The sequence below is a fragment of the Streptomyces sp. NPDC058674 genome, from assembly GCF_042716505.1.
Lineage (GTDB): Bacteria > Actinomycetota > Actinomycetes > Streptomycetales > Streptomycetaceae > Streptomyces.
In genome coordinates this window covers 110,381-165,876 of the sequence record NZ_JBHXSC010000003.1, presented here as the reverse complement: position 1 = coordinate 165,876, position 55,496 = coordinate 110,381, and the positions used below count along the sequence as shown (strand labels likewise).

Sequence of the window (55,496 nt, the reverse complement as noted above, 5' to 3'; positions counted from 1 at the left end):
AGAGGCTTCACCGGCAGGGGTGGACGTCCGCAGGATCAGCCGGGGCCGACGCCGACGCCTGAACCGGGCAGGGCGTTACGCACGTCCCCCGCCTCGCAGGCCCGGCCACGGGCTGGGGTGGCGCCACCGGCCCCGCCTGCGTCAGCGGACGCGGCGGATACGGATCGGACCGCGGGCTCCTTCCGGCTCGACGCGTCGGCCGCCCTGGGTGATCTCCACCTTGCCCGCCGCCACCAGTCGCCGCGCGGCGCGGCGGGCCGGCTCCATGAGTGCGCGCCAGCCGTCGTCATCGCCCTGGTACACCGCCCGCGCCGCGTCGGATGGACAGATCGTCGCAGTCGGGGCACGACGCTCCAGCAGCTCCAGAATGGTTTCTTCCAAGCGCCGGTCCGTCTGCCGTTCGATGTCCGTCACTCCCCCAGTGTCGCAACGGCGAGTGGAACAGGACCCCGGATGTTCGGCCCCCGTACGCAAGGACGCCCGGCCGGGAAGTCCCGGCCGGGCGTCATGATGCGTCTGCTACCTACTGGCGGCTCAGTACCAGTGGTGGGACTGCCAGAAGTTCCAGGCACCGACGGGGCTGCCGTAGCGGGAGTTCATGTAGTCCAGGCCCCACTTGATCTGGGTGGCCGGGTTGGTCTTCCAGTCGGAGCCCGCGGAGGACATCTTCGAGGCCGGCAGGGCCTGGACCAGGCCGTAGGCGCCCGAGGAGGAGTTCGTGGCGGTGTGGTTCCAGCCGCTCTCGCGGGACACGATGTTGTTGAACGCCGCGAACTGCGCCGGGTCCTTGATCATCTGCTGCGCGATCGCCTTGGCGCTCGTCGGGGCCGCCTGGGCGGGGACCGTGGCGAGCATGGAACCGGCGACGCCGAGGGCGAGGGCGGTACCCACGAGGGACTTCCTGGAGGCGGCGATGCGGCGGATGACGGCGTTGGACACGGATTGACCTTCCGAAGGGGACAAGGGCGGTCGCGGCATGCCGGAGGCATGCGTGAGCCACTCACGCGGTGGAGAGGGGTTCGTCGGCGGGGGGTGAAGCACCCGTGCCGCCTTGCGACTCATCCAGTTCTACAGACGCCCCGACGGCGTGGCAACAACCCCGCTTACTAGGAGCCTTCGGAGTCGGGGACCAGTGGCCCCCCGGTTGCTCCGCGGGCGTCCGTGCAGGTGGAGACCGGTGTGAGGGCCCGGCATCGGGTGCCGCCGGCCTACTAGGCCGACTCGTATGTGATGTGGGTCCTATGGGACGAGTCACCCCGCGGGCGCCCGGATGTCACCGAAGGTCACCGGCCGTACCCCCGCCTGCCACCGACCCCGGGCCGGCCGGGCCGCGGAGGCGGAGGGCGTACGCCTCGGTTTCGACCCGGCGGTGCTCGCACCGGCCCTGGAGGCCAGGGGCCGGCCGGACGTGGTGCTCAGCCTCCTGCTGCCCCCGTACACCCGGAGAGTCTCGGCCGGCCCGAGGGCGAGGACCGGCTGACCGGCTGACCGGCTGACCGCCACCCTGCGCATGCCGCACGCCGAGCCCCGCCTCCGGAGGCCGACCGGCCGCTGCCGGGCGAGGTGATCACCCTCCGGGCGGAGGCGACGGCGTAGGCCCGGTCAGGCCCCTACGGCAGCGGCGGGGGCCGCGTCGAGCTCCCAGGCGTGCCGCTTGAACTCCCGGCGGAAGTCGGCGTGGTCCTCCCACTGGCGGGCGATCCCGCGCAGCACGTCCCAGTGGTGTTCCACGGACTGGTCGATGACCCGCGCCGTGGCCGCTTCGGCCGACGCCCGCTGCGCGATGAGCCCCTTGACGGCCGAGGCCTCCAGCACCGCGTTGCGCAGGGCGCGCAACGCGCGGGAGGTGTCGTCCATCCCGAAGCCGTACTCGCTGCCCGTCCCGGCGTCGAACAGCGGGGTGAGCCGCGCTTCGATGAATGCGGTGATCCGCTCGAAGTGCTGCACGTCCATCAGGGCTCCGCTCCTGCCGGGCCCGCACGGGCCCCGGCGTCTCAAGTACCGGCAGTACGGAGCCAGTATCCGACACCTGACGGATGATCTACTGCTACGGGTCCCGGGTGGAAGGAACATGACAGGTGAACGAGCGCAGTGGGCTGGCGGACCGTTTCGAGGAGCACCGCTCTCATCTCAGAGCGGTGGCCTACCGGATGCTGGGCTCGCTCGCCGAAGCCGAGGACGCCGTCCAGGAGGCGTGGCTGCGGCTCGACCGCTCGGACGCCGCTGACATCGATAACCTCGGCGGATGGCTGACCACCGTCGTGGCGCGCCTGTGCCTCAACGTGCTGCGCGCCCGTACCACGCGCAACGAGGGTCCGCTCGAGGCGACGGAGGCGGAGCAGGCCTTCAGCCGCACCGACCGGACCGACGGCGCCGACCCCGAACACGAGGCCCTGCTCGCCGAGTCGGTGGGGCTGGCGCTGCTGGTGGTGCTGGACACGCTCACTCCGGCCGAGCGGCTCGCCTTCGTCCTCCACGACCTGTTCGCCGTCCCTTTCGAGGACATCGCCCCGATGATCGAGAAGACGCCGGCGACGACCCGGCAGTTGGCCAGCCGCGCCCGCCGCCGAGTGCGGGGACGGGAGCCGTCCCCCGACGCGGACCTCTCCCGTCGGCGGCCCGTGGTGGATGCCTTCCTCGCCGCCACCCGCGGCGGGGACTTCGACGCGCTCCTCTCCCTGCTTCACCCGGGCGTGGTGCTGCGCGCCGACAGGGCGGTCGGCCCCACGCCCGAACCCCTGGTCATCACCGGCGCACAGACCGTGGCCCGGGGCGCGATGGCGGCCGTGCAGCGGGCCCGCGGGACGCAGGCGGCGCTGCTCGACGGCTCGGTCGGCCTCGTCATGGCGCCGCTCGGCAGGCTGTTCCTGGTGCTCCGCTTCACGATCGCGGACGACCAGGTCACGGAGATCGAGGTGATCGCGGAGAGGGAAAGGCTCCACGCGATCGAGATCGCCGTACTCACGGACTGACGCGCGGCCGGAGATCTCCCCGCGGCCCGGCAGGCCCGGCTCGACAGGGCGGTGCACGCGCTGGCACACGGCACCCCGTGACGGCGCGCCCGTGCGGCCGGCCGCACGGGCGCGGCAGGTCACACGGGCGCGGCCCGCCGTACGGACGGCCGCGGGTCCGCCGTGCGGAGCGGCCGCCGGGCGGCCGGGGCTACGGGGCGAGCACGTCCAACTCTTCCAGAGCGCCGACCGCGATCTGCCGGGTCAGCGCCTCCGCACGTACGGCGTCACCCTCGCGGACGGCCTCCGCCACCTGGACGTGGAGGGTGACGGCGGCCGGGTCGGGGTCGTGGAACATCACCTCGTGCCGGGTGCGGCCGGTGAGGACCGCCGCGACGACGTCGCCGAGCCGGGCGAACATCTCGTTGCCGGAGGCGTTCAACACGACGCGGTGGAAGGCGATGTCGTGGCGCAGGTAGCCGTCGAGCTGGTGGCCGCGCGAGGTGCGGACCATGCCGAGGGCCGCCTCGGTGAGCTCCGCGCACTGCTCCGGGGTGGCCAGGGTCGCGGCGAGACCTGCGGCGACCGGCTCGACCGCGGAGCGCAGCACCGTGAGGGAGCGCAGCTGACGGGGCCGGTCGGTGCCGGCCAGGCGCCAGACGATGACGCGCGGGTCGTAGACGTTCCACTCGTCCGTGGGGCGCACGGTGACGCCCACCCTGCGGCGGGACTCGACCAGCTGCATCGACTCCAGCACGCGGACCACTTCCCGCACCACGGTGCGCGAGGCGCCGAAGCGTTCGGCGATCTCGTCGGTGCGCAGGACGCTGCCGGGCCGGTACTCCCCCGCCGTGATCGCGAGGCCGAGGGTGTCCAGCACATGGGAGTGGAGCCCCGGTCCCGGACTGCCTTCGGTGGTCATGAGCGTAAGCGTACGGTGACGCCCCGGCGAACAAAAGATGCGACGTTTTCCGCCTGACTCTTGAATACGTACTACTTAATAGGCTTCAGTGGTGCCTCCGAGACGATGTCAACGAGGACAGCGAGGTACGGCGTGGGCTCCCAGCGCGTCATTGTGGTCATGGGCGTGGCCGGCACGGGCAAGACGACCGTGGGCCGGCAGCTCGCCGAGGCGCTCGGCCTTCCGTACGCGGAGGGTGACGCGTTCCACCCGGCGGCCAACGTCGCGAAGATGTCGGCGGGCACTCCCCTGGAGGACGCCGACCGGTGGCCGTGGCTGGACGCCATCGCCGACTGGATCGGCAGCCGGCCGGAGCCCGGCGGGGTGGTCGCCGCCTCCTCGCTGCGGCGCGTGTACCGGGACCGGCTGCGCGCGGCGGGTCCCGGGACCGTCTTCGTCCACCTCACCGGGGACCGCCCGCTGATCGAGCGGCGGATGGCGGACCGCAAGGGCCACTTCATGCCCGCAGCCCTGCTCGACTCGCAGTTCGCCACGCTGGAGCCGCTCCAGCCCGACGAAGCGGGCGTCGCCGTCGACGTCTCCGGATCACCCGAGGAGATCACCGCACGGGCGCTCGCCGCCCTGCGCCGGCTCCGTACGACCGAGAACTAAGGAATCGTCAGCGTGACCAGTCTCAGCGTCGAGGCTCTGGCAGCGGCAGGAACCGCGCCCATCACCTCGGCCGGGAACACCCAGCTCGGTATCGCGGTCCTCGCGGGCATCGCCGTCATCGTCCTGCTCATCACCCGTCTCACGATGCACGCCTTCCTGGCCCTGACACTGGGCTCGCTCGCCCTCGGGGTCTTCGCGGGCGCGCCCCTGGCCAAGACCATCGCCAGCTTCACCGCCGGACTGGGCGCCACCGTCGCCGGCGTGGGCGTGCTGATCGCGCTCGGCGCGATCCTCGGCAAGCTGCTCGCGGACTCCGGGGGCGCGGACGAGATCGTGGACACGATCCTGGCCCGGGCCAAGGGCCGGGCCATGCCGTGGGCGATGGTGCTCATCGCCTCGGTCATCGGGCTGCCGCTCTTCTTCGAGGTCGGCATCGTGCTGCTGATACCGGTGGTACTGCTCGTGGCCAAGCGCGGCAACTACTCCCTGATGCGGATCGGCATCCCGGCACTGGCCGGACTGTCCGTCATGCACGGGCTGATCCCGCCCCACCCCGGACCCCTCGTCGCCATCGACGCGCTCCACGCGAACCTGGGCGTCACCCTCGCGCTCGGCGTCGTCGTCGCCATCCCCACCGTGGTCATCGCCGGCCCGCTGTTCTCCCGGTACGCCGCGCGCTGGGTGGACATACCGGCGCCGGAGCACATGATCCCGCAGCGGCCCTCGGCGGAACTGGAGCACCGCCCCCGGTTCGGGGCCACGGTGTTCACCGTGCTGCTGCCGGTGGTGCTGATGCTGGTGAAGGCGCTGGTCGACATCGTCGTCAACGACCCCGCCAACCCCGTGCAGCGGGTCACCGACGTCGCCGGATCGCCGCTGATCGCGCTCCTCGCCGCGGTCCTGGTGGGCATGTTCACCCTCGGCCGCGCGGCCGGCTTCACCCGGGCGAGGCTCTCCACCACGGTGGAGAAGTCCCTGGCACCCATCGCGGGAATCCTGCTGATCGTGGGTGCGGGCGGCGGCTTCAAGCAGACCCTGATCGACGTGGGTGTCGGCCAGATGATCCTCGACCTGTCGAAGAACTGGGCCATCCCGGCCCTGTTGCTCGCCTGGCTGATCGCGGTGGCCATCCGCCTCGCGACGGGTTCCGCCACGGTGGCCACGATCTCCGCGGCCGGGCTGGTCGCCCCGCTCGCCGCGGGCATGTCGACCACCGAGACCGCCCTGCTGGTCCTCGCGATCGGCTCGGGCTCGCTGTTCTTCAGCCACGTCAACGACGCGGGCTTCTGGCTGGTCAAGGAGTACTTCGGGATGACCGTGGGGCAGACCCTGAAGACCTGGTCAGTGATGGAGACCGTCATCTCGGTGGTCGGGCTGGGCTTCGTCCTGCTCCTGTCGCTGGTCCTGTGACCTGACGTGCGCCCCGGGCCCGGCCCGGTGCACACCTCCGCACCCGCCGCACCGGGCCCCTCGGGGTCAGTGCGGCGGGTGCTCCGCGTCGAGGTGGGCGGCCGCCAGGGCGAAGCCGTTCGCCGCGGTCGCGCAGCGGTCGGCGAAGCCGGTGACCTCGACGCGCAGCGCCTCGGAGCGGCTGCCCGGCCACACGGCCGCGACGGGGACGACGGTCGCGTGCAGCCGCCGGGCGTGTGCGCGCAGTGCTTCGGCGTGGCCGCGCAGGCCCGCCGCCGGGGGGCCGGGCCGCCGCGTACGGGGCCGGAGGGCCTTGCCCCGGGCGGGCGCCCCGGGCCCGGCGGCGGGTCGCTGCGGCTCCGCCGCGTCTCGGCTGCGCGGCGGCGCGGGCCGAGCGGCCGGGCGTTCCGGCCCGGTGGGGGCGACGCCCCGGTCCGGACCGCAGAAGGCCCAGAGGGCGGCCCCGAGGCCCAGGAGCGGTTCGGCGGTCGCGGCCCGGCCGGTGGCCACCTGCCAGCCGGCGTGGTCGTTGAACGGGTTCGCGTCGGTCAGGGCGTTCCAGGCGAGGATGTCGGCGAACGAGGGCGCCAGCAGGGCGAAGGCGGGGCCGGCGCCCCGGTCGCGCACCAGCGCCCGGAACAGGCGGGCGGCGTCGGCCTGCCGGCCTTCTCCGGCCGCGCCGAGCACCGCCGCGGCGCCCGGGTCCAGGAGGAGTTCGGGGCGTCCCGCGCCCGCGGCCGCGATCCGGGTCCGCAGTCCGCACACGGCCACGCTGACGGCGAGGTTCTCCCGGCCCGCCAGCATCCCGGCGAGCCGCCCGGCCCGGGCCGCGCCGCGGCCGCGCACCGCCCAGCCGAGACCCGCGGGGTCGGTGAGGGTGCGCAGCAGGGTGCGCCACGCGAGTCGTCGGCGGCCGCCCCGGGCGAGGGCGGTCGCGGGCAGCCGCGCCCCGAGGGCCAGTCCGGAGGCGAAGCGCGCGGCCTCGCCGACGGTGTCGGCGGTTTCGGCGAGGTCGCGGCACAGGGCGTCGAGCAGGACGGCGTCCGGGGTGGTGGACGCGGAGGTCGCGGCGTCGGGCATGAGGTCCTCGTATGGGGTCGGCAGGGCTCGGGCATCGGATGCGGGGCGGGCGGACGGCCGGGGCGTCGGCAGCGCCGACGCGCTGTCAGCGGCGGGCCGGCACGAGCCGGATGGCTTCCGGGGCGAGCGTCTCGGGGAGCGGACCCACCGGTCGAGGACGGGCCGGGCGCCCACGATCCGGCGGCCCCGCAGGACCTCGGCGCAGAGCCGTCCGAGGGCGTCGGGTGCCGTCAGGTGCCGTGCCTGCTCGGCGAGGCGGCGAGGAACGGCTCGTACGAGGGGTGTACGGGGACCCCCGGGGCCAGTGCCTCGGTGTCGATGCGGCGCCTTTCCGGGCGGGGACGACCGTGGTCGCAGCCGGTGGCGGCGGGGTCGGTCGCGTACGGGGCCCGGTACTCGGGCGGCGGCTCGGCCGCCAGGACGCCCGGGGGTCCGGCGTGGAAGAGGGTCAGGTCCCCGGGGTCGAGGAGGACCAGGACCGTCCTTCCGGACCCGGTCCGCATGAGGCGGGGCCCGTAGCCGTGCCGGGTGCGCAGGGCGGGCAGGGCATCGGCCGGGGTGCGGGATTCGCCGGGGCGGCGGGCGGCACGGGCGCCGGTGAGGCCGCGGACGAGGAGGGCGCCGAAGCCGCCGAGGGCGGCGGTGTGGACCGTACGCATGCGTGTACCTCCAGCCGGGGGTCGACGTTCGGTGACATCGGCATCACCGTACGTCGCGCCGGGCGGCTCCGCGCTCCGGGTGTCCTCCGCCGGCGGCTTCAGCCGGCGGACGGCGAGGCGAAGACGGCCTCCCGGAAGGCGGTGCGGAACGCGCCGTGGCCGGCGGTCGGGAGCAGGAGCGCCCAGCGGTGGCGGCGGGGAGCGACCCAGAGGGCGGGCGCTGCGGGCTCGGGAGCGTGGTGGGCCCAGACGCCGTGGGGTGCCGGGTGCCAGAGGAGGCCGCGGGCGGGGGTGAGTTCGCCGGTGCGGATGCGCAGCGACTCGGCGGTCCAGCCCGGGGCCACGCCCGGTCCGTCCGCGGCCAGGAGGTGGCGCGGAAAGCGGACGAGGTCGGCAAGGGGGGCCCGCAGGGTGCCGTCGGCGAGGTGGGTGCGGGTCATGCCGAGGGGGTGCCACACACGCGCGGCGGCGAGCTCGGCGAGGGAGGTGCCGGAGAGGCGCTCGGCGAGGCGGGTGAGCGCGGCACTGCCCTCCGGGTGGGTGAGGAGGTGGTGCGCGGTGATGCCGGGGGCGGCGTCGGGGTCCCCGTATGCGGTCAGCGGCGTGTGCAGGTGGAGCGCCCCCTCGTCGACGAGGCTCCCGATGGCGGGCCACAGGGCCAGGACGGCGATGAGCCCGCCGACGTCGAGGAGGGCGTCCCCGCCCCGCCCGGCCTGTCCGACGGCTCCGGCGGCCCGGGCGGCTCCTCGCGCGCCCCCACCGGATTCGAAGCCGCCCCGGCCGGAATCGGCGTCCTTTCGGCCGGGCTCCTCCGCCTGTGCGGCGGCCCCCGGGTTCGCGGCCTCACGGGCGGCCGATGCCGCGTGGACGCCCTCGGGTCCCCCGACGGCCCAGACCGCGTCGGGGTCGGCGGCCTCCACGAGGGCCCGGATGTCTTCGGCCTGGTCGCTCAGGAGCGTCATGGTCGCTCACGCTAGCGAGCCGGCCCCCGGCCGCCCGGCTCCTCGCACCGGTGCGTCCGCCGCGCCACCCGAATGCTCTGGCCGGGCCGCGCGGCCGTACGGGAGGGGGCGGGGCCCCGCGGGCACCCCGCCCCCCTTCGGACCCGCTCCGTCAGCTCTTGTCGGGGCGGTCCGTCACCCGCAGGGTGTTCAGCAGGGGCTTGCCGAATCCGCTGTGCGTGACGAAGCGGATGTTGAGGGCCCCGTCCGTGACCGTCACGGTGTAGGTGCGGTTCAGGGCCGTGTAGGTGCCCGCCTCCAGGGAGACGTCGAGGGAGGGCAGGACCTGCGCGCCCTCGGCCAGGACGTCGAAGACGCGCTTGTTCGGTTTGGTCGAGGAGAGCTCGGCGAAGCCCAGCTCGACCGTGTAGGTGCCGTTGGGGACGTTGTCGAAGCGGTACTCGTACATGCCCTCACGGGCGGTGCGGTACAGCTTCTGGTCCTCCGTGCCGGCGATGGTGCGGCCGGTGGCCTGGACGGAGGCGTTGCCCTGGTAGCCGTAGGAGCCGGCCGTGTACCTGCGGTCCGGGGACCACGCGTCGCCCAGGCCGTCCGTCGCCGCGTAGTCCGAGCCCGCGTCCAGGGCTGCCTGGTAGCGCGGGACGACCACCTTGACCGGGACGGTGAGGACCGGGGTCCGGCCGCTCGCCGAGGCGATCCGCAGGTCGGCGGTCAGGACGGTGCCCGGCGCCAGGCCGGTCGTGTCGACGGACAGGGTGACCGGGGCCTTGCCCCCGGTGGGGAGGTCCCCAGTGGCCGGGGTCGCCGTCAGCCAGGCCGCGTCCTCGGTGACGGTGAACGCCGTGCCGAGGCCCGGGTTGGTCAGGTCGAGGGTCCTCGTACGCTTCTGGCCGGGCAGGAGGACGATGTCCACGGCCGGCCTGGAGGCGGTCACCCGGCCCGTCCGCAGGGACTGGGTCACGGCCGTGACGTCGGCGGGCTTGACGTCCACCGCCGTGGTGACGGCCTCGTACTGGGGCGCCGAGACCGAGACGGAGGTCCGGCCCGCGGGGCTCTGGACGACGTACCCGCCGTCCGCGGCCGTCGTCGCCGACACGGCCGACTCACCCGTGCCGACGCTCACCGTGGCGCCCGCGACCCCGTTGCCGTCGTTCGCGTCGAGCACCCGGCCCGCCACCACACCGCTCCTGGTGGTGCGGAAGGCGATGGAGAGGCCGTCGGAGATGACGGGGGTGTTGAAGGAGTACTTGAACGCGTCGGTGCCGGCCGCGTTCTCCACGCCGACGGTGGCCGTGGAGCCGCCCTTGATGCCGGTGCCGCCCGTGCCCTTGTAGGAGTAGGAGACGGCGCCGTCCTCGCCGATCGCCGCCGAGAAGGAGAACTTCTCGGCCTGCGCCGACCAGTGGGCGACGTCGCGCCACTCGATCACGTAGCTGCGGTGCGGGGCGGTGCCGGTGACGGCGGTGAACACGCCGGAGCCGCTGCCCGGCGCGCCCACGACCAGGTCGTCCCAGAAGGGGTAGAGGGCCGCGTTGGGCGTGGCCGTGCTCGGGAGGTCCCCGTTGATGTCGCCGGTGTGGTTGCCGCCGAAGCTGACGGTGCCGTTGGTGCCGATCCAGGCCTGGCCGTACGTCTTTCCGTACAGCGGCAGCGGGAAGGGCAGCTCGACGCGCTCGGTGGTGTTGTCGCCGGCCAGCGCGAGCTGGCGGCTGCCGGGCTGGTACGGCCGGTCGCCGGCGGCGGCGCAGGCGTAGCCGTAGCCGTCCGTGCGCTCGGGCAGGGTGACGGCGACGGTGGTGTCGCCCGCGACGGTCACCTGGGCGCTGCCTGCGGTGACGCACCGGGAGGTGCCGGTGGCGTTCACGGTGTACGTGCCGTGCGGCAGGGTGACCTCGAAGCGGCCCTGCGCGTCGGTGGTCGCCGTAACCGGGGTGTCCGCGACGGTGACGGTGGTGCCCGCCGCGGGGCCGGCGGCGGAGGAGACCGTGCCGGTCAGCCGGCCGGAAGCCGCCTGGGTGAGGGTGAAGTCGCCGGTGGCGGTGGCGTTCTCGGTCACGGCCACGGTGGCGCTCTGCGGGCCGTAGCCGAATTTCGAGGCGGTCAGGGCGTAGTCGCCGACCGAGAGCGAGGCGAAGGCGTAGCTGCCGTCGGCGCCGGTGGTCGCCGTACGGTCGATCGGGCCGTCGGCGGTGACCTTCACGCCCGCGACGGGCAGGCCGCCGGAGCGCACGGTGCCGCCGAGGGCGCCGATCGCGCCGCGCGGGGCGGCGTTGACGGCGGCGAGGGCGTCGAGCCTGCCCTCGCCGAAGACGTTGTTGTCGGCGGCGGAGCCGCCGCACTGGCCGCTGTCCGTGTCCTGGGCGGTGCCGTCCAGGAGCGCTTCGGTCTGCGCGACGTCCCCTTCGAGGGCCGGGGCCGCGGACCACAGGAGGGCCACGGTGGCCGCGGTGTGGGGCGAGGCCATGGACGTGCCGGAGAAGGCCTCGTACGCACCACCGGGTACGGAGGAGCGGACGTTCACTCCGGGGGCGGCGATGTTGGGCTTGACGAGGCCGCCGGGGCCCGCGCCGCGCGAGGAGAACGAGGCGATGGTGTTGTTGATGTCGAAGGCGCCGGAGCTGTAGGAGCTCGCGTAGTCACCGGGTGAGCCGCTGGTGGAGCAGCTCGGGCCGGCGTTCCCGTTGCTGAAGGCCGGGAAGATGCCGGCGGCGCGCCAGGTGTCCACGATCTGCTGGTACCAGTCGTCGTGCGCCGAGCTTCCCCACGAGTTGTTCACCACGTGCGGAGCGAGGTCGGGGCGCGGGTTCTGGCCGTTCAGGTCGGTCGGGGCGACGATCCACTGCCCGGAGGCGAGCAGGGAGGCCTCGGAGCAGGAGTTGGTCTCGCAGCCCTTGGCGGCGATCCACTTGGCGCCCGGTGCCACGCCGATCTTGTTGGCGCCGCCGTCGTCGCCGACCATCGTCCCCATGGTGTGGGTGCCGTGGTCGTTGTTGTCGCAGGGGGCGGCCGTGGCGCAGACGCCCGCCGGGTCGAACCAGTTGTAGTCGTGGTCGTACGACCCGTCAGCGGCCCGGCCGCGGTACTGCCCGGCGACGGCCGGGTGGGTGTGGTCGACACCGCTGTCGATGTTGGCGACGACGATGCCCTCGCCGCGCACCCCGGCCTGCTCCCACACCTGCGGGGCCTTGATCCGGTCGATGTTCCACTCGACGGCGTCGGCGGAGGCTTTCTCCCGCTCGCCCTCGGCGGGCTCGGGGAGGGCGACCTTGTCGTCGGCGTCGATCCGGGAGACCTCGGGGCGCTGCGCGAGGGTGCCCGCGAGCTTCTCGCTGCCGACGACCCGGACCGCGTTGACGATCCAGTACGAGGTGTACTCGGCCTTGGCGCCGTCCAGTGCCTTGAGCACCTCGGCCTGGCTGCGCGCGGCGTGGTCCTTCTTGGCCCGGAGCACGGTGGCGGCCTTGGCGGCGCGGGTCTGCTGCCTCCCCGCGGCGGTCAGGTCGGCGGCGCTGTCGAGGTACACCCAGAAGACCGCTTTGGCGGACGCGTCGAGCTGGGTGCGGAGCTTGGGTTCGATCTTGCGCTCGGCCGCGCTCGGGGCGGGCCCGGGGTCCGGGGCAGCCGCGGCGACGCCCGCGCCGAGGGGGACCAACAGGAGCGAGGTGAGGGCTGCGACGGCTGCCCGTAAGGATCGTCTGGCGTGTTGTGCCACGTGTGGTCTCCTCGTACGCCGTGTGCGGGATGTGCGGGAAAGACGTGTGTGTGACGTGCGCGGGTCATGGTGATCCACATGCCATGCCCATTACAAGAGGGCCAAATGAGCCGTCCCGGGCCGTGGCCGGCCCGGCCTGCCGGGTGGCCCCGCGCCGCCGCGCGGGCCAGCCTGAGGACATGACCGCGCCCGCCGAACCGCCCGCCGAACCGCCGGTGGAACCTCCCGCCGACCCGCCCGTAGGGCCGTCGGTGAAACCGCCCGCCGAACCACCCGTGGGGCCGCCCGGCGGACCGTCCCGCGAAGCTCGCGCCACCCCGCCCGTCGGACCTCCCCCCGGGTCCTCCGCCGACCGGACCGCGGGCTCGCCCGGGCCCCCCGGGGTCCCCATCGCCTCCGCTCGCGGCCGGTGGATCCTGCTCACCACCGTGCTCGGGTCGGCGATGGCGCTGCTGGACTCGACCGTGGTCAACGTGGCGCTGCCCAGCATCGGGCGGGACCTCGGCGCCGATCTGGCCGTCCTGCAGTGGACGGTCAACGCCTACCTGCTGACCCTGGCCTCACTGATCCTCGTCGGCGGGGCGCTGGGCGACCGCTACGGACGCCGGCGGATCTTCGTACTGGGCGTGGTGTGGTTCGCGGTGGCCTCGCTGCTGTGCGGCATCGCGCCGAACGCCGGGGTGCTGATCGCCGCCCGCGCCCTCCAGGGCGTCGGCGGTGCGCTGCTGACCCCGGGCTCGCTCGCGCTGATCCAGGGCTCGATCCGCGGCGAGGACCGGGGCCGGGCCGTGGGCCTCTGGTCCGGTCTGGGCGGGGTCGGGGCGGCCGTGGGCCCGTTCCTCGGGGGCTGGCTGGTGGACGGGCCCGGCTGGCGCTGGGTGTTCCTGCTGAACGTGCCGGTCGCAGCGGTGTGTGTCCCGGTGGCCCTGCGGCACGTACCGGAGTCCCGCGATCCGCACGCGCACGGGCGGTTCGACGTGGTGGGCGCGGTGCTGGGCGCGGCCTCGCTCGCCCTGGTGACCTACGCGCTGATCGAGGCCCGGTCCGCCACCGCGCCGGTGATCGCCGCCGCGGCCGGCGGCGTCCTGCTGGGCTGCGCGTTCGTGTACGTGGAGCGCACGCGCGCCGACCCGATGGTGCCCCCGGACATCTTCTCCTCGCGGCAGTTCACCGCGGTCAACCTGGTCACGCTGTGCGTGTACGCGGCCTTCGGCGGCTTCTTCTTCCTGGTCGTGCTCCAGCTCCAGGTGGTGTCCGGGTACTCCGCCCTCGCCTCCGGGGCCGCCCTGCTGCCCACCACCGCGTTGATGCTGCTGCTCTCGGCCCGGTCGGGGGAGCTCGGCGAGCGGATCGGGCCGCGCATCCCGCTCACCCTCGGGCCGCTGCTGTGCGCGGCCGGAATGCTGCTGATGCTGCGGGTGGGGCCCGGGGCCGCGTACGTACGGGACGTGCTGCCGGCCCTGCTGGTGATGGGCGCGGGCATGGTGACCCTGGTGGCTCCGCTGACGTCGGCCGTGCTGTCCTCGGTGGACCCCGGCCGGGCGGGGCTGGCCAGCGGCATCAACAACGCCGCGGCGCGGGCCGCGGGCCTGCTGGCGGTGGCGGCGCTGCCGCTGCTGGCCGGAATGGGTCCGGAGGCGTACCGCTCGGCGGTCCAGTTCGACGCGGCCTTCGGGCGGTCGATGCTGTGGTGCGCGGGCATCCTGGTGGCCGGATCCGTGCTGGCGTGGGCAACCGTGCGGAACCCGGCGCCCGGGGCTCGGCACGCGCAGCCGCAGTGCCGTACGCAGTGCGCGGTCACCGCTCCACCGCTGGAACCCCCGGCGGCGGCGGAGCGGTGAGTCCTGCGGGCGCGCGGCCGGGAACCGGCCGCGCAGGGTGCGCGGTTGGCCGGAAGTCGCGAAGTTACCAAGAGGTATGTAGTGACTTCACACGCACGTAGCAGTAGAACTCGTTCTCATTCAGCCGAGAGTGAGGAACGTCACATGGGCGACAATGGCCTGCCCGGTACCGGCTCCAACGGCTTCTCCCGCCGCGGATTCCTTGCAAGAACAGGTTCCATTCTGGGGGCCGTTGCCCTCTCCGCCAACGTCGCCCCCGCGCATGCCGCGGCCGCCTCCGCGGCCACCGCCGCCATCGACAACGGCGCCCGCGTCCCGGTCCTGGTGATCGGCACGGGATACGGAGGCTCGGTCGCCGCCCTGCGCCTGGCCCAGGCAGGGGTGAGCGTGCACATGATCGAGATGGGCATGGCCTGGGACACCCCGGGCAGCGACGGCAAGATCTTCGCCCACACCACCAACCCGGACTACCGCTCCTACTGGCTGCGCACGAGGACCAAGGCGCCGCTCAGCAACTTCCTCGGATTCCCCATCGACAAGAACGTCCCCAGGTACACGGGCATCCTGGACGCCGAGGAAATGGGCGGCATCACCGTCTACCAGGGCCGCGGGGTCGGCGGCGGCTCGCTCGTCAACGGCGGTATGGCCGTCACGCCCAAGCGGCAGAACTTCAGCGCCGTGCTCCCCTCGGTGAACGCCGACGAGATGTACACCACCTACTACCCCCGTGCCAACGCCGGACTCGGGGTGGGCCTCATCGACCCCGCCTGGTTCGACACCGTCGACTGCTACCAGTACGCCCGTGTCGGCCGCAAGCACGCCCAGCGCTCCGGCTTCCCCTTCGTCTTCGTCCCGGACGTGTACGACTGGGACTACATGAAGCAGGAGGCCGCCGGCACGGTCCCCAAGTCCGCGGTGAGCGGGGAGATCCTCTACGGCAACAACCACGGCAAGAAGTCGCTCCAGCAGACCTACATCGCGGCCGCCAAGGCCACCGGCAAGGTCAGCATCTCGCCCCTGCACCAGGTCACCTCGGTCGCCCCGGCCACCGGCGGCGGCTACACCGTCACCATCAACCAGCTCACCACCGACGGCGGCGTGGTGGCCACCAAGACCGTCACCGCCGACCGGGTCTTCTTCGCGGCCGGCAGCGTCGGCACCAGCAAGCTCCTCGTCAGACTGAAGGCCACCGGCGCCCTGCCCCACCTGAACAACGAGATCGGCAAGGGATGGGGCGACAACGGCAACGTCATGTGCGGCCGCGCGAACCACATGTGGGACGCGACCGGCAAGGTCCAGGCCGCCATCCCCTGCGGCGGCATCGACAACTGGGACGCGGGCGGCGCGTTCGCCGAGGTGGCACCGCTGCCGACCGGGATCGAGACGTACGCCTCCTTCTACCTGTCGATCACCAGGAACCCGCACCGCGCCGAGTTCTCCTGGAACGCGGCGGCGGGCAAGGTCGACCTCAACTGGCAGACGGCCTGGAAGCAGGCGTCCATCGACATGGCCAAGACCATCTTCGACAAGATCAACAGAAAGGAGGGGACGATCTACCGTACCGACCTCTTCGGCCTCAACAAGATCTGGGGCGACCACCTCACCTACCACCCGCTCGGCGGTGCGGTGCTCAACAAGGCCACCGACAACTACGGCCGTCTGCACGGCTACAGCGGCCTGTACGTGATCGACGGAGCGCTGATCCCCGGCAACACCAGCGTCAACCCGTTCGTCACCATCACGGCGCTCGCGGAGCGGAACATCGAGAACATCATCGCCACCGACCTGTAGCCGGGCGGCGGCACGCACGGACCGGGGCCGATCGGATGTACCGAGCGGCCCCGGACCCATGTCAGCGGCCCGGCAGCATGCAGACGCTGTCCAGGCCGAGCACGTGGTTGAGCCGCCCGAAGGCCAGCCAGGACCCGATGCTCATCGTCAGCTCCACGATCTCCAGCTGGCTGTAGTGCCCGGTCATGCGGTCCCAGAACTCCTCGTCGAGACCGTGGTGGTCCAGGGTGTAGCGCTCGGCGTACTCCGCCGCCAGCCGGGTCCGCTCGTCGAAGCGGTCCGTGGTGCGCCATGCGGTGACGGCGTCCGCGAACTCCTCCTCGACCTTCTCCCCATCCCGCTCGGTACGCCAGTCCAGGCAGAAGACGCACCCGTTGATCTGCGCGACGCGCAGCCGGGCGGCCTCGAACTCGCGCAGCCCCAGCGTGGTGTGGGCGTACACCGACAGGGAGAAGTTGGCCGCAGCCATGCCGATGCCGGGGACCATGTCTCCCCACACGTACTCGATCGGGTGCTGGCCTTCGGGAATGTCGATCTTCATGACTGCTTCCTTCCGAGTTTGCCCGTGGCGGGGCGCAGCGGGACGTCGAGGGCGTCGTACAGTCCCGGTTCCGCCGCGACGAGCCAGTCGATGGCGCCGACCAAGCGGCCGACGGCGGTGGCGTTCCCGCCGGCGGAACGGTTCTCCCCTTCGTCGGTGGCCTCGATGGTGACCTCGATGCGGGGGCGGCCCTCGATGACGACGCGGTGGGCGCCGTCGCCCCCGCCGGGCGGCGAGGGCCAGTCCGGCGCGCACGACGGGTGGATGCGGGTGACGTGTTCGATGACGATGCGGGGTTCGCCCCCGACGATGCCCTGCACCTCGAAGCGGATGGCGCCCTGCGTGCCGGCCTCGAACTCGCCCATGGTGCGCGTGGTGACCGTGGTGTCCAGCGCCCGCCGGTCCGACGTCTCGCGTATCCCGTCGAGTTCGACGCCCAGCGCCCGCGCCATCATCCGTATCTGCCCGCCCCACACCATGGTGGGGATCGAGGGCAGGAGCATCATGGGCTCGTACTCCATGGGCTGGCCCATACCGACCAGGTAGCGGACGGAGTCCGGCTGGTCGTAGGTGGAGTAGTCGAAGATCTCCTGGCAGCGGATCACGTCGACGGTGGTGCCGAGTCCGCTGAGCAGCAGCGGGAGCACGTCGTTGCCCCAGCCCGGATCGACGCCGGAGGCAAAGAACGAGCCGCCGCCCTCGGCGACGGCGGCCAGCACCGGGTCCCTGAACTCGGGCGGGGCGCTGCGGTGGTCGTAGAGCGGATAGAGCGCGGGGCTGACGACCACCGCGCCGGAGTGGACGGCCCGGGTGATGTCCGCGAGGGCGTCGTCGGGACGGACGTCCCCCGAGGCCGCGTAGACCACGGCCCGTGGGCGGGCGGCCAGGACGGCCTCGACGTCGTCGGTGGCCTCGACCCCCACCAGGTGGTCCAGGCCGCCCAGTTCGCCGGCATCGCGGCCGACCTTGGCCGGATCGTGGACGATGACAGCGGTGAGTTTCAGTGCCGGATGGGCCTCGACGGCGCGGATGGCCAGACGGCCGACGTTGCCGGTACCCCAGACAACCGTGGAAATCATGCGCGGAGGGTAGCGACAGGACCTGCATGTTTCCAGAGACGAGCGGCGTGCAGTCGCGGGCGGCGGCGCCCGGGCCGCGCGCCGCCCCCGGTGTCACTGGTTCTCGGCGCCCAGGACGAAGAGGAGGTAGACGAAGAAGGCGAAGAGGTGGCCGACGAACAGGTAGGCGATCAGCCGGATCACCAGACCGCGGGGGAACTTCGACTCGAAGCGCGCGCGCAGCGTCCCCGGCGCTTGCGCAGCCACCTCGCTGTGCGGCGCCTCGGTGTGCGGCGGCGCCTCGGTGTGCGGCAGTGCCCCGGCCGCCTCCGGCACCTGCGCTGCCTGTGACACCTGTGACACGTTCTCTCCCTGCGACATGGGTACGGCTCCTCGGCTATCGGCGGTGCGTGGTCGTGCCGGCGCCGAGGCAGAGCCCGGCGAGGCTGCTCTGCAGCAGCGTGTGGACGAACAGCAGCTCTGCCCCGCCCGGCGCGGGCGCGCCGATGCGGTGCGGGGTCAGAGAATCGAAGTGCGCGCTGTCCCCCGGCTCCAGCAGGTGCTCGGTCTCCCCCAGGTGCAGCCGCAACCGCCCCTGCAGGACGTACAGCCACTCCTCACCGGGGTGGACGCGGACCAGCTCGCCCTGGCTGCGCCCGTACGGGACGTGCACGCGCAGCGGCTGCATGGCCTTCCCGGAGCCGCCCGCCTGCCAGTACGTCCAGCCGTCGGACTCGCGGGCCCCCGGGCCGCCGGCCCGTACGATGGGGTCGGCGACGGCGGGGGCCTCGCCGAGCAGCTCGGAGACGGTCGTACCGTAGGTGCGGGCGAGTTCGAGCAGGAGCGGCAGGGACGGTTGGCGCCGCCCGGTCTCCAGCCGGGACAGGTGCGCGGGCGACATGCGGGCCCGCGCGGCGGCGGCTTCCAGCGTGAGGCCGGCGCGGCGGCGCAGGTCGCGCAGCTGCGGCGCCACGGTGGGCAGCTCGGAGCCGGCAGCGCCATCGGCAGGGGCGGCGTCGACATCGGCCTCGGCCTCGGGGCCGCCGCCCACGGGGACGACCGCGTGGTCGGAGCCGTTCGGGGGGCCCGGGTCGGAACCGGGGGCGGAACCGGGAGTCATGGTCCGATTGAGCCAGATCCTTACCCTCCTGGCAAACCACCTTACCTCTGAGGCAAAAACCCCCTCACCCCACTGCGCCCCCCGCGGTCACCGTCTCCACGGTGTCGGCCTCCAGCGCACTCTTGTCCGGCCGGTGCCGCAGAACCCGGGCGAAGCGGAGCGCCACCCCCGCCGGGTAGCGCGGGGAGCGCTGCAGCCCGTCGTAGGCGATCTCCACCACCAGCTCGGGCCGCACCCGCACGGTGAACCCGTCGTCCGAGGTGGCCAGGGCCCGCAGCGCCTGCGTCTGCCAGCGCAGCATCTCGTCGGTGAGGCCCTTGAAGGTCTTGCCGAGCATGGCGTACCCGCCGTCGGCGGTCCGCGCCCCCAGGTGCAGGTTCGACAGCAGTCCGGTGCGCCGCCCGTGGCCCCACTCGGCTGCGAGCACGACGAGGTCCAGCGTGTGCACCGGCTTCACCTTGAGCCAGTTGCGGCCGCGCCGGCCGGCCGCGTAGCCGGAGTCGAGGGCCTTGACCATCACTCCCTCGTGGCCGCGCCGCAGGGTCTCGCTCCAGAACTCCTCCGCGCGGGCCGCCTGCCCCTCCGGGTCGTCGACGACGAGTCGGCGGACCCGGGCCGACTCGGGCACGAGGGCGCTGAGCGCGCTGTGGCGCTCGCGCACGGGAAGGTCGAGGAGCACCTCGTCCCCGGCGGCCAGCACGTCGAAGAAGAAGGGAGCGAGGGGCAGCGTCCGGCGGGCGGACGCCACGTCGGTCCGGGAGCCGACCCGGCTCGCCACGTTCTGGAAAGGGACCGGCCTTCCGTCCGCCGTCCGGCCGATGACCTCGCCGTCGAGGATGAAGCGCTCCCCCGGCAGCGACCGGGCCAGTTCGACCACCTCGGGCAACCGGTCGGTGATCTCGTCCAGGGAGCGCGTGTACACCCGTACGTCGTCACCCTGGCGGTGGACCTGGATGCGCACGCCGTCGAGCTTCTCCTCCACGGCGCAGGGCCCGAGCGCCTCCAGCGCCTCGGCCACCGACGCCGCGGTCCCCGCGAGCATGGGCTGGACGGGCCGTCCGACCCGGAGGGTGAAGCCGACGAGCGCCGCCGCACCCCCGGCCAGGACGGCCCCGGCCACCCGGGACAGCGAGCCGTCCAGCATCACGGCCCGGCGCAGCGCGGCGGCCGGGACCCCGGCGGCCGCGGCCACACCCTCCAGGGCCACGGCGTCGAGAGCCCCTTGGCGCACTTCTCCCGAGAGCAGGCTGCGCAGGAACGCCTGCTCCGGCTCGGTGGCCGCGCCCAGCAGGGCGTCGAGGATGCGGCGCCGCTCGGCCTGGGACCCGGTGCCGGCGACGGCGGCGAGCTCGGTGACCGCGGCGTCGACGGCGGGCACGGTCAGGGTGGGGGCCGGGGCGGGCTCCACCTCCCGGCCCAGCGTCCGCCACCCGATGCCGGGGCGGCCCTGCGGGAGCCGCCCGGACAGGTAGGAGATCACCAGGGCGGCCTCCTCCGGCGGCGCGGCGGAGAAGAGCTCCGCGAGGAGGGCCGCCTTGCGGGAGCGGGCGGAGGTGTCGGCGACCTCCCGGGACACGCGCGCGACGTCTGCCAGCAGCATGCGGCCATCCTCCCGCCGGACGGCGCGCCCCGCAGGTCGGGCCCCGGACCCGGTGCGGGGCCCGAGCGCGATTACGCCCGGCCCGGACGTGGAAGCGATCTCCGTATGACGGAAAGCGCGAGTCCCTACATTGCCTCGGCGCGGGTCAGCGTGGGCGGCCTACAGCCCGGCGACCCGCCGTTCCGCGTCGTGGAGATCGACGGTGAGGTCGTCGGCACCGCGAGGGCCATGACGGACGTGGTCCTGGCCGCCGCGGCCCTCGGCATCACGATCCACGACCTGGACGACCCGGCCGAGGTCCGGTGGGTCGGCGGCGGGAAGTTCCACTGGCACGCTCACTGACCGGGCCGCGGGGAGTCCGCGTACCGCGGGCGCGGTACGCGCGTCGGCCCGTGTACTCCTCGGGAAGGGCTGGACATCCGCCTGCGGGCGCTCGGGCGCGGGCGCCCTGGCGATTAGGGTTCCCGTATGAAGCTCCGACTGCCCCGGCGCCGCCGGAACCGCCTGCTCGCGGGCGCCGCCGCGCTCGCCGTCGTCGCGGGAGCCGGTACGTGGACCGCGGGCGCCGCGGCCGGCGACCCGCCGGCCGTGCACCGCCAGGACCGTGTACTGGACATGCCCGGCGCCGCGATCGACACCTCGTACTTCACGGCGGGCGGCGGTGACCGCGGTGGGAAGAAACGTCCCGCTGTGCTCCTCGGGCACGGTTTCGGGGGCAGCAAGGACGACGTCCGGGCCCAGGCCGAGCAGTTGGCCCGCGACGGGTACGCCGTCCTGACCTGGTCGGCGCGCGGCTTCGGCCGCTCCGGCGGCGAGATCGGGTTGAACGACCCGGAGCACGAGGTCAAGGACGTCTCGCGGCTCGTCGACTGGCTCGCGACCCGTCCCGAGGTACGGCTCGACGCGGCCGGCGACCCCCGCGTCGGCGTGTCCGGGGCCTCGTACGGCGGCGCGGTCTCCCTGCTCGCCGCGGGGCACGACCCCCGGGTCGACGCGATCGCGCCGCAGATCACCTACTGGAACCTCGCGGACGCCCTCTTCCCGAACGGCGTCTTCAAGAAGCTGTGGTCGGGGATCTTCTTCACCACCGGCTCGGCCTCCGGGCTCCAGCAGGCACGGCCCGTCCAGCCCGCCCAGCCCGCCCAGCCTTCCCGGCAGGGCTCGCAGGGGCCGCAGGACTCACAGGGGGCGCAGGACTCACAGGGGGCGCAGGGGTCCGGTCCGGCGGCCGCCCCCGGCTGCGGACGCTTCCAGCCCGAGCTGTGCGCGATGTACGAGCGGGTCGCGGTGGCCGGCAAGCCCGACGCCGGGGCCCGTGCCCTGCTGGAGGGACGCAGCCCCTCGGCGGTCGGCGACAGGATCAAGGTGCCGACCCTGATCGTGCAGGGACAGGACGACTCCCTCTTCCCGCTGGACCAGGCCGATGCCATGGCCCGGGCCATCGCGGCGAACGGCGCTCCCGTCGCGGTGGACTGGGCGGCCGGCGGGCACGACGGCGGGATGCGGGAGGCCGGGCGGGCGAACGCCCGGGTGGCCGCCTGGTTCGACCGCTACCTCAAGGAGGACGGGGGCGCGGACACCGGGCCGGCGTTCCGCGTCTCGCGCTCCGGCGGCATCGACTCCACGGACGGGGCGGTGCAGCTGCGCGGCGCGGACGGCGACCGCTACCCCGGGCTGACCTCGGGCCCGCGGCAGTTCGCCCTCTCCGGCCGCGAGCAGAGCTTCGCCAATCCCGCGGGCGGCGCGCCACCCGCCCTGTCCTCGCTGCCGGGCATCGGCGGACAGCTCGCCGCCTTCGGGGCCGGGCTGTCGCTGGACTTCCCGGGGCAGAACGCACGGTTCGAATCGGAGCCGCTGGCCGAGGACCTGCGGATCACCGGTACCCCGACCGTGACCCTGAAGGTGAGGTCGACGGCCGCGGACGGCTCGGCCGTGCTCTTCGGCAAGGTGTACGACGTGGGCCCGGACGGACGGCAGCAGGTGCTGCCGAGCCAACTGGTCGCCCCCGTCCGGGTGGAGGACGCGCGCGAGGGCCGGACCGTCGGGCTGCGGCTGCCCGCGATCGACCACGCGGTCGAGGCGGGGCACCGGCTGCGCCTGGTGGTCGCCGCGACCGACCTCGGCTTCGCGACCCCGGCGGCGCCGGCCGTCTACACGGTCACGGCCGAAGGAACCCTGGCCGTCCCCGTAGCCACGGGCGTGCGCACGGCCTCGTCCGGGCTGCCCGCCTGGACGTGGGCGCTGCCGCTGGGCGCCGCCGCGCTGGCCGCACTGCTGCTCGGGCTCCGGCGGACCGGCGGCGCCGGCCCGCGGGGCGGGGCGCCCGCTCCTGATCCGGCGCTGGCCGAGGTACCGCTGGAGATCACGGGGCTGTCGAAGCGCTACGCCAAGGCGCAGGACCGGTACGCGGTGCGGGACCTGTCGTTCCGGGTGGAGAAGGGTCAGGTGCTGGGGCTGCTCGGGCCCAACGGCGCCGGGAAGACCACCACGCTGCGGATGCTGATGGGGCTGATCTCGCCGGACGCCGGTGAGATCCGGGTGTTCGGGCACGCGGTGCGTCCCGGGGCCCCGGTGCTGTCCCGGGTCGGGGCGTTCGTCGAGGGCGCGGGCTTCCTGCCGCATCTGACGGGCCGGGCCAACCTGGAGCTGTACTGGCAGGCCACCGGCCGGCCCGCCGAGGACTCGCACATGGCGGAGGCGCTGGAGATCGCCGGACTCGGCGACGCGCTGGAGCGCGCGGTGCGCACGTACTCGCAGGGCATGCGCCAGCGGCTCGCGATCGCCCAGGCCATGCTCGGCATGCCGGACCTGCTGATCCTCGACGAGCCGACGAACGGCCTGGACCCGCCGCAGATCAGGGAGATGCGGGACGTGATGATCCGCTACGCCGCGGGCGGGCGCACCGTCATCGTCTCCAGCCACCTGCTGTCGGAGGTGGAGCAGTCCTGCACGCACCTGGTGGTCATGGACCGCGGGCGACTGGTGCGGGCGGGTGAGGTCGCCGAGATCACCGGCGGCGGCGACACCCTGCTGGTGACGCTGGCGGGTCCGGTGGACGGGGTGGCCGTCGAGAAGGTGGCCGCCCTGGAGGGAGTGGGTTCCGTGGTGGCCGCGGCCGACGGGCTGCTCGTACGGCTGGAAGGCGCGACGGCCGCGGAACTGATCGCCGAACTGGTCCGGCTGGAGGTGCCGGTGTCCGGAGTGGGACCGCACCGCAGGCTCGAGGACGCGTTCCTCACACTGATCGGAGGACAGGCATGAACGCCGTCCAGGAGACCGCGGCCGGCTACCGGCCGGGCCGCACCCTGCCGCTGCGCGTGGAGGCGCTGCGGCAGTGGCGCCGGCGGCGGACGCTGGTGATGGGAGGGGTGCTCGCCGCGCTCCCGTTCATCATGATCGTCGCGTTCGCGGTGGGCGGCGGACCGGACGGGGGTCCGGGCGGGGGCAACAACCGCATCACCCTGATCGACACGGCCACGGCCTCCGGTGCGAACTTCGCCGCGACCTGCCTGTTCGTCTCGGCGGGCTTCCTGCTGGTGGTGCCGGTGGCGCTGTTCTGCGGGGACACGGTGGCGTCGGAGGCCAGCTGGTCCTCGCTGCGCTACTTGCTGGCCTCTCCGGTGCCCAGGGCCCGGCTGCTGTGGAGCAAGCTCGTGGTGGCGCTGGGGTTCAGCCTCGCGGCGATGGTGCTGCTGCCGGTGGTTGCGCTGGCCGCGGGCACGGCCGCGTACGGCTGGGGGCCGCTGAAGCTGCCGACGGGCGGGGCGCTGGCCGCCTCGGACACCGTGCCGCGGCTGGCGCTGGCCGTCGCCTTCATCTTCGTGTCGCAGCTGGTCACGGCCGGGCTGGCGTTCTGGCTGTCCACGCGGACGGACGCGCCGCTCGGCGCGGTCGGCGGGGCGGTGGGGCTGACCATCGTCGGCAACGTACTCGACGCGGTGACGGCCCTGGGGTCGTGGCGGGAGTTCCTGCCCGCGCACTGGCAGTTCGCCTGGGCGGACGCGTTGCAGCCGCAGCTGGAGTGGGGCGGGATGGTCAAGGGGACGGCGGTGTCGGTGTCGTACGCGCTGGTGCTGTTCGCCCTGGCCTTCCGGGGGTTCTCCCGCAAGGACATCACGTCCTGAGCGGAAGGACCCCTGGCGGCCGGCGCGGGCGTACTCCTCAGGCGGGGGCGCCCGGCGCCACCGCGTCGATCTCGGCGAGCAGTTCGGCGTCCAGCGGGCGGTCGGCGACGGCCGCGTTGGCCCGCACCTGTTCGGCGGAGGTGGCTCCCGCGATGACGGAGGCGCATCCGGGCTGCGCCGAGAGCCAGCCGACGGCGAGTTCCAGGACGCTCCGGCCGTGCTTTTCGGCGAGCGCGGCCAGCGCCTCGACCACGTCGAGGCGCTCCTCGGTGAGGTAGGCGTCGCGGCCTTCGAGGCGGGAGCCGGCGGGCACGGGCGCGCCGCGGCGGATCTTGCCCGTCAGCAGGCCGTTGGCGAGCGGGAAGTAGGGCAGTACGCCGACGCCGTAGTGGAGGGCCGCGGGCACGAGCTCGCGCTCGGCGGAGCGCTCCAGCAGGGACCACTGGTTCTGCGCCGAGACGAAGGGCGCGGCGCCGGTCTCCCGGGCGACGTGGGCGGCTTCGGCGAGCTGCCAGCCGCTGAAGTTGGAGTGCCCGATGTAGCGGACCTTGCCCTCGGCGACGAGCTCGGTGAGCGCGGCGAGGGTTTCGGCGATCGGGGTCGCCGGGTCGGGGCTGTGCAGTTGGTAGAGGTCGATGTGGTCGGTCTCCAGCCGCCGCAGCGACGCCTCGACGGCCCGCCGCACGTAGGCGCGGCCGCCGCGCGCGCCGGCTGCGGGACCGTACTCCATGTCCATGCCCGCGAAGCCGAACTTGGTGGCGAGGACGACCTGGTCGCGCCGGCTTTGAGGGCCCGCCCGAGGTGCTCCTCGGAGCCTCCCCGGCCGCCGTAGATGTCGGCGGTGTCCAGGAGGGTGATGCCGGCGTCGAGGGCCGCGTCGACGACGGCCCGCGTGGCCCGCGCGTCGAGGCGTCCGCCGAAGTTGTTGCAGCCGAGGCCGACGGCCGACACCCGCAGACCCGAACTGCCCAGGGGGAGATGGCGCATGGGTTTCCGTTCCTCCGCTCACACGACGTCAGGTGATCACGGGGAAGCTACCCCACCCCCGGTGTCACGGCCAGCGCCGTTCGGTGCCGCGGGCGGCCGCGCGGGCGACCGGCACCCGCCGCCTGTCCCGCCGCGGGAAGGGCGGGCCGCGGGCCGGCTCGGGGCCGCCACCTCCGGACGGCGGAGCGGCCGGGTCGTCGCCGTCGGATCTTGACGGCCGGGCCCCGCGGCGTCTGGTGCCGTGCCCGGGAAGGCGGCGGGGCGTCCGAGTACCGGACACGTGCCCGGAGGCCCCGGCACCGCGGCCGGCCGCGGTGCCGGGCGTCGCGGGCCCGGCACGATCCGAAGGGAACGGCCTACCCGGCACGATCCGAAGGGAACGGCTAGAGGAGCCGGGCGGCGCCGGAGGCGGGCGCCGCGGCCGTGATGCGCGGCGGCGCGTGCCCGCCGGCGCGGAAGGCCTCGGCCACCGCGCGGCCCACCTCCGCCTCCGCGTCGGCGTCGATCAGGGCCAGGGCCGAGCCGCCGAAGCCGCCGCCGGTCATCCGGGAGCCGTAGGCACCCGCCGCGCCGGCCGTGGCCACGGCCAGGTCCAGTTCCGGACAGGACACCTCGTAGTCGTCGCGCAGGGAGGCGTGCCCCTCGGTCAGCAGCGGGCCGGTCTCGCGCAGCCGCCCGGCGCGCAGCAGTTCCTCCGTCCGCGCCACCCGTTCGTTCTCGGTGACCACGTGCCGGACCCGCTTGCGTGCCTCGGGGTCGGCGAGGAGGGCCAGGGCCTCCTCCAACCCCTCGTACGGGAGGTCGCGCAGGGCCGGCACCCCGAGGGCGGCTGCCGCCCGGTGGCAGGAGGCGCGCCGCCGCGCGTAGGCCCCGTCGGCCAGGGCGTGCTTGACCCGGGTGTCGATGACGAGGAGGCGCAGGCCCGCCGCCGCGCAGTCGAAGGGGATGTGGCGCTGTTCGAGGCTGCGGGTGTCGAGGTGCAGGGCGTGGCCGTCGGAGGCGCAGGCCGAGGCCATCTGGTCCATGGCCCCGCATGGGACCCCGACGTACGCGTTCTCCGCGCGCCGGGCGAGCGCGGCCAGCTCGGGGCGCGTGAGCGCGAGCCCGTACAGGTCGGCGAGGGCCAGTGCGGTGGCCACCTCCAGGGCCGCCGAGGAGGAGAGTCCGGCGCCGGTCGGGACCTCGGAGCGGATGTGGACGTCGGCGCCGCCGCCGACCGGGAGGCCGGCCTCCAGGAGGGCCCAGACCACGCCCGCGGGGTAGCAGGCCCAGCTCGCGGCCCCCCGCGGAGGGTCCGCCGGGTCGAGTGCGGCGACGTCGAGGGAGACCACGCCCGAGGAGGCGTCGGCCGAGTGGAGCCGGAGCGTGCCGTCCGTGCGCCGGGCGGCCGCCACCTCGGTGCGCTGCGGCAGGGCGAAGGGGAGGGCGAAGCCGTCGTTGTAGTCGGTGTGCTCGCCGATCAGGTTGACCCGGCCCGGGGCTGCCCAGACCCCTTCGGGCGCATGGCCGTACAGCTCCCGGAAGGTGCGTGCCGCGGTGCTCACCGGCTCGCCACCTCCCGCAGCCGTGCGGCCGCGTCCTCGGGACGGACGTCGTTCATGTACGCCTCCATGCCGGATTCGGTCCCCGCGAGGTACTTCAGCTTGTCCGCGGTGCGCCGGACGGTGAAGAGCTCCAGGTGGAGCGCGAAGTCGGCCCGCCCGTCGCCGGTCGGCGCCTGGTGCCAGGCGGAGATGTACGGAGTCGGCTCGGCGAGGCCGAAGAGCCGGTCGAAGCGGCGCAGCAGCTCCAGGTAGACCCGCGGGAACTCGGCGCGGGCCGCGTCGTCCAGGGCGGGCAGGTCGGGTACCCGGCGGTGCGGGTAGAGGTGGACCTCGTACGGCCAGCGGGCGGCGTACGGGACGAAGGCCGTCCAGTGGCTCCCCTCCAGCACGATCCTGGAGCCGTCCTCGCGTTCGCCGGCCAGCACCTCGTCGAAGAGGTTCCTGCCGGTGCGGGCCCGGTGCGCGGCGGTGGTGGCCAGCATCCGGGTCGTGCGCGGGGTGACGAAGGGGAAGGCGTAGATCTGGCCGTGGGGGTGGGCGAGGGTGACGCCGATCTCGGCGCCCCGGTTCTCGAAGCAGTAGACCTGCCGGACCCCGTCGTGGGCCCCCAGCTCGGCCGTCCGGTCCGTCCAGGCGGCCAGCACCAGTGCGGCGCGCTCCTCGTCGAGTTCGGCGAAGGAGGTGCGGTGGTCGGGGGTGAAGCAGATGACCTCGCAACGCCCGGTGTCCCCGGCGAGGGAGGGGAAGCGGTTTTCGAAGACGGCCACTTCGTAGTCGGCGGCCGGGACCTCGCTCGCGCGCCCGTCGGTGGAGGGGCACAGCGGGCACTGGTCGGCGGGCGGGTGGTAGGTACGGGCCTGGCGGTGCGAGGCGATGACCACCGCGTCTCCGAGCAGCGGGTCCCGTCGTACCTCGGAGCTGCCGGCGACCGCGGACGCGTCGAGGGGGCGGGTGTCGGGGACGGCGCGCGCGGCGGCGTCCCCGGTGTCGTAGTAGAGGATCTCTCGGCCGTCGGCGAGGCGGGCGCTGGTGCGCTTCACGTGAGGAGCTTCTCTCACTGGAGGGTGACGACCTCGGGGCGGCCGAGGTCGGGCTGGTCGCGCAGCGGCAGCTCGGTGCCGGGGCGCGCGAGTTCGAGGACGACGAGCTCGTTCTCGCCGGTGTGCCACAGCGGGCCGGGGGCGTAGAGGGTGCGCTGCGGGCCGCGCGGGCTGTCGTAGTGTCCGAGGAGGAAGCCGTTCAGCCAGACCAGCCCGGTGCCCCAGCCGGTGACGTCGAGGAAGGCGTCGGCCGGGGCGTCGGCCGTGTGGGTGAAGCGGTGGAAGACCGGCCGGCCCTCGGCGGCCGCGCCTGCCGGGCCTCGCGGACCTGTCCGGGCAGCCGAGCCCCTTCCGCCTGCCGGGACTGCCCCGCCTGCCGGGCCCGTTCCGCCTGCCGGCCCCGTTCCGTCTGCCGCGCCCCCGGCCGCTTGCGCGGACCAGTCGAGCCCGGTCAGGTCGGTGAGCGGCAGCGGCCGGATCTCCCACTCGAACAGCTGCTGGTGGCCGTGGCGGACCCCGCGCCAGATCCCCTTGCGGTCGTCGAGCAGCGGCCCGTAGTTGACCCGGCCCTGGGCCCGCACGAGAACGTCGAGGACCACGCCCCCCTCTGCGACCGCGAGGTCGAGTCCCTCGTCGGGTGCGTTGCGGTCGAGGACGCCGAGGAGGGCGCCGTCGGCGAAGACGTACGCGCGGTCGCCGAGGCCGTCGATCCTGACCGGCATGGCGGGGCGCGGTCCGGTGACGGCCGTGCGGTAGTGGATCATGCCGTGGCTCTGGCCGAGCCGCTCCATGGGCTCGGGGGCGGGGCGCAGCACCGGGGGGCCCGCGAGGCGGTCGAGGGCCGCGAGGAGGTCCGCGGTGCCGGCGGGCACGGCGAGGGCGGGGGCCATCCGGGGCAGTGGCTCGGGCAGCGGCTCGTCGGGCAGCGGCAGGTACCTGCCGATGACCTCGCGGAACGCGTGGAACTTGGGTGTCAGTTCACCGGCCTCGCCGATGGGCGCGTCGTAGTCGTAGCTGGTGACGGTGGGTTCGTAGCCAGCCTCTCCCGGGCGGGACCCGGTGTGGTTGGCGCCGGCCCAGAAGCCGAAGTTCGTGCCGCCGTGGGCCATGTAGAGGTTGACGGAGGCGCCGGTGGCGAGGAGTTCGTCGAGGGAGGCGGCGGCGTCGTCCACGGCGCGGACGTGGTGGCCCTCGCCCCAGTGGTCGAACCAGCCGATCCAGAACTCCATCGCGGCGAGCGGACCGGTGGGCTGGTAGCGCCGCAGCGCGTCGAGGCGCTCGGCGGGCCGGGCGCCGAAGGTGGCGGTGGCGAGGCGGCCGGGAACCATGCCGCCCTGGAGCATGGCGTCCTCGGGGCCGTCCGCGGTGAACAGCAGGCAGTCCACCCCCCGTTCGACGAGGGCCTGCTCCACGTGGGCGCGGTAGCGGGTGTCGTCGCCGTAGGAGCCGTACTCGTTCTCGATCTGTACGGCGACCACCGGGCCGCCGCGGCTCGCGAGCAGGGGCAGCAGCTCGGCGACGACCTGGTCGAACCAGCCGTCCACCTCGGCCTCGAACCGCGGGTCCGAGCACCGCAGGTGGAGGCCGTCGACGGCGAGGAGCCGGGCCGGCAGGCCGCCGAAGTCCCACTCCGCACAGATGTACGGGCCGGGGCGCACGACGGCGTCGAGCCCGAGGCCCTGCGCCAGGCGCAGGAAGCGTGCGAGATCGCGCGGGCCGGTGAAGTCGGCCTTCCCCGGGCCGGTCTCGTGGAAGTTCCAGGGGACGTAGGTGTCGACGGTGTTCACACCGAGGGCGCGCAACCGCCGGAGTCTGTCCTCCCACAGATCGGGATGGACCCGGAAGTAGTGCAGGGCGCCCGAGACGATGCGGTGGGGGCGGCCCGCGCGCCGGAATCCGTCCTGGTCGTGCGTGAGCATGCGCTGACTCCCGGGAGAGGTCGAGATGCCGTGTGGTGCGGATGCCACCGAATATATGAACGCACCGACCGCACCGTCAATGACCAGTTGATCGGAATCGATCGAATCGATCGGATGCATTCCCTATGATGTCGTCCACCACCGGAGGGGGCGTCCACAGGCGCACATCCGCCGGCACACGACAGATACATGACAGCATGCCGACCGCCGCCGGCCGCAGACCGGTGCGCGCCGACCGCAGGGGGCCACTTTGAGACCGCACGTAGACCAACGCCAGGCCCAAGTGCTCGCACTCGTCCGGGCCCGGGGCAGCGTCCGCGTGGCGGACTTGGCCCGCGAGCTCGGCATCTCCCCCGTCACCCTGCGGCGGGACATCGAGGCGATGGCGGCCCGGGGTGAGATCCGGCGCATGCACGGGGTGATCAGCCGGGTGGAGGCCGGAAGGGCACAGGCCGTCCTCCCGGCGGGTGCGGCGGGCCCCTCCGCGGCCGGCGGACCCGCGGGCAGCGCCGCGGGACTCGTGGTCGGCATGGTGGTGCCCACGACCGAGTACTACTACGCCGACGTCGTACGGGGCGCCCGCGAAGCGGTCGAGGCGCGCGGTGCGCGGCTCACGGTGGGGCTGACCCGCTACCTGCCGGGCGAGGACCGCACGCAGGCGGACCGGCTGGTGTCCACGGGAGCGCACGGACTGCTGTTGACACCCAACTGGGAGGCCGGGGCGCCGGCGGCCGGAGAGGGCGCGTGGACGGCGGAGTTCCCGGTCCCCACCGTCCTGGTGGAACGCTGGGCGCCGCCCGGACATCCGGCGGCGGCCCTGGACCGCGTGGCCTCCGACCACGCGCACGGGGCGGCGCGGGCGGTACAGCACCTGGTCGGGCTCGGCCACCGGCGGATCGCGCTGGCCAGCCGCGAGACACCGACGACGGCGCGGCTGCGGGCGGGGTACGAGGCCGCGGTCGCGGCGCTCGGCCTGCAGCCCGCACCGCCGTGGCCACCGGCCGGGCCGGGCGTGACGCCGGAAGCGGAGCTGTTCGCCAGGACGCTGGACTACCTGTGCGACGCCGTGACGACGGGCGGGGTGACCGCCGCACTGATCCACAGCGACACGGACGCCATCATGCTGATCCCGCGGCTCACCGCGCGAGGGGTGCGGGTGCCGGAGGACCTGGCCGTCATCACGTACGACGACGAGGTCGCCGGGATGGCCGACGTACCGCTGTCGGCGGTGGCCCCGGCCAAGCACGAGGTCGGTACGCGGGCGGCGGGCCTGCTGCTGGACCGGCTCGCGGCCGCGGACCCGCAGGACGGCACGCGCCAGCACCTGGAACTGCTCCCCCGGCTGACGATCCGGACCTGACTCCGGAGCCGGTCGACGGTCGACGGTCGGGGCCAACCGGTCCGAAACGGGTCGCCGTCCGCGACGCGCACACCGACGCGGTCCTCGCCCGGGACTCGGCTGGCCTGGAACGGCCTTGCCCGACAGGGAAGACCCGCCCGTCGGCACGCCGGCACCCCGGCACCCCGGCACCCCGGCACCCCGGCACGCGGACTCCCCCGCGGAGGGCGGCGAGAGCGGCGAGTACCGCGCGGCTCCAGGGGAGCGCCGCTCACTGCGGGGGCAGTGCGCCTCGTACCGCCGTGTAGACCGACCGGGCCAGGCGGGCACCCCACAGCGAGCGCGGGCCCGCGAAGGCGTGGACCTCGTCCGGCGGGCGGGGCGTGCGCGCCGCGACGCACACCGCGTCGGTGGGCGTGCCCGAGCAGTCGTAGCCCGCGTCGAGCAGCGCCTGAACCTTGGCTTCGGTCGCGGTCGCGACCGCGTTGACCAGCGCCGCGTCCGAGAGCGGCACGGGCAGCACCGCGATGATGTTGATGGTGCCCGCCGCCTGGGGGCCGGGCGTGCCGCGGGCCGGGGAGGCGGCCCAGCCGCGGATACTGACCCCCGCGGTCGCGAGGGCCTCGGTGCCGCCGTCCTCGGCACGGCCGTACGCCCGAACGTCCGCGGCCGTCATCAGCCCGACTCCCGCTCCTCGCGCGCCCGCCTCACCGGCCAGCCGCGCCAGGTGCCGGCCGGGGTCGGTACGGCGGTACCCGTGGGCGACCTGGGCGTTCAGCACCCACGCCCGTTCCCCGATCCCCCCGCCGAGCACCGCGCTGCTGATCATCCGCCAGCCCGGCCCGGCGGACCACATCAGCGCGTGCAGCCGCTCCCCCTCCTCGTCGCGGCTCAACTGCCCTACGGACAGGAGGCCGGTGGCTCGAGGCGGCGGGAGGACGGCGGTCACCGGACGGAGCTCCTTGCGTGGGAAGACCGCCCGATGGTACGCGCAGCGGGGCCCGCCGCGACGACCGCGTCCCCCGCGGACGGTCGCCGCCCTCGTGCGCACAATTGATGCGACATCGCGCACTGTTGGTGCCATCATGGTGCACACCTGACCGACAGAAGGGCATTCCCGTGGACCAGCTCCCCTCCCACCCCGACAGCGAGCGCTACTCCGTGACCCTGTGCCCTCCCGCCGTCACGGTGGTCGCCGAGCTCACCGCCGCGAGCGGCGTCAGCAAGTCCGACGTGATCAACCGGGCGGTCCTGCTGCTCGGCTTCATCGAGCGCGAACGCGCCGAGGGAAAGGACCTGATGATCCGTGACTCCGACGGATCTCTGGAGCGCATCCACATCATCTGATCGGCGGCGTCCCGCCCCTGCGCCGCTGCGCTGCTGCGTCGCTGCGTCGCTGCACACGGCGCAGTCGGGCCGCCTCCGGCGTGTCCGTCGGCGGGCGGCGCGGGTGGCCCGGTCCCGCTGTCTACCGTGACCCCATGAACGCACACTCAGCGCTGCCGTCGGCCGGCTACGGGATTCGGTGCGCGCGGCCGGCCGAATCGCGTGCGGTCGCCGGGCTCCTCGCCCGCGCCTTCGCGGACGACCCGGTGATGACGTGGATGATCCCCGGCCCGTCCGGCCGGGAGCGCCGGACCGCCCGCTTCTTCACGCTGCTCCAGCGTCAGCAGCGGCCGCGGGCCGGCGGTGTCCGGGTGGCCGCGACCGGCGGGGGACGGCTGCTGGCAGCCGCGCTGTGGTCGGGTCCGGGCCGCTGGGAGACCTCCGGGACGCAGGACCTGGCGGCGCTGCCGCACTACGTGCGCATCTTCGGCGTGCGGGGGTTGCAGCGGGCCGCGGAGGTCCAGAACACCCTGCACGAAGCCCACCCGGGCGCGCCGCACTGGTACCTGCCCACCCTGGGCACCGAACCGGCGGCCCAGGGGGCGGGGGTCGGTTCGGCCCTGGTACGCGAGCAGCTGGCCCACTGCGACCGGCTCGGGCAGCGGGCGTACCTGGAGTCCAGCAAGGCGACGAACGTCCCCTTCTACGAGCGGCTCGGCTTCCGCGTCACACGCGAGATCCGGCTGCCGGACGGCGGACCGACGCTCTGGGCCATGTGGCGCGAGCCGGACCCGGCTGCCGGCTCGCCCGACGCCGGGTCGGACGCTGCTTCCAGACCCCGGTGAACGCCGGTGACCCACTCCGAGTGGTCGATGAGGGGGTTCTGGTTCTCCTGGGTGCCGAAGACCCTGTCGTTGCGCGTCTTCTCGACTGACGACCGAACGGGGCCGCACGCACCCGACATGCGGGCTCGCTGACGGTCGTTCAAGCCACGGAGCATGTCACGACCCGGCCATGCGCCCCGTGAACCTCCCGCACCCATCCCGCCCACCCCGTGCCGCCCCGTGAAGGAACGGGGGCGGTGCGGCCGGGCGGGCACGTTTACTCCGTCGGGAAAGGGCAGACGCGTGTCCGTAAGCGTTTCTCTACCGCTTGGAGTGATGACCGTGTCGGGTGAAGAGAAGAGCCAGGCCAAGGGCGAGCAGGTCAAGGGCAAGGCCAAGGAAGCCGCCGGCCGCCTCGTCGGGAACGAGCGCCTCACCGCCGAAGGCCGCGCCGACCAGGCCAAGGGCGACGCCCGCGAGGCCAAGGAAAAGGTCAAGGACGTCTTCAAGGACTGACTGCGCGAGCGCGAGTGGGGCGGACCCGGAATCGGGTCCGCCCCCACTCTGCGTGGTCCCGGTGCGGACCCCGAGGACCCCGCCCGCATCCGCCGACGCCGCCGTGAGGGGTGACAGGATGACGGAGGGCGGGCCCAGGACCTGCACGGCTCGGCCCCGGCACCCGGTGCTGGGTGCCGGGGCCGGAGCCGTGTGCGCGGGTCAGGCGCGGCGGCCGCCGAAGGGATCGCCGGTGGCGTAGTAGGCGCCCAGTTCCTCGCGGTAGGCGGCGTCACCCAGGTGCTTGTCGCGGTGGAATTCGGGGGCGTTCTTGATCTGTTCCTTGGTGCCGTGGACATGGACCGTGCGGTCCTCGTCGTCCACCCTGATGACCGTGCTCGCGGGCAGCAGGACCTCCTTGCCGAAGATCCACACACCGGTGTCCACCACCAGGTAGGCGTCACCGACCTCGTCGGAGTGCTTGTCGACCTTGCCGATGCCGCCGTCGGTCGCCTCGACCTTGTAACCGGTCAGATCGGTGCCGGTCAGGTGGCCCGAGGTCGGCTGGTAACTCCACACATGCTCAGTCACTCGAAAACAACTCCTCCGGTACATCGGGGGCCGCGGGACAGCCGCCGCCCCTCCTTTCTCCGTACGTCGTGCGGGGCGGACCGTGCGTCCCGCCCCGACTCCCCGTGCCCGGGAACTGCTCCGGCACGCGCCGCGGACGCGTTTCCCACCCGGTTGGCCGCAGTGTGTGGCCCTCCGGCGGCGCCGCCGGGGGCGGGGGGCGGCGCGGAGCGTGCGACCGCGGGGCGGAGGGCACCCCGACCGCGGGCCCTCTGCGGTGGCCACCGCACGGATCGTGGTCCGGCGCCCCCCGCCGAAGCGCCGACCGGCAAGATCCTTATCCGAACTGGCGTGTGGCGGCATGACCCGCAGGTCCGTGGGCAGGCGATGACGGTATGAAGCCGTCCCCAGCAGCCGACGACACCCGCGGACCCGCCCGCCGAGGGGACCGCGGCCATCCGAGTGCCCCCGCTCCGACCACTGCGTCCGGTGCCCGCGACAGGGTCAGCGCCCTGTTGCAGTGCGCAGGCGTCAGCCTCGACACGGTCACCGCGGCGGACGCACTTCTGGTGACCTCGGAACTCGTCACCAACGCGATCCGCCACGGCGGTGGTGTCACCGCCTTCCACGCCGACATCGCGGACGACGCCCTGTACCTCTCCGTCAGTGACGGACACCCCCGTTTCCCCTATCCCCGTACGGCCGTCCCCGGCCATCCGGGCGGCTACGGCTGGCCGCTCATCCAGCGGCTCACCGAGCGCGTCGACGTCAGCAGCCATTCCGGCGGCAAGACCGTCGCCGTCGTCCTGCGCCTGCTCTGACCGGACGTGTGTGGCCGGAACCGCGGGTGGACCCCGCGGGCGGAGCGGTCACCCGGCCGGTACCTGTCGGTCGGCGACTGGCGTGAACTCCACGAGCAGGGACTTCGGGCCGCGGGTGAAGACACCCTGCTCGGCCGGGTCGTACCCGTCGGCCGGCCGGATGTCCGCCATCGCGTCGAGGAGCTGGTTGGTGGCGATCTCCACCTCGGCCTTGGCCAGAAGCGCGCCCACACAGAAGTGCCGTCCGAGCGCGAACGCCAGGTGGTCCGCGGCGGCTGAGAAGGCCGTCGTGGCCGTCAGGTCGTTGCGGAAGATGTCGAAGCGGTCCGGGTCCTCGTACCGTGCCGGGTCGCGATTGGCCGCTCCGATCAGGCAGGTGACGGTGGCGCCGGCGGGGATGGTGCCCCCGCTCATCGGCACGTCGGCCGCTGCCTGCCGCATGATCATGTGCACGGGTGGGCTGTAGCGCAGCGTCTCGGCGAAGGCCCGGTCGACGAGTCCGCGGTCCTGCCGGACGAACGCGAGTTGTCCGGGATGGGCCAGGAGGTTCGCGAAGAGGCCGGCGATGGCCTTGTCGGTGGTCTCGGCGCCCGCGGTGAGCAGCAGGCTGCAGAACGCCTTGATGTCTTCGTCGCTCATGCTCACCCCGTCGACCTCGGCGGTGCAGAGTGCAGACAGCAGGTCGTCACCGAGGTGGTCCCGCCGACTCCTGATGACCGGCAGCATGTACGCGGCGAATTCCGCCCGGGCCCGCTCGCCGGCTGCCGCGCACTCGGGATCGCCGGACAGGTTGGCGATGAATGCCACGAAGGCGCGGTACCAAGCGCTGATGTGCTCCTGGCCGGACCGGTCCAGTCCGAACATGTCGCTGATGACCGTGATGGGGAAGTGGGAGGCGAAGTCGCCCACCAGGTCGACGGAACCGCTGTGGCGGAACGCGTCGATCAGCTCGCGGGCATTGCGCTCGATGACCGGGACGACCTTCTCCCTCAGTTCGTTGCCGCGGAAGGCCGGCGCCACCAGGGCACGTCGGGTGGCGTGCTCGCGACCGCTCATCTGGAGGAGGGTCTTGCCGTGTACGGGTTCCGCCTGCCAGGCGTAGTTGTCCGTGGTGAGGCGCGACTCCTTGTCCTTGAATGCCCGCGCAACGTCCTCGTAGCGGGAGATGAGGTAGCTCTGGGTGGGCTCGTGCCAGGCGAGCGGGGCGTCCTCGCGCAGGGCGCGGTAGGTGGGGTACGGGTTCTCGGCGAACTCCTGCGAAAGGATGTCCGGTACGTGCTGCGCGGCGGTCATGGCGTTCCCCCATCAGCGTGATGTCGGCGCACCGACACCGTCGGCGCCGTTGCACCCAACCGTGTCGCCCTCCCGCCGACTCCCCCGGTACGCCGCCGAAACACCCGGCCGACTCGCCTGGAAAGTCCGCGCGTTGCGTTCCGGTCGGGGTTGTCCGTTGGGATGGACCTCTTCCAGGAAACCGCACAGGGTGCGCCGTCGCCAGAGCTGCGACGACCGCTCCTGAGTTCCCCTCGGGGTGTGCCCCTCGGCGTGTGCTGCGCGGTAGGAGTCGGTACGCCCGGACGGCGCTGCCGCCGGCCGTGCCACGGGCGGCAACCGTTCTCGCGGCCGGTCCTCTTGGGCGGGCTTGCGGTGGGATCGGTTCACCCGGCGAAACGGAGCCACTGGCTGTACCGTCTGCCGGTGATCCGTCACCGCACACCCGGCGGACCGCGGCACCCCGAGCGGGGCCCCGCCGACTCGCGCCCGGTACGATCAGGGCCCCGGAGCCCCGGAACCCCCTTACCCGGCTCGACGACCCGGGCCGGGCCCGCCGCCGACCGCTCCAGGTGTTCCAAGTACTCCCGGCCGCGCGTAAGTCGTCCGGCCAACTCGGCCGCATCCGGGTACCAGCGCTTCTCGTACTCCCAGCAGAGCCAGTCGTCCGGCCGCGCCGCGGCCACCGCTTCCGCAAGGGGCAGCACCCCGGTTCCGAGCCCGAGCGGGGTGAGGTCCTGTGCGGAGACCACATCCTTCACCTGCGTGTAGCCGAGGTGTGCGCCGAGGACCCGGCGTGACTCATCCGGCGTCTCGCCTCCCAACCAGGTGTGCAGTACGTCCCACAACGCGCCGACGCCGGGATGCGCGACGCGGTCCAGGACCCGGGCGACGGCGGTCCCGGTCCGGTGGGAGTCGTGCGTTTCCAGCAGGATCCGCACTCCGCACCGCTCGGCCAGCGGCGCGGCGGCCGTCAGCCGGCGCACCGCGTGGTCGTCGGCTTTCGCCTCGGGAAGCTCGGCGCCGCCCGGGAAGACCCGCACGTACGGGGCGTGGAGGTCGGTGGCGAGCCGGATCAGCCCGCGCAGCCGCTCCAGGACGGGCCCGTCGTCGCCGGCGGCAGCCACCTGCGCGTATCCGGCGACGCCCACTACGGTGACGCCCGCGCGGTCGAGCAGCCGTACCCCCGCGGCGCGCTCGGCGCCGGGGCTGTCGGGGTGCAGGGGTTCCTCGGGGTGGGCGCGCAGTTCGAGCCCGTCGAACCCGTGGGCGGCTGCCAGGGCTGCACTCCGGTCGAGAGGCGTCCCGGGCACTCCGAGGGTGGAGAAGGCGTACTTCACGGCCCGCTCCCCCCGGTCGGCGGCGGGGCGGTGGAGCCGCGCACCATGAGCTCGGTCGGCAGGGTGGTGATGCCGCCCGGGGGCGGCGGTCTGCGGCCGGTGACCAGCTGGGCGGCGAGCACCCCCGCCTCGCGCAGCGGTACCCGTACGGTGGTGAGGGCCGGCGCGGTGTCCGCGGAGAACGGCAGGTCGTCGAACCCGACGACGGACACGTCCTCGGGGATGCGTATCCCCGCTTCGCGCAGGGCGGCGGCGACGCCGATCGCGACGGTGTCGTTGGCCGCGGCGACAGCGGTGAAGTGCTTACCGCTGCGGAGGAGTTCACGCACGGCGTCGTAGCCGGCGGCACGCTCGAAGCCGGCGGGCACCGTGAGGGCGGCGCAGGCGGCGGCGGTTCCGGGTCCCTCCCGCTGGAGGGCGGCGCGGTGTCCGTCGAGTCGCTCCCGGGTGGTGCTCAGCCCCGGGGGCCCGGCGACGTAGGCGATGCGGCGGTGCCCCAGGGCGAGGAGGTGCTCGGCGAGCCGGAAGGCGCCGCCGTGGTCGTCGAACATCACGGTGGCCACGGGCAGTCCGGGCGACAGGGGCAGAGGGGGGCGCCCGCACAGGACGACGGGGGTGCCGCCCGCGGCCATGCGGGAGATGCGGGCGGCCAGCGCGGTGGCGTGCCCGGGGTCCTCGGCGGCGCCGCCGGTGAGGACGATCCCGCCGGCTCGCTGGCCCTCCAGGAGGGTGAGGTAGGCCAGCTCGGCCTCGGGTGCGCCCTGCGTGTTGCAGACGACGGCGAGCCGGCGGGCGTCAGACCGGCCAGTGGGGGCGAGGGCGCTCTGCAGGGAGCCCGCGAGGATCCCGAAGAAGCTGTCCGCGACATCGTGGACGAGGACGCCTACGAGGTCGGAGGTGGCGGCCGCGAGCGCGCGGGCGGGGCCGTTGGCGATGTAACCGAGCTCCTCCACGGCCTGCTCCACGCGGGTCCGGGTCCCTCCGGCCACCGGGTATCCACCGTTCAGTACGCGCGAGACCGTGGCGGGCGACACGCCCGCGTGCGCCGCGACCTCGGCCATGGTCACCGCCATGATGCACCCCTCCTCTTCCCGTTCCGGGTCATCGGCTCATCCGGTGCGTGGACCTCCATAGTCCCCGATTCAGCAAGCGCTTTCCATCACTCGTTCGTGTCTTGTGCATACGAGATCCTCGGTCCTAGCCTGATGTGAGTGAAAGCGCTATCTATCGAGCTCTCACCGGACCGCATCACAGGGGGGACATCGTGGAACGCAGGACGATCAAGCTCACGGGCTGCGGCTGGGGATCGAGCCGCAGCATCCGATGTTCGCCTCGGACCGGTGTGTGGTCTCCACCCTCGGTCAGGCGCTGGACCTCGCCGAGCAGTTCCCCGCCGAGCAGGTGGGGGTGGTGGCCGACTCGTACCACCTGTGGTGGGACGAGCGGCTGCCCGCCGAGTTGTTCGGGGCCGGCCGGGGCGGGCGCATCGTGTCCGTTCAGGTGGCTGACTGGGTGACACCGCTCCCCGAAGGCGTGCTGCTCAGGCGCGGACAACTGGGCGACGGCTCCATCGATCTCCGCGGATTCCGGGAGCTGGTCGACGCCGCGGGATACCGGGGCCGCGTGGAGGAGGGGCGGCCGGACGGTTGGACGGCGTGGGGCGGCGCAGCAGCGAACATTGCATGTGTTTCGGATTCGGTCATGCAGGCGATTCCGTCTGGCAGGTACGTGTGATGCGTACCATCGCGTCACACACATCCATCACGAGAACAGACGAGGAACACATGACGACAGCACCCAACGCCACTCACGTGACCGACGGCTACGCCCAGCAGATCGCCGGCGACCTCTCCGCCAACCGGACGGCGCAGGAGCGGGCACGCACCGAACTGCAGCGGCTGCAAGAGGAACTGGGTCAGCTGGAGGACGGCGAGAAGGTCCTCCTGAAGATGCAGGACGCACTGGGCATCCCGGCGAAGCCCGCTTCCCCGCAGGCCGCGAAGCGCGGCACGAAGCGGGCAGCAGTACCCTCCGCGCGCAGCGCAGTGCGCGGAGAGAAGACGGCCGCGGCCCCGTCCGCCCCGACCGCGAAGTCCGCCCGCGCGGGCAAGACCGCAGGCAAGACCGCGGCCAAGAGCCCGGCGAAGGCCCCGGTCAAGGCCGAAGGGAAGAAGGAGACCGGGGGCCCGTCCTGGCTCGAGCTCGTCACCGCCGCCATCGTCGGTCAGGCAGAGCCCAAGTCGGCCGCCGAGGTGGCCGAAACCGTCAGCGCCGCCCATCCCGACCGCAAGGTCCAGGCGACCATCATCCGCAACACCCTGGAGCAGGGCGTCGCCCGCGGAATCCTGGAGCGCTCGAAGCAGGGACGCTCCGTCTACTACACCCCGGTCGGCTCCGCGCCGGAGGCGCCGGCTGCCGAAGAACCCGAGCCGACGCTGCCGTAGCACTGCGCCGCTCACCGCCCGGTGTGTCGATCGGATGCGTTTTCCGATCGCACGAGCGCCCGGCCGGAGCACCCCGGCCGGGCGCTCGCGGGACCGCGGGTCATCGATGGTGCGTACGCCGGTGCGAGGACCGGCGCGCGGACCGGTGGGAGAGGGCCTGCCGATCAGGCGCGATGGAACAGGTCCCCGTCCCCTGAGCGGTGCCGGCCGCCTCGGGGAAGACCCTCCTGCCGGGGGACTTCGCGGCCCTCCTGGAGCCACTGCCGCTCGATGGCGTCGTAGATGGGCGACTCGGATGCCAGCCAGTAGGCCGCCGCCAGCTCAGCAAAACCGGTGTGCGGCGCCGTAACGGTTCTCTGGTTCATACCCGGACCAACGACCTCGACCTGACTCCGTGTCGGCCCGTGATCATTCCGTCATCTCCGGGGCGGCCGCCCAGCATGCCCGCCGGCCGGCAGGGGTTCAGGAACCGAAGAGGCGCAGGACGTGGGCGGCGTGGGGCAGGTCTTCCGGGCCGGCGGCCGCGCCCGACAGGGGCAGCAGCTGCCCGTTGGCACAATCACCCGACTGCTGGTGGTCGACCTCCCAGTCGCGGACCCCGGCGGCCGTCGCGGAGCTGGCGGCGTACAGGGGCTGATGGCACGCCCGGCACCAGTAGAACGACCGCGCGCTCATGCGGAGCCCTGCGGAGCGTCGGGGCGGCTAGCGGTCCGGGCGCGTCGCGCGGTCCGCACTCCGGAGCCGGACGGAGGAACACGGAATTTGGGGTTCATGCCAGCTGAAACGATCCGGCACGGCACACGTCACCCTGGCTCACACGGAAGATCGCGGGCCTGACCCGAACCGAGGATGTCCGACGCCATGACCCCGGCGCGTTCGGTGGGAGTGCGGTCGAACCATTCGACGAGCTGGTGGACGGTGCCGACCCTGGCGACCCGCTCGTGCAGCGCCTTCCGGTCGTGCCCGCTCAGGAACGGGCCGCGTCCGGCCAGGCCCCACATCCGCAAGCGCACGCCGGTACGGCGCGGGTGGATTCGAAGTACGTCACCGGGTTGAAGCAGAGCCTGGGCATGCCGACCAGCGGGCCATCCGTACCCCGCCCTCCGCCTCCCCCGCCCACGCCGCGGCACGGCGGTATCGGCGATCCGCACGCAAGTGTCTTGACGTCAAGATTCATCTCGGGCAGGCTGTCGGCAAGTATCTCGACATCGAGATACTTCCATGGGGCTCGGAGGCGTGAGATGGGGCGGCGCGGTGCGGGGAGCCGGGAGGATCGGCGGGGTGGGGCCGGGCTGGTGGCCCGGTTGCGGCGGCCACCCGGCGGCCGGGACGCCCGGATCATGCTGCTCGCCCAGTCGGTGGACCGGGCGGGCACCGGCATGTGGGCCGCGTCCTCGGTCCTGTTCTTCACCTTCGTGGTCGGCCTGGACGCAGGGCAACTGGGCCTGTTGCTGGGCGCCGCCGCGGTGGCGGGCATCGCCGGCTCGCCGCTGGCGGGGCAGTTGGCCGGCCGGTTCCCGGTGCGGTCCCTGCTGATCGGGTGCCACCTCCTGCGGCTCGGGACCGTATGCACCCTGCTCTTCGTCACCCGCTTCGAGGTCCTGCTGGCCGTCGTGGCCTTGACCTACCTGGGCGACCGCGCGGCCAAGACCCTGGAGATGCTCTTCGCCACGCAGGCAGCCGGCAAGGAGCGCGCCACCTACCAGGCGCTCTCGCGCAGCGCGGCGAACGCGGGTTACGCGCTCGGCGCCGGCATCGCGGCCGTCGGGCTCCTCATCGGCACCCGCAGCGCCTACGACGCCCTGATCCTGGCCAACGCACTGTCCTTCCTCGTGGCCGCCGCCCTGGTCCGGCGCACCCGGGAGCCGCGCGGCCACGGACACGTGGCCGCGCGGTCCGACGGACCGGTGACGCCGGCGGCCGCGCGGCCCGCCGCTGCGCGCCCGTGGCGGGACCGGGGATACCTCCGGTTCGTCCTGCTGGACATCCCGATGAACCTGGACGACTCGATCCTGGGTGTCGGACTGCCCCTGTGGCTGGTGGGGCACACCGACGCGCCACACGCACTGGTCCCGGCCTTCCTCGTCGTCAACACCGTGCTCGTCGTCCTCCTCCAGTTGCACGTGTCGGCCAGGGTCGAAGGGCCTCGGCAGGCCGCGAGCGCGATCGCCCTGTACGGGGTCACGACACTCGCGTGCTGCGTGCTCCTGGCCCTCGCCCCCGGGGGCGGCGCCTGGGCCGCCTCCATCGCCCTGCTGGCCGCGGCGGCGCTGGCCACCGCGGCGGAGCTGATGCGTTCGGTGAGTTCCTGGGAGCTGGCGGTTTCGCTCGCGCCCCGGGAAGCGCGGGCGTCCTACCTCGGGGTGGCGGGCATGGCCCAGTCCGTACAGAAGTCCGTCGGCCCGCTGCTCCTCACCGGCGTGGTAATGGCGGCCGGGCCGACGGGCTGGCTGGCACTGGGTGCGGCGGTGGCGGGACTGTCCGTCGCTCAACGGCGGTCCAGCCTGCGGCGGTTGGACGCCATGGCCGCGATGTCCGGCTCCGGCACCCCGTCGACGGCGGTGTCCGCTCCTGCCTCTCGGGACCGGCCGGACCCGCCGCCTTGTCGGCGGCCCCATGCGTAGACCCGCTTCAGCATGCGATGTGGGTCAGTTGGGTGCGGTAGACCGTCCTCGCCTTGCCTGCACATGCGCCGCAGATGGGTGTCCCCCGTGTGCGGGCTGAAGGCCCATCCGGCGGCCGGTAGCGACCGGCTCACCACCGAACGCCTGCGGCGCGCCCAACTGCTGCACCTGGGACCGATCGACGCCGGCCGGGTCGTGCGGGCGGCTCGTGCCGGTGGGCGCGCCCGGGCCGAACACGACGACCGGCCGCGGACGGTCTCCGCCAACCGTCGGGACGGCCGCGCCGCTCCCGTGGATGGCCGCGGCGCAGAGCGCCACCATCAGCCGGCATGTCGGTGCAATGCGTACCCGATCGGCAGTCGCGGCGGCCTCCCCCAGCGGTCCAGCCGCACGCCCGCGACGAGCGGACGAGCGGTGATCGTCCGTCAAGGTCCGTTGTCAGTGCCGCCCCCTAGTGTGAAGACGTCACTCGGGGAGCCACGGAGAAGGAGTGGAAACATGTCCACCAACAAGATCCAGCACAAGGTCAACCACGTCGCGCTGGTAGTGGACTGTTCCGGGTCCATGCATCAGCACCAGAGTCAACTGGTGCGTGTGGTGGACGAGTTCGTGGCGGGGTTGAAGGCCGAGTCGGACAGCCTCGGTCACGAGACCCGGATCAGCCTCTACTCCTTCGACCACACGGTGGAGAATCTGGTCTGGGACATGGACGTGAAGCACCTGCCGTCCATGCGCGGCCTCTACAAGGTCAAGAACGGCGCCACGGCCCTGATCGAGGCCTCCCTGAAGTCCCTGGACGACCTGGGCCACATCTGGGAGGCGTACGGCGAGCACAGCTTCCTCCAGATCGTGGTGACGGACGGCGAGGAGAACGCCTCCGGCGGCGACCGGCGGCACGACGGGGACATGGCCGTCCTGGGCCCCTGGCTCGACAAGATCGCGGCGAAGATGGGATCGCTCCCCGGCCACTGGACTTCGGCGATCCTCGTGCCGAACTCCCTGGCGAAGCGCACCGCGCAGAACTACGGCTTCCCGGCCGGGAACATCGCCGTCTGGGACGCGGATTCCAAGGAGGGGGTCGAGGAGGCGATCGGCACCGTACGCGCCGCCGCCACCCACTTCCTCCGCGGCCGCGAACAGGGCGTGCGCGGCACGAAGAACCTGTTCGCCGTCGGCCAGGACATATCCGTCGACGACGTGCGGGCGACCCTCGAACCGGTCCCGGCGGACAAGTACCGGCTCCTGAAGGTCGACACCGAGGTCGAGATCCGCTCCTTCGTCGATTCGCATCCGGGCGTCACCTACGAGCGTGGTTCGTGCTACTACCAGCTGGGCACCCGGGTGCAGGTGCAGCCCGACAAGGAGGTCATCGTGGTCGAGAAGGACACCGACCGCGCGTACACGGGCGACGCGGCACGCAGCCTCCTGTTCGGCACGGGCATCCAGGGGACGGTATCGGTGAAGGCGGGGCGCAATCCCAAGCTGGAGGTCTACGTCCAGAGCCGCTCGGTGAACAGGAAGCTCAAGCCGAAGACGCGCCTGCTCATCATGGTCTGACCGATTCCGGGGCGCGGGCGGCAGCCCGGCCTGCGGTCGTCAGGGTGTCATCCCGTCCCGCACGCTGTCCGCCCAGCGGAAAGCGGACCCGGTGTCGGTGACCTCGAACAGGCGGCGGACCCCGGTCTGCAGCGGGCCCGCGAGAACGAGCGCCGTTCCGGTGGCCGCATGGGCCTGCTGGGCTTCGAGCAGGGCGTGGAGCGCGGAGGAGTCCGCGAAGCGCACCCCGGACAGGTCGGCCACCGTGCGCGAGGACGTGCCCGCCGCCGCGGCGGCCAGGGCGCGGGTCAGGGAGGGCGCGCTGTCGTCGTCCAGATCGCCCCGCAGGCGGATGACGGTCGTGCCGTCGGGCGTGGTCTCGCTGACCACCGTCTCTTCTCGGTCTCCGATCATCTCGACATCCTCCTACATGAGCGGGCGGGTGTGTCCCGTACGGCGCCTGCGGGAAGCGGCCGACGGGCGTCCGCTCGTGCCGCCGGCGGCCCGGGGGAGCCTCCCGGGCCTGCCAGGACCGTACCCGAGGGGCAGGCGGCTCTGCTGGGTTCCCTCGGCGGAGAGTGGCATCTCTCACTCCGTTCCCGTCGGTGGAGATGGTGTGTGCCCTTGGTGGGCATGGGGTGCAGGACGGCGGGGCGGGGGGCGCCCGGTTGCCAGGAGGGTGGCGGATGGAGGATGGTTGCCGCAAGGCAAGTATCTTCTTCGACACGATGAGGTGAGGGGTTCGCCCAGCGGGCCCTCGACGTTTGGTGAATCCCAGCCAGGAAGCAGCCCTTGCGGTGCGCGTACCGTGGAGTGAGGCCCCCTACCCCGTGCTTGTGGCCGACGACCAGGGAATCCTGCTGTCCGCCAACGCGGTTGCCGGCCTCCTCTTCCCCGACGCCCGCGCCGGGGCGCCCATGGCGGGCTCGGTCCCCGCGTGGCTGTCCGCGGCCCACACCCTCCGTCGTGCGCGGGATGCGGCGCCGGCCCCCGAGGCGGACCGGGGCGCTCTCGTCCAGGGTCCGGTCGGTGACCGCTCGTACGAAGCGCATCCGACGGTCCACGACGACGGCACGGTGGTGTGGTGGCTGGTCGACGACACCGATCACCGCCTGGCCCGTGAGGCGCTGCGGATGGAGCGGGAACGCACGGCCTTTCTGGCGCAGGCGTCGAATCTGCTGCTGTCCTCGCTGAACCTGGAACGGTGCATGGACGTCACGGCGCAGATGGCCGCCGAGCACCTTGCCGACGCCGCGCTGGTGATCGCCCCCTCGCGTGGCCGGGAGCTGCCGATCGTGTCGTGTGTCCGCGGCGGGACGCCGGTCTTGTCCCGTGTGGCTGCCCGTCCGCATGCGGTGCCGGGACTGGCCGAGGCGCTCCAGGGGTTCCCGCCGGTGCCGTCCCGCTGGATCGACCCCGCCACCGCTCCGGCGTGGCTGGTCCCCGACGGATTCGGCACGGTGGGGTCGATCGTGATCACACCGCTGCCCGGGCACGGTGTCCCCGCGGGCGCCCTGGTGCTGCTTCGCCGTGCGGGCAGCGCCGGATTCACCGAGGGCGAGGAGGTCTTCGCCCGCCTGTTCGCCGCGCGGGCGGGCGCCGCGATGTCGGCTGCGCGGCTGTACGCGGAGCAGGCATCGCTGAGCGAAACGCTGATGCGGGACCTGCTGCCGCCGTTGCTCCACCAGGTGTCCGGCGTGGAGTACGCGGGCGGTTACCGGCCCTCCCTGGACCATGAACGGATCGGCGGGGACTTCTACGACGTCCACCCCGCGGCGGTGGAGGGAGACGCGTCGCTGGTCGTCCTCGGGGATGTGTGCGGCAAGGGTCTGGAAGCCGCGGTGATGACCGGGAAGATCCGCAACACCCTGCACGCCCTGCTGCCCATGGCCGATGACCACCAGCGGATGCTGAGCCTGCTGAACACGGCGCTGCTGAGCACCCACAACGCCCGCTTCGCGACGCTGGTGCTCGCCTCCGCGGTCCGCGAGGAGAACACGGTGCGGCTGCGGCTGACGAGCGCGGGGCATCCCGCGCCGCTGATCCTGCGCGCCGACGGCCGTGTCGAAGAGGCACCGACCCACGGCACGCTGGTCGGTGCGCTGCCCGAGGTAACCGCCGAGACGGCCGAGGTGACGCTCGCGCCCGGCGAGACGTGCGTGCTCTACACGGACGGGATCACCGAGGCCCGCGGCGGCCCGCTGGGCGGCGCCCTGTTCGGTGAGGCGCGGCTCAAGCAGGCGCTGGCGGAGTGCGCCGGGATGCCGGCGGCGGCGGTGGTCGAGCAGGTGCAGATGCTCGCCTCCGAGTGGGTCGGCGCCGGCAGCCACGATGACATGGCCGTGGTGGTGATCTCCGCGCCCCGGACCAACCACCTGAGTGCGGTGGGCGGACACACGAGGGGCAGGTTCACCGCGTGATAGCCGATCCGACGGGCGCTGCGGCGCTCGAACAACACGCGGCCCGGCTCTGGGACGCGGTCCTGGCCGGCGACGAGCGGACGGCGACCGCTGTGGTCCGCCACGCCCTGGACGCCGGGGCGGCCCCGGAGGACGTCCTGCTCGACGTGATCGCCCGGGTGCAGGGGCGGGTCGGCGGGGAGTGGGCCGGCAACCGGATATCGGTCGCGCAGGAACATGCCGCCACCGCCATCAACGAGCGCGCCGCGGCCGTCGTCGCCGGCCATCCGGCAGCTGCCGGGAAGCCGTCGCGCGGGCGGGTCGTGGTGGCGTGCGTGGACGGGGAGTGGCACGGGCTGCCGGCGCGGCTCCTCGCCGAGGTCCTGAAGCTGCGGGGCTGGCGGGTGGACTACCTCGGCGCGCACGTCCCGACGCCGCACCTGGTCGCGCACCTCCACCGGACCGGGCCGGACGTCGTCGCCCTGTCGAGTTCGATGGCGACCCGGCTGCCGACCGCACATGCGACGATCACCGCCTGCCAGGCCGCCGGAACACCGGTCCTCGTGGGCGGAGCCGCCTTCGGGCCCGACGGCGAGTACGCCCGCCTGCTGGGCGCGGACGCCTGGGCGCCCGACGCCCGGGCGGCCGCCGACCTGCTGGAGCACCGGCCGCCGCCCCGCCCGCAGCCGGACCACCAGCCCATCGACGACCTGCCGCACCTGGCCGACCAGGAGTACACCCTCGTCACCCGCACCCGCCCCCAGCTCGTACGGACGGTCTTCGCCGGGCTGGAAGCGGCGTACCCGGCGATGCGCGGTTACGACGAGGCCCAGCGGGAGCGCACGGCCGAGGACCTGGCCCACATCGTGGAGTTCCTCGGCGTCGCCCTCTACACCGGCGACGCCGAGCTGTTCTCCCGCTTCCTCCTCTGGACCGCGGGCGTCCTCGAAGCACGCGGTGTCCCCGCCCTGAGCCTGCCGCCGGGGCTGCACGTCCTCGGCCGCGAGCTGAGGGACTTCCCCCGGGCCACCGACATCCTCCGCCGCGCCACCGAGCGGCTGACCTCCTCCCCGTTCGCCGTCACAGGAGCCACCGAATGACTTCCCCGTCCGGTCCGCTGCGCCTCACCCGCGCGGACGCGGACGGCGCCGTCCGCATCGCGCTCCACGGCAACTTCGACCACCAGAACGCCGATGCCCTGCTGGACGTCGTCACCAGCGTGCTGGCCGAGCCGGAGGGACGGCGTGACCTGCACCTGGACTGCGGGGGGATCGTCGCGCTCGACTCCAGCGGGCTGTCGACGCTGCTGATGGTCCGCCGGCTCACCGACGGGGCGGGCGTGGGCCTGTACCTGCACGGCCGGCCGCCACGGCTCGACCGCATGCTGAAGGTCACCGGCACCCTCGACCACCTCACCGGCCGCCGCGCCGGGACCCGGCCCGCGTCCTTTGCGGCGGAGCCGGCGCCCGGCGGCTCGGAACCCGTACCCGCCCGATCCGGCGGAGCCGACACCACCACCTGACCGGCACCGGCGGACGACCCGCTCGTGCAGAAAGAACGCAGATGCCCGTACCGGCCTTCGGGCCCCGCAGGATCGACCCCGACGCAGCACGCTCGGTCGTGGAGGATGCGGTCGCGGAGGAAACGCAGACGCCCGTCCCTGCCTCCGCGCCGCCCGGCACGTCCCCCGACACGGCGCGCTCCCTCAGCGACATCGCCGAAATCCTCGACGTCGTGTACGAGAAGGCCCGCCAGGCCTCCGCGCAATCGCCGGTCTCGACCGGACAGCTGCGCCTGATGTCCCTCGTCGGCCGCCAGCCCGGCATCCGCATGCGCGCCCTGGCCCGGCTCCTCGGCGCGGCCGGCCCCTCGGTGACCCGGCTGTGCGACCGGCTCGAAGCCGCCGGCTTCCTGCGACGCCACCCCTGCCCCGACAGCGGCCGCGAGCTCACCCTCAGACTGACGCCGGCCGGGGAGAGGCACCTCGCCCGGATTCGGGAGCAGCGCGAGCAGGCGTTCGCCCGGGCCCTCGACGCGATGACCGCCGACAGCCGGCGCGCACTCGCCACGGGGCTCGCGGCCCTGGAGCACGGCATCACGACGACCGGCGGCTTCCCCGGGCAGGAGAACCCCGCGGCCTGAGCGCCCGCTCTCGTGGATCGACTTCGTCCGCGGCGGTCACAGGAGATAGAGTGAGATCACAGTTGTCTCATGACAACTTTTAAAACGATGAACAGTGGTCTGCGACGGGGAGGCGGTTCGCAGGAGGCACATCGAGCGCGACCGCCTCGCACCGGCGGTCGCCTCGGCGGGCTGCCCGATCGTACGGCCGCTTCTCGGAGAAATGACGCTCACGATGACGATGTTCCTGGCTGTGGAGCGCGCTCTGCGCACGGCTGCGCCGCACGACCTCCTCCAAACGGTACGGTCCGCCCTCATCACGCACTACGGGGCTCTCGCGGTCGACCTGCTGATGGCCGACTACAGCCTGAGCGTCCTCCAGCAGGTCACGGCGCTGCCGCACACCGCGGAACCGCTGCCGGTGCAGGCCACGCCGGAGGGCCGGGCCTTCGGCAGCCAGGCGCCGTACGGGCAGCTCTCCGCCGAGGGCAACGCCTTGGACCTCCACCTGCCGGTGACCGTACGGGGCGACCGCCTGGGCATCCTGACGGTGCGCATGCCCCAGGACCTGTGCACGCCCGAGACCGTCGGAGAGCTCACGGACCTCGCGGAACTGCTGGGCCACGAGATCATCGTGGCGGAACGGGACACCGACCTGTATCTGCAGGCCCGGCGGGCGAGCCGGCTCACCCTGGCCGCCGAGATGCAGTGGCAGCTGCTGCCCGGCCGGGCGTGTGCCCGCCCGGAGTACGCCATCGGGGCGCAGCTGGAGCCCGCCTACGACATCCACGGCGACAACTTCGACTGGTCCACCACCTCCGAGACCCTCACCATGACCGTCACCAACGGGATGGGCGAGGGAATCCAGGCCTCCCTCCTGACCAACCTCGCGATCAACGCCCTGCGCAACGCCAGGAGGGCCGGGGTCGGCATCGCGGACCAGGCCGCGCTGGCGGACCAGGCCGTCTACGGGCAGTACCACGGGCAGGAGTACGTCTCGACGCTCCTGCTCTGCCTGGAGCTGGCCACGGGGCGCGGCCAGGTCGTGGACGCCGGTTCGCCACAGCTGTGGCGGTACCGGGACAGGGCGGTGGAGAGAGTCCATTTCGAGGCGCAGCTCCCGCTGGGGATGTTCGAGGAGTCGCCGTATGCGGCCCAGGACTTCGAGGCGCTGCCCGGGGACCGTTTGGTCTTCGTCAGCGACGGCGTGTACGGGGCCGCGGACAGGGGCGGGGTGGCGTACAGCGAGCGTGCGCTGGCCCGTGCCATCCATGCCACCAGCCTTCTGCCGGCCGCCGCGGTGCCCCGGGCGATCCTGGAGGAGCTGGCGGCCTACCGCGACGCCGCCGCGGAGGACGATGCCCTGGTGACGTGCCTCGACTGGTTCGGCCGGCCTCCGGCGGACGGCCAGGACGCCCGGTCACCTCACTAGGGTGGCGTCGGACAGGGATACTTTGGCCGTAGTGGGCAGAAGGGGTGTATCCCGTTCAGTCGAAGAGCCGTCACCGGCGGTGTGGCCCGAAGGGGTGCACCTGCTTGTTGGGAGTGACGGCCACCATGGACCGTGCGGGACCGCCCGGAGACCCTCTGGCCGCTATGGCGCGGGAGGTTGCCGTAGCCGCGGCCGTGCTCGTGGACCTCTGGGACCGGACCGCCCACAGCGCCTCTCCGCGGCTGTCGAACCTGCAGCTCCGGGCATTGACGGTCATACAGGGCAATCCGGGTATCAACCTCACCCGGTTGGCCGAGGAGGTCCGGGCGGGAGCGCCCGCCGCCAGCAGGCTCTGCGACCGGCTCGAAGCCGCCGGTCTGCTGCGACGTGAGCGGAGCACGGACAATCGGCGTGAGGTCGGGCTGGTCCTCACGGCACACGGCGGCGAAGCGGTGGACCATCTGTACGAGCGCCGCTCCCGGGCCCTGCGTGCCGTACTGAGCGGCATGTCCGCCGAGCAGCGCCGCTACCTGCTGGCAGGGCTGCGCGCCTTCACCGAGGCGATGGACGTCCCTCCCGAGCAACGCGCCGACTAGGCTGCGGGCTGCGGCCTGCCGTGCCAGTCCATGCAGACGACGACGGCGTCCTGGGGCAGGTCGGAGCTGCCGTGGTACTGGATGAGGCCGTCGACGAGCGCCCGGGCGGACTCGTGCGCCGAGGAGCGCCGCGTGGCGGCGATGGTCTCCTTGAGGGCTCGCTCGCCGAAGGAGCTGCCGTCCGACGACGTATGGCCGTGGACGCCGCTGCTGACCATCACCAGCCGATCGCCCGGGGCGACGGAGAACCGCTGCTGCCGGTAGTCGGTCTCCTCGAACATGCCCAGCGGTGTCTGGGCTTCGAACGTCACCTGCCGCACGGTGTCGCCGCGGAGCCGGAACAGCTGGGGTGATCCCGCCTCCACGGCCTGCGCCTGCCCTGTGGCCAGGTCGAAGCGCAGCAGGAGGGACGGTGCGTAGCGTTCTCCGCCGTATTCGGCGTAGATCGCCTGGTCGGCCAGGCAGGCCTGGTCCTCCAGGGACACGCCGGCCCGGCGGGCGTTGCGCAGGGCGCTGACGGCGAGGTTCGTCAGCAGCGCGGCGTCGATGCCCTGACCCTGCCCGTCGGTGACCGTGAGGGTCAGGGCGTCGTCGGTGGCACTCCAGTCGAAGTTGTCGCCGCCGATGGCGTACGCCGGTTCCAGGTGGCCGCCCAGGGTGTACTCCGGCGCGCTGAAGCCGCGGCCGGGCAGCAGCTGCCACTGCATCTCCGCGGCCAGCGTGAGCCGCTTGCGGCGGCGGGCCCGCAGATAGAGGTCCGTGTCCCGGCCGGCCACCACCAGCTCGTGGCCGAGCGCGGTGGCGAAGGCCGCCAGCTCCCCCACCGTGGGGGCGCCCTCGGCGGGTTCCGGGAGCCGCACGGAGAGCACGCCCAGCCGATCGCCCCGGACGGTGATCGGCAGGTGGACGACGACGGTGCCGGGGTCGGGCGCCACCTCCCACACGGGCGTCTGGGCGGAGAAGGCCCGGCCGGCCGGAGCCCCGTCGCGGACGGGCACCTGTGTTCCGGTGTCCGGCAGGTGCGTGACCGGTTGCAGCACCGACAGTCCGTAGTCCGCCAGCAGTACCGTGACCTCGCTCGCCTGAACGAAGGTGCACAGCAACGTGCGCGCTGCGGACAGCAGCGCCGTGGGAGGGGCGGCACGGAGCGCGCCCTCTGCGGCGCCCAGCCAGGCTTCGGAGTGGTTGCGCATGCCCTCTTCCCTCGTTGCGGCCCGGCGGGCGCGGGCGGGCGGGGAGCCCTGGCCGGCGCCGCGCAGGGCACGTCCTGTCATCATCTCTCCGCGGGGTCTCCGCGGCCAGGCCCCGCCGTCGCATCGAGCCGCCGCCGCTTCACGGCCGGGGAGGCTGGTGGACCGGTATGGGCCGGTGTGGACCGCTACGGCCGACGGGCGCGGGACCGCCGCTGGGCTCAGGCGGTGTCCGACAGGTCGTCTTCACCGGCCGGCCCGGCGCCGACGCCGATGTGGGCGGCGGCCGCGTCGCGGAAGGCCGCAAGCCCTTCGGCCAGGACCCGCCTGTGCTGGGGGGACATCCGCTGCAACACCTCGGCGGTCTTCTGCGCCTGGAGGGCGCGGGTGTCCGCCAGGACGGCGTGTCCCCGCCGGCTCAGGTTCAGCTCCAGTTCCCGCCGGTTCGCCCTGACGCGAGAACGCTGCAGCAGGCCTGCCGCCTCCAGGCGGTCACAGAGGCGGCTGACCGCCGGCGCGGTCGACCCCAGCGCCTCTCCGAGATCGCGCAGATTGATCCCGGCCCGCTGCTCGATGATGGTCAGCGCACGCAGCTGCGACGGCGGGACGGAGGCGACGGCGGCGGCATTCTGGCTGGGCCGCCACAGGACCTCGAGCAGTTCCGCGACAGCACACGCGGCCAGAGCCTCCTGCTCAGCGGCAAGGGAGTGCAAGGCTCGGGGCATCGCACCACTGTGTCACCCGAGCGCCCGTTTGTCAGGCCTGACCCCCCCCTTCCCGTATCCCGCGTGCATGAGCGACACTTTCCATACGACAACAGTTGCCTTCGGTGGACCGATCAGACGGATCCGCTGTTCTGCAGCGCGGAGCAGCGGGAGTTGCGCACATGGTCACGTCAGGACACGGGGCGGCCGGCGCCTCTCCCCCGGGGGCGACGCCTCGCGACACCCCCGGCGGGCTCGGCGAGGTCTTCGAGTGCCTGCCCGACGCCGTGACGGTGTCCGTCGCCGTTCGGGACGCGGCCGGCGCGGCGGTGGACATGCGGCTGGAGTACATGAACGCGGCCGCGTGGGCCGGGCAGCCGGACGGCGTCGCACCCCTGGGCGGCCTGTGCAGCGAGCTGTGGCCCCAGATGGTCCAGAACGGCTCCTTCGCCGCGTGCATGCGCGTACTGGACACCGGGAGGGCGGAGCAGGGGACGTTCCACTGGACCCAGGCGAGCACCTACCGGGCGGCGGACTACGAGTACCACGCCACGCGCGTGGGGGCGGATCGTCTGCTGTGGGTGCTGCGCGACCACAGCGAACGTGTCCTCAGGGCCGAGCTGCTGGCCCAGGTCACCGCCGCACTCGCCGCGGCCGGAACCCTCGTTTCGGTCATGGAGATCCTGACCGGGCAGATCATGCCCGCCACAGGGGCGACGGCCGGCGCCGCGGTCCTCGACGAGCCGTGCAGCGACCAGTACACCGTGCGGCACATCCACGACGGGACACGGGAACCGCAGCTCCCCGCCCCGTTCAGCGTCACTGCGCCCTACCCCATGGCGCACACCGCCAGAACCGGACGCCCCCTGTTCTTCGCCGACCCCGCCGAACGGACGAGGGCGTTTCCCGAAGCCGCCCCCTTCTTCGACGGGCGGCACCACTCGACCGCTGTCCTGCCGCTGGCGGTGGAGGCACGGCACTTCGGTGCCGTCAGCTTCCACTTCGACGTGCGCCACGACTTCACCGACTCCGAACGCGGCTTCCTCAACGCCCTGGTCGGGCAGTGCGCCCAGGCCATCGAGCGCACGCGGCTCCACCAGGAAGCCGCCGACAAGCAGGCCCAGCTCGAGGCGCTCGCCGAGGTCAGCACGGTGCTGGCCGCGTCCCTCGACCCCGGCGCCACCTTCGACAACATGGTGGCCGCCGTCGTACCGCGGATCGCCGACGGCTGCCTGATCCACGTCGTCGACCGGACCGGGCAGCCGACCCTGGCCGCCTTGGCCCACCGGGATCCCGCGCAGCAGGAGGCCCTGCGCGCCCTGCTCGACGCCTTCCCCCCGCGACTGGACGCGGAGGGCGGGGTGGGCGCGGTCATCCGTACCGGACGGCACGAACTGGTCACCGACGTCTCGCGCACCCTCGACCGGCTCGCCCGGACACCGGAGCACCGCTCCGCGCTCCACGAGCTCATGCCCGCGGCATCCTGGCTGGCCGTGCCCATGACGCAGTCCGGATCCGTCATCGGCGCCATGGTCCTGATCCAGGCGCCTCCCGCGCAGACCCTGTTCACCGAACGCGACATCCCCTTCGCGCAGGAGCTCGCGCGCCGAGCGGCGCAAGCCGTCGCCCGGGCCCGGCGCTTCACCCTGCAGAGCGAGGTCGCCCACTACCTGCAGCAGAGCCTGCTTCCGCCCGACCTGCCCGACATGCCCGGCGCGGACGTCGCCGCCTGCTACCACCCGGGAGACAGCGGAACCCTCGTCGGGGGCGATTTCTACGATGTCGCCCGCACCGGCCCGGCGAGGTGGGCCCTGGCCATCGGCGACGTCTGCGGCAAGGGACCGGAGGCCGCAGCACTCACCGGCCTGGTACGCCACACCGCGCGCGCCGCCGGACGGTGGCACACCGACCCCCGCTCCGTCCTCTTGGCCGTCAACAGCGCGATCCTCGACGACCGCCCCACCCAGCGGTTCTGCACGGCCGCCTACGCCGAGCTGGACCTGTCCGCCTCGCCCGCGCAGCTGCGCCTGGCCCTGGGCGGCCACCCGCACCCGCTCCTGCGCCGAGCCGACGGAACCATCGCCCGGCTCGGCAGGGCGGGGACCTTCCTCGGGGTCGTCGAGGACCCGGCGCTGCACACCACCGAGCACGAACTGCATCCCGGCGACCTTCTCCTGCTGTACACGGACGGCGTCACCGAACGGCGGTCAGGCGCCGACATGCTCGGCGAGGAGGGCGTACGCGATGTACTCACCCGCACCCGGCGCGCACCGGCCGCCGACACGGTCGCGGCGCTCGAGAACGCCATCGTCACCTACGGACCGACACCCCCCGGCGACGACATCGCCATCCTCGCCGTGCGCATCACCTGAATTCGCCCGACGGCCGATGCACGGCAGCGTCAGCGTGCGGAGGCGGCGCGGCGCATCCGCGCGGCGAGCAAGAGGCCCGCGCCGGCGACCAGCACGGTGCCCGCACCGCCGGCGATCAGCGCCGAGTCCCCCGCGCCGGTGGTGGCGAGGTGGGAACCGCTGACGCCCTGCGGGGTGAG

52 protein-coding genes and 2 pseudogenes (2 of these 54 running past the window's edge) are annotated in these 55,496 nt (G+C 73.4%); 25 read left to right on the top strand and 29 right to left on the bottom strand.

Translation table 11 applies throughout. From position 1 onward, the window contains the following. On the top strand, positions 1–62 hold the end of the coding sequence (locus ACFWU6_RS03070) for a TetR/AcrR family transcriptional regulator C-terminal domain-containing protein (RefSeq protein WP_383977958.1). Its footprint begins 652 nt before the window's first position; the window shows 62 of its 714 coding nt (coding positions 653–714); its start codon lies off the left edge, out of view; the stop codon is at positions 60–62. Between the two features lie 79 nt (positions 63–141). Here ACFWU6_RS03070 and ACFWU6_RS03065 read toward each other — a convergent pair whose 3' ends face one another. The 3 genes from ACFWU6_RS03065 to ACFWU6_RS03055 form a co-directional block, all read right to left on the bottom strand. Then, positions 142–414, bottom strand: a complete 273-nt coding sequence (locus ACFWU6_RS03065; RefSeq protein ID WP_383811862.1) for a DUF3253 domain-containing protein — start codon at positions 412–414, stop codon at positions 142–144. A gap of 120 nt (positions 415–534) precedes the next feature. After that, entirely contained in the window at positions 535–978 is a 444-nt protein-coding gene (locus ACFWU6_RS03060; protein WP_383811865.1) for a transglycosylase SLT domain-containing protein, read from the bottom strand. Between the two features lie 624 nt (positions 979–1,602). Beyond that, positions 1,603–1,953, bottom strand: a complete 351-nt coding sequence (locus ACFWU6_RS03055; protein WP_383977953.1) for a hypothetical protein — start codon at positions 1,951–1,953, stop codon at positions 1,603–1,605. A gap of 125 nt (positions 1,954–2,078) precedes the next feature. Between ACFWU6_RS03055 and ACFWU6_RS03050 the strand changes: the two genes are divergently transcribed. Next, positions 2,079–2,972 (top strand): sigma-70 family RNA polymerase sigma factor, encoded by an 894-nt coding sequence (locus tag ACFWU6_RS03050; RefSeq protein WP_383977950.1) that lies wholly within the window; start codon positions 2,079–2,081, stop codon positions 2,970–2,972. Positions 2,973–3,162: 190 nt separating this feature from the next. On the opposite strand, the gene ACFWU6_RS03045 is transcribed toward ACFWU6_RS03050, so the two are convergent. Then, on the bottom strand, positions 3,163–3,873 hold the full coding sequence (locus ACFWU6_RS03045) for a FadR/GntR family transcriptional regulator (protein ID WP_383811874.1): 711 nt from the start codon (positions 3,871–3,873) through the stop codon (positions 3,163–3,165). 105 nt (positions 3,874–3,978) lie between these two features. On the opposite strand from ACFWU6_RS03045, the gene ACFWU6_RS03040 reads away from it, so the two are divergent. Then, positions 3,979–4,524 carry a gluconokinase gene (locus ACFWU6_RS03040; protein ID WP_383811877.1) on the top strand — a complete coding sequence of 182 codons (546 nt, stop codon included), beginning with the start codon at positions 3,979–3,981 and terminating at the stop codon, positions 4,522–4,524. Positions 4,525–4,536: 12 nt separating this feature from the next. Then, positions 4,537–5,934, top strand: coding sequence for a gluconate:H+ symporter (locus ACFWU6_RS03035; RefSeq protein ID WP_383977947.1), 1,398 nt, complete (start codon positions 4,537–4,539; stop codon positions 5,932–5,934). A 66-nt stretch (positions 5,935–6,000) separates the two neighbouring features. On the opposite strand, the gene ACFWU6_RS03030 is transcribed toward ACFWU6_RS03035, so the two are convergent. From ACFWU6_RS03030 to ACFWU6_RS03015, 4 genes are all read right to left on the bottom strand, one after another. Beyond that, positions 6,001–7,014 carry a hypothetical protein gene (locus ACFWU6_RS03030; protein ID WP_383977945.1) on the bottom strand — a complete coding sequence of 338 codons (1,014 nt, stop codon included), beginning with the start codon at positions 7,012–7,014 and terminating at the stop codon, positions 6,001–6,003. A gap of 230 nt (positions 7,015–7,244) precedes the next feature. After that, a complete protein-coding gene (locus ACFWU6_RS03025) occupies positions 7,245–7,673 on the bottom strand; it encodes a hypothetical protein (protein WP_383977943.1) in 429 nt (142 codons plus the stop codon). A 98-nt stretch (positions 7,674–7,771) separates the two neighbouring features. Further along, positions 7,772–8,635 carry a hypothetical protein gene (locus tag ACFWU6_RS03020; RefSeq protein ID WP_383977940.1) on the bottom strand — a complete coding sequence of 288 codons (864 nt, stop codon included), beginning with the start codon at positions 8,633–8,635 and terminating at the stop codon, positions 7,772–7,774. Positions 8,636–8,786: 151 nt separating this feature from the next. Then, positions 8,787–12,347: a S8 family serine peptidase gene (locus ACFWU6_RS03015; RefSeq protein WP_383977937.1), complete on the bottom strand. Its 3,561-nt coding sequence runs from the start codon at positions 12,345–12,347 to the stop codon at positions 8,787–8,789. Between the two features lie 179 nt (positions 12,348–12,526). Here ACFWU6_RS03015 and ACFWU6_RS03010 point away from each other — a divergent pair, with 179 nt between their 5' ends. After that, positions 12,527–14,188 carry an MFS transporter gene (locus ACFWU6_RS03010; RefSeq protein WP_383805500.1) on the top strand — a complete coding sequence of 554 codons (1,662 nt, stop codon included), beginning with the start codon at positions 12,527–12,529 and terminating at the stop codon, positions 14,186–14,188. Positions 14,189–14,332: 144 nt separating this feature from the next. Continuing rightward, the gene (locus tag ACFWU6_RS03005) at positions 14,333–15,979 is read left to right on the top strand and encodes a GMC oxidoreductase (RefSeq protein WP_383977935.1); all 1,647 of its coding nucleotides are present in this window, start codon (positions 14,333–14,335) and stop codon (positions 15,977–15,979) included. A 61-nt stretch (positions 15,980–16,040) separates the two neighbouring features. Here ACFWU6_RS03005 and ACFWU6_RS03000 read toward each other — a convergent pair whose 3' ends face one another. From ACFWU6_RS03000 to ACFWU6_RS02980, 5 genes are all read right to left on the bottom strand, one after another. Continuing rightward, positions 16,041–16,520: a carboxymuconolactone decarboxylase family protein gene (locus tag ACFWU6_RS03000; RefSeq protein WP_383977933.1), complete on the bottom strand. Its 480-nt coding sequence runs from the start codon at positions 16,518–16,520 to the stop codon at positions 16,041–16,043. Next, positions 16,517–17,599 (bottom strand): dihydrodipicolinate reductase, encoded by a 1,083-nt coding sequence (locus ACFWU6_RS02995; RefSeq protein ID WP_383805506.1) that lies wholly within the window; start codon positions 17,597–17,599, stop codon positions 16,517–16,519. Before ACFWU6_RS02995 ends, ACFWU6_RS03000 begins: the two co-directional genes overlap by 4 nt. 93 nt (positions 17,600–17,692) lie before the next feature. Further along, positions 17,693–17,959 (bottom strand): DUF6126 family protein, encoded by a 267-nt coding sequence (locus tag ACFWU6_RS02990; RefSeq protein ID WP_383977931.1) that lies wholly within the window; start codon positions 17,957–17,959, stop codon positions 17,693–17,695. A gap of 16 nt (positions 17,960–17,975) precedes the next feature. After that, entirely contained in the window at positions 17,976–18,698 is a 723-nt protein-coding gene (locus tag ACFWU6_RS02985) for a helix-turn-helix domain-containing protein (protein ID WP_383977928.1), read from the bottom strand. 64 nt (positions 18,699–18,762) lie between these two features. Continuing rightward, positions 18,763–20,298, bottom strand: coding sequence for an ATP-dependent DNA ligase (locus tag ACFWU6_RS02980; protein WP_383977925.1), 1,536 nt, complete (start codon positions 20,296–20,298; stop codon positions 18,763–18,765). A gap of 105 nt (positions 20,299–20,403) precedes the next feature. Here ACFWU6_RS02980 and ACFWU6_RS02975 point away from each other — a divergent pair, with 105 nt between their 5' ends. The 3 genes from ACFWU6_RS02975 to ACFWU6_RS02965 all read left to right on the top strand — a co-directional run bounded on the left by ACFWU6_RS02975 (position 20,404) and on the right by ACFWU6_RS02965 (position 24,422). Continuing rightward, on the top strand, positions 20,404–20,640 hold the full coding sequence (locus tag ACFWU6_RS02975) for a hypothetical protein (protein ID WP_383805513.1): 237 nt from the start codon (positions 20,404–20,406) through the stop codon (positions 20,638–20,640). A 126-nt stretch (positions 20,641–20,766) separates the two neighbouring features. Then, positions 20,767–23,559, top strand: a complete 2,793-nt coding sequence (locus ACFWU6_RS02970; protein ID WP_383977922.1) for an alpha/beta fold hydrolase — start codon at positions 20,767–20,769, stop codon at positions 23,557–23,559. Beyond that, positions 23,556–24,422 (top strand): ABC transporter permease, encoded by an 867-nt coding sequence (locus ACFWU6_RS02965; protein WP_383977919.1) that lies wholly within the window; start codon positions 23,556–23,558, stop codon positions 24,420–24,422. The genes ACFWU6_RS02970 and ACFWU6_RS02965 overlap by 4 nt, the downstream gene beginning before the upstream one ends. Before the next feature lie 37 nt (positions 24,423–24,459). Here ACFWU6_RS02965 and ACFWU6_RS02960 read toward each other — a convergent pair. From ACFWU6_RS02960 to ACFWU6_RS02945, 4 genes and pseudogenes are all read right to left on the bottom strand, one after another. Then, positions 24,460–25,409: pseudogene (locus ACFWU6_RS02960) on the bottom strand (aldo/keto reductase). Between the two features lie 383 nt (positions 25,410–25,792). Then, positions 25,793–26,953 carry a galactokinase gene (galK, locus tag ACFWU6_RS02955; RefSeq protein WP_383977916.1) on the bottom strand — a complete coding sequence of 387 codons (1,161 nt, stop codon included), beginning with the start codon at positions 26,951–26,953 and terminating at the stop codon, positions 25,793–25,795. Further along, complete coding sequence (gene galT / locus ACFWU6_RS02950; RefSeq protein ID WP_383977913.1) at positions 26,950–27,993, bottom strand: galactose-1-phosphate uridylyltransferase; 1,044 nt, start codon at positions 27,991–27,993, stop codon at positions 26,950–26,952. The genes galK and galT overlap by 4 nt, the downstream gene beginning before the upstream one ends. Before the next feature lie 14 nt (positions 27,994–28,007). Then, positions 28,008–29,912: a beta-galactosidase family protein gene (locus ACFWU6_RS02945; protein ID WP_383977910.1), complete on the bottom strand. Its 1,905-nt coding sequence runs from the start codon at positions 29,910–29,912 to the stop codon at positions 28,008–28,010. A gap of 250 nt (positions 29,913–30,162) precedes the next feature. Here ACFWU6_RS02945 and ACFWU6_RS02940 point away from each other — a divergent pair, with 250 nt between their 5' ends. Beyond that, positions 30,163–31,272, top strand: coding sequence for a substrate-binding domain-containing protein (locus ACFWU6_RS02940; protein ID WP_383805526.1), 1,110 nt, complete (start codon positions 30,163–30,165; stop codon positions 31,270–31,272). Positions 31,273–31,522: 250 nt separating this feature from the next. Here the strand turns inward: ACFWU6_RS02940 and ACFWU6_RS02935 are convergent, their stop codons facing one another. Then, complete coding sequence (locus ACFWU6_RS02935) at positions 31,523–32,200, bottom strand: adenosylcobinamide amidohydrolase (protein WP_383977906.1); 678 nt, start codon at positions 32,198–32,200, stop codon at positions 31,523–31,525. A gap of 170 nt (positions 32,201–32,370) precedes the next feature. Between ACFWU6_RS02935 and ACFWU6_RS02930 the strand changes: the two genes are divergently transcribed. The 3 genes from ACFWU6_RS02930 to ACFWU6_RS02920 all read left to right on the top strand — a co-directional run bounded on the left by ACFWU6_RS02930 (position 32,371) and on the right by ACFWU6_RS02920 (position 33,917). After that, positions 32,371–32,598, top strand: a complete 228-nt coding sequence (locus ACFWU6_RS02930; protein ID WP_383805530.1) for a hypothetical protein — start codon at positions 32,371–32,373, stop codon at positions 32,596–32,598. Between the two features lie 134 nt (positions 32,599–32,732). Continuing rightward, positions 32,733–33,422 (top strand): GNAT family N-acetyltransferase, encoded by a 690-nt coding sequence (locus ACFWU6_RS02925; RefSeq protein WP_383805532.1) that lies wholly within the window; start codon positions 32,733–32,735, stop codon positions 33,420–33,422. A gap of 321 nt (positions 33,423–33,743) precedes the next feature. Next, on the top strand, positions 33,744–33,917 hold the full coding sequence (locus tag ACFWU6_RS02920) for a CsbD family protein (RefSeq protein ID WP_383805534.1): 174 nt from the start codon (positions 33,744–33,746) through the stop codon (positions 33,915–33,917). A gap of 201 nt (positions 33,918–34,118) precedes the next feature. Here the strand turns inward: ACFWU6_RS02920 and ACFWU6_RS02915 are convergent, their stop codons facing one another. After that, a complete protein-coding gene (locus ACFWU6_RS02915) occupies positions 34,119–34,487 on the bottom strand; it encodes a PRC-barrel domain-containing protein (protein WP_383805535.1) in 369 nt (122 codons plus the stop codon). A gap of 374 nt (positions 34,488–34,861) precedes the next feature. Here ACFWU6_RS02915 and ACFWU6_RS02910 point away from each other — a divergent pair, with 374 nt between their 5' ends. Next, positions 34,862–35,287, top strand: coding sequence for an ATP-binding protein (locus ACFWU6_RS02910; protein WP_383805537.1), 426 nt, complete (start codon positions 34,862–34,864; stop codon positions 35,285–35,287). A 48-nt stretch (positions 35,288–35,335) separates the two neighbouring features. Here the strand turns inward: ACFWU6_RS02910 and ACFWU6_RS02905 are convergent, their stop codons facing one another. From ACFWU6_RS02905 to ACFWU6_RS02895, 3 genes are all read right to left on the bottom strand, one after another. Continuing rightward, positions 35,336–36,580: a cytochrome P450 gene (locus ACFWU6_RS02905; RefSeq protein ID WP_383977903.1), complete on the bottom strand. Its 1,245-nt coding sequence runs from the start codon at positions 36,578–36,580 to the stop codon at positions 35,336–35,338. 413 nt (positions 36,581–36,993) lie between these two features. Further along, the gene (locus ACFWU6_RS02900; RefSeq protein WP_383977900.1) at positions 36,994–37,899 is read right to left on the bottom strand and encodes a sugar phosphate isomerase/epimerase family protein; all 906 of its coding nucleotides are present in this window, start codon (positions 37,897–37,899) and stop codon (positions 36,994–36,996) included. After that, positions 37,896–38,972, bottom strand: a complete 1,077-nt coding sequence (locus ACFWU6_RS02895) for a LacI family DNA-binding transcriptional regulator (protein ID WP_383805543.1) — start codon at positions 38,970–38,972, stop codon at positions 37,896–37,898. Before ACFWU6_RS02895 ends, ACFWU6_RS02900 begins: the two co-directional genes overlap by 4 nt. Positions 38,973–39,189: 217 nt before the next feature. On the opposite strand from ACFWU6_RS02895, the pseudogene ACFWU6_RS02890 reads away from it, so the two are divergent. Both ACFWU6_RS02890 and ACFWU6_RS02885 read left to right on the top strand, forming a co-directional pair. After that, positions 39,190–39,633 (top strand): annotated as a pseudogene (locus ACFWU6_RS02890) (sugar phosphate isomerase/epimerase family protein); the annotation flags it as partial. A 50-nt stretch (positions 39,634–39,683) separates the two neighbouring features. Next, positions 39,684–40,343 (top strand): hypothetical protein, encoded by a 660-nt coding sequence (locus tag ACFWU6_RS02885; RefSeq protein WP_383805545.1) that lies wholly within the window; start codon positions 39,684–39,686, stop codon positions 40,341–40,343. Between the two features lie 164 nt (positions 40,344–40,507). Here the strand turns inward: ACFWU6_RS02885 and ACFWU6_RS02880 are convergent, their stop codons facing one another. The 3 genes from ACFWU6_RS02880 to ACFWU6_RS02870 all read right to left on the bottom strand — a co-directional run bounded on the left by ACFWU6_RS02880 (position 40,508) and on the right by ACFWU6_RS02870 (position 41,356). Further along, on the bottom strand, positions 40,508–40,708 hold the full coding sequence (locus ACFWU6_RS02880; RefSeq protein ID WP_383805546.1) for a hypothetical protein: 201 nt from the start codon (positions 40,706–40,708) through the stop codon (positions 40,508–40,510). A 97-nt stretch (positions 40,709–40,805) separates the two neighbouring features. Next, positions 40,806–41,018: a hypothetical protein gene (locus ACFWU6_RS02875; protein ID WP_383805548.1), complete on the bottom strand. Its 213-nt coding sequence runs from the start codon at positions 41,016–41,018 to the stop codon at positions 40,806–40,808. 128 nt (positions 41,019–41,146) lie between these two features. Continuing rightward, on the bottom strand, positions 41,147–41,356 hold the full coding sequence (locus ACFWU6_RS02870) for a hypothetical protein (RefSeq protein WP_383805550.1): 210 nt from the start codon (positions 41,354–41,356) through the stop codon (positions 41,147–41,149). A 327-nt stretch (positions 41,357–41,683) separates the two neighbouring features. Here ACFWU6_RS02870 and ACFWU6_RS02865 point away from each other — a divergent pair, with 327 nt between their 5' ends. Both ACFWU6_RS02865 and ACFWU6_RS02860 read left to right on the top strand, forming a co-directional pair. Continuing rightward, on the top strand, positions 41,684–42,967 hold the full coding sequence (locus ACFWU6_RS02865; protein ID WP_383977897.1) for an MFS transporter: 1,284 nt from the start codon (positions 41,684–41,686) through the stop codon (positions 42,965–42,967). A 498-nt stretch (positions 42,968–43,465) separates the two neighbouring features. Continuing rightward, on the top strand, positions 43,466–44,524 hold the full coding sequence (locus tag ACFWU6_RS02860; protein ID WP_383805553.1) for a VWA domain-containing protein: 1,059 nt from the start codon (positions 43,466–43,468) through the stop codon (positions 44,522–44,524). A 39-nt stretch (positions 44,525–44,563) separates the two neighbouring features. Here the strand turns inward: ACFWU6_RS02860 and ACFWU6_RS02855 are convergent, their stop codons facing one another. Then, entirely contained in the window at positions 44,564–44,917 is a 354-nt protein-coding gene (locus tag ACFWU6_RS02855) for an STAS domain-containing protein (RefSeq protein WP_383805555.1), read from the bottom strand. Positions 44,918–45,339: 422 nt separating this feature from the next. On the opposite strand from ACFWU6_RS02855, the gene ACFWU6_RS02850 reads away from it, so the two are divergent. The 6 genes from ACFWU6_RS02850 (at position 45,340) to ACFWU6_RS02825 (ending at position 51,051) form a co-directional block, all read left to right on the top strand. Beyond that, complete coding sequence (locus ACFWU6_RS02850) at positions 45,340–46,923, top strand: PP2C family protein-serine/threonine phosphatase (RefSeq protein WP_383977893.1); 1,584 nt, start codon at positions 45,340–45,342, stop codon at positions 46,921–46,923. Continuing rightward, on the top strand, positions 46,920–48,002 hold the full coding sequence (locus ACFWU6_RS02845) for a B12-binding domain-containing protein (protein ID WP_383805559.1): 1,083 nt from the start codon (positions 46,920–46,922) through the stop codon (positions 48,000–48,002). Before ACFWU6_RS02850 ends, ACFWU6_RS02845 begins: the two co-directional genes overlap by 4 nt. Continuing rightward, positions 47,999–48,424: an STAS domain-containing protein gene (locus tag ACFWU6_RS02840; protein WP_383805561.1), complete on the top strand. Its 426-nt coding sequence runs from the start codon at positions 47,999–48,001 to the stop codon at positions 48,422–48,424. Before ACFWU6_RS02845 ends, ACFWU6_RS02840 begins: the two co-directional genes overlap by 4 nt. A gap of 41 nt (positions 48,425–48,465) precedes the next feature. Beyond that, positions 48,466–49,044 carry a MarR family winged helix-turn-helix transcriptional regulator gene (locus tag ACFWU6_RS02835; protein WP_383977890.1) on the top strand — a complete coding sequence of 193 codons (579 nt, stop codon included), beginning with the start codon at positions 48,466–48,468 and terminating at the stop codon, positions 49,042–49,044. Between the two features lie 202 nt (positions 49,045–49,246). Beyond that, positions 49,247–50,455, top strand: a complete 1,209-nt coding sequence (locus tag ACFWU6_RS02830) for a PP2C family protein-serine/threonine phosphatase (protein WP_383805564.1) — start codon at positions 49,247–49,249, stop codon at positions 50,453–50,455. Positions 50,456–50,619: 164 nt separating this feature from the next. Next, a complete protein-coding gene (locus ACFWU6_RS02825; RefSeq protein ID WP_383805566.1) occupies positions 50,620–51,051 on the top strand; it encodes a MarR family transcriptional regulator in 432 nt (143 codons plus the stop codon). On the opposite strand, the gene ACFWU6_RS02820 is transcribed toward ACFWU6_RS02825, so the two are convergent. Together ACFWU6_RS02820 and ACFWU6_RS02815 are read right to left on the bottom strand one after the other, a co-directional pair. Next, positions 51,048–52,244 carry a PP2C family protein-serine/threonine phosphatase gene (locus ACFWU6_RS02820; protein ID WP_383805581.1) on the bottom strand — a complete coding sequence of 399 codons (1,197 nt, stop codon included), beginning with the start codon at positions 52,242–52,244 and terminating at the stop codon, positions 51,048–51,050. The genes ACFWU6_RS02825 and ACFWU6_RS02820 overlap by 4 nt on opposite strands. 218 nt (positions 52,245–52,462) lie before the next feature. After that, positions 52,463–52,966: a MarR family transcriptional regulator gene (locus ACFWU6_RS02815; protein ID WP_383805567.1), complete on the bottom strand. Its 504-nt coding sequence runs from the start codon at positions 52,964–52,966 to the stop codon at positions 52,463–52,465. Positions 52,967–53,127: 161 nt separating this feature from the next. Here ACFWU6_RS02815 and ACFWU6_RS02810 point away from each other — a divergent pair, with 161 nt between their 5' ends. Further along, positions 53,128–55,317, top strand: coding sequence for a GAF domain-containing SpoIIE family protein phosphatase (locus ACFWU6_RS02810; protein ID WP_383977887.1), 2,190 nt, complete (start codon positions 53,128–53,130; stop codon positions 55,315–55,317). Between the two features lie 29 nt (positions 55,318–55,346). On the opposite strand, the gene ACFWU6_RS02805 is transcribed toward ACFWU6_RS02810, so the two are convergent. Beyond that, on the bottom strand, positions 55,347–55,496 hold the 3' end of the coding sequence (locus ACFWU6_RS02805; protein ID WP_383805571.1) for an ALF repeat-containing protein. It continues 1,029 nt past the right edge of the window; only the last 150 of its 1,179 coding nucleotides appear in the window; its start codon lies off the right edge, out of view — the gene reads right to left on this strand; the stop codon is at positions 55,347–55,349.

Coding starts and splice junctions, on each gene's coding strand:
- ACFWU6_RS03000 (WP_383977933.1), bottom strand. CDS start 16,520: ATGAAGATCGACATTCCCGAAGGCCAGCACCCGATCGAGTACGTGTGG.
- ACFWU6_RS03060 (WP_383811865.1), bottom strand. CDS start 978: ATGCCGCGACCGCCCTTGTCCCCTTCGGAAGGTCAATCCGTGTCCAAC.
- ACFWU6_RS02825 (WP_383805566.1), top strand. CDS start 50,620: ATGGCGCGGGAGGTTGCCGTAGCCGCGGCCGTGCTCGTGGACCTCTGG.
- ACFWU6_RS02905 (WP_383977903.1), bottom strand. CDS start 36,580: ATGACCGCCGCGCAGCACGTACCGGACATCCTTTCGCAGGAGTTCGCC.
- ACFWU6_RS02985 (WP_383977928.1), bottom strand. CDS start 18,698: ATGACTCCCGGTTCCGCCCCCGGTTCCGACCCGGGCCCCCCGAACGGC.
- ACFWU6_RS02885 (WP_383805545.1), top strand. CDS start 39,684: ATGACGACAGCACCCAACGCCACTCACGTGACCGACGGCTACGCCCAG.
- ACFWU6_RS02975 (WP_383805513.1), top strand. CDS start 20,404: ATGACGGAAAGCGCGAGTCCCTACATTGCCTCGGCGCGGGTCAGCGTG.
- ACFWU6_RS02830 (WP_383805564.1), top strand. CDS start 49,247: ATGACGCTCACGATGACGATGTTCCTGGCTGTGGAGCGCGCTCTGCGC.
- ACFWU6_RS03040 (WP_383811877.1), top strand. CDS start 3,979: ATGTCAACGAGGACAGCGAGGTACGGCGTGGGCTCCCAGCGCGTCATT.
- ACFWU6_RS02895 (WP_383805543.1), bottom strand. CDS start 38,972: ATGGCGGTGACCATGGCCGAGGTCGCGGCGCACGCGGGCGTGTCGCCC.
- ACFWU6_RS03020 (WP_383977940.1), bottom strand. CDS start 8,635: ATGACGCTCCTGAGCGACCAGGCCGAAGACATCCGGGCCCTCGTGGAG.
- ACFWU6_RS02855 (WP_383805555.1), bottom strand. CDS start 44,917: ATGATCGGAGACCGAGAAGAGACGGTGGTCAGCGAGACCACGCCCGAC.
- ACFWU6_RS02820 (WP_383805581.1), bottom strand. CDS start 52,244: ATGCGCAACCACTCCGAAGCCTGGCTGGGCGCCGCAGAGGGCGCGCTC.
- ACFWU6_RS02875 (WP_383805548.1), bottom strand. CDS start 41,018: ATGAGCGCGCGGTCGTTCTACTGGTGCCGGGCGTGCCATCAGCCCCTG.
- ACFWU6_RS02835 (WP_383977890.1), top strand. CDS start 48,466: ATGCCCGTACCGGCCTTCGGGCCCCGCAGGATCGACCCCGACGCAGCA.
- ACFWU6_RS02965 (WP_383977919.1), top strand. CDS start 23,556: ATGAACGCCGTCCAGGAGACCGCGGCCGGCTACCGGCCGGGCCGCACC.
- ACFWU6_RS02970 (WP_383977922.1), top strand. CDS start 20,767: ATGAAGCTCCGACTGCCCCGGCGCCGCCGGAACCGCCTGCTCGCGGGC.
- ACFWU6_RS02815 (WP_383805567.1), bottom strand. CDS start 52,966: ATGCCCCGAGCCTTGCACTCCCTTGCCGCTGAGCAGGAGGCTCTGGCC.
- ACFWU6_RS02910 (WP_383805537.1), top strand. CDS start 34,862: ATGAAGCCGTCCCCAGCAGCCGACGACACCCGCGGACCCGCCCGCCGA.
- ACFWU6_RS02925 (WP_383805532.1), top strand. CDS start 32,733: ATGAACGCACACTCAGCGCTGCCGTCGGCCGGCTACGGGATTCGGTGC.
- ACFWU6_RS03030 (WP_383977945.1), bottom strand. CDS start 7,014: ATGCCCGACGCCGCGACCTCCGCGTCCACCACCCCGGACGCCGTCCTG.
- ACFWU6_RS02865 (WP_383977897.1), top strand. CDS start 41,684: ATGCTGCTCGCCCAGTCGGTGGACCGGGCGGGCACCGGCATGTGGGCC.
- ACFWU6_RS02840 (WP_383805561.1), top strand. CDS start 47,999: ATGACTTCCCCGTCCGGTCCGCTGCGCCTCACCCGCGCGGACGCGGAC.
- ACFWU6_RS02995 (WP_383805506.1), bottom strand. CDS start 17,599: ATGATTTCCACGGTTGTCTGGGGTACCGGCAACGTCGGCCGTCTGGCC.
- ACFWU6_RS02990 (WP_383977931.1), bottom strand. CDS start 17,959: ATGTCGCAGGGAGAGAACGTGTCACAGGTGTCACAGGCAGCGCAGGTG.
- ACFWU6_RS02860 (WP_383805553.1), top strand. CDS start 43,466: ATGTCCACCAACAAGATCCAGCACAAGGTCAACCACGTCGCGCTGGTA.
- ACFWU6_RS02880 (WP_383805546.1), bottom strand. CDS start 40,708: ATGAACCAGAGAACCGTTACGGCGCCGCACACCGGTTTTGCTGAGCTG.
- ACFWU6_RS03025 (WP_383977943.1), bottom strand. CDS start 7,673: ATGCGTACGGTCCACACCGCCGCCCTCGGCGGCTTCGGCGCCCTCCTC.
- ACFWU6_RS02810 (WP_383977887.1), top strand. CDS start 53,128: ATGGTCACGTCAGGACACGGGGCGGCCGGCGCCTCTCCCCCGGGGGCG.
- ACFWU6_RS02945 (WP_383977910.1), bottom strand. CDS start 29,912: ATGCTCACGCACGACCAGGACGGATTCCGGCGCGCGGGCCGCCCCCAC.
- ACFWU6_RS03045 (WP_383811874.1), bottom strand. CDS start 3,873: ATGACCACCGAAGGCAGTCCGGGACCGGGGCTCCACTCCCATGTGCTG.
- ACFWU6_RS03005 (WP_383977935.1), top strand. CDS start 14,333: ATGGGCGACAATGGCCTGCCCGGTACCGGCTCCAACGGCTTCTCCCGC.
- ACFWU6_RS02980 (WP_383977925.1), bottom strand. CDS start 20,298: ATGCTGCTGGCAGACGTCGCGCGCGTGTCCCGGGAGGTCGCCGACACC.
- ACFWU6_RS03055 (WP_383977953.1), bottom strand. CDS start 1,953: ATGGACGTGCAGCACTTCGAGCGGATCACCGCATTCATCGAAGCGCGG.
- ACFWU6_RS03010 (WP_383805500.1), top strand. CDS start 12,527: ATGACCGCGCCCGCCGAACCGCCCGCCGAACCGCCGGTGGAACCTCCC.